Consider the following 57,023-nt stretch of genomic DNA (forward strand, 5'->3'; position numbering starts at 1 on the left):
CGCCGTGCACGACGACCCCAACTCCATCGCAGCGTTGCTGCGAGCGAGGTACAAGCGACGTCTGCCCTCCAGCCTCAACGAGCTGACCGGACCCGAGCACGGGTTGGTGGAGCTGCCGCTGCACATCGCGTGGTCCGGACTGCGCACCCTCGATCTGGACCGGCCCCGCCAACGCATGAGCCTGTACAGAACAGTGCTCGCCGAAGGCATGCGTGACGACCTATGCCGTTTCCTCAACAGAGGCATCCTGCTTGAGCTTTGGCCAGTGCTCCACAAGCTCATCAGCAGGGCCATCAAGGACGTCTGGGAGGAGGCATTCCCCGAGCTGCGTCCATGATCACCTTCCGGCGCACTCCCCTAGCACCCCGCAGTAGGCGTTCTCACCGCAACTGCGGCAGTCTCACCCAACCCGCAGGACCGCAGGTCAAACGGCCCGAGCAGGGTCCAGAACCCGTCGCAATCCATCTGCGGCACCGCAGGTCACCGGCATGCGGTCACCGCAACAACGGTGCGACCTCACACTGAACTCCCCTCAATTCCCCTACGCCCATTCCCAGCCAGAGCCGAGAATACACCCACCGAAATTCCCCACAACTAATGACCACAACCCACACCGAGCCCGGACAAACCCAGCTGCACACCCCGCCAGCAGTCCACTCACCGTCACACCCCACGGGCCCCAGGCCGGGCCCGCCCTGCGCGGCGGCGGGGCCGACGCGCAGCAGCCACCCATGCCGCCCCCGATTCCCGAGGACGCCGCTCGACCACGCCCGCCCTCATTCCTCACTCATCCTTCAACCGGCGCGGGGAAAGTGGCAGCAGAGGGGATGTCAGACCCCAGACCACAAGCGCAAACCTTGGTTGACCTGTGCATACGTCGAGCATCCCGAAGAGGCTTGCGCAAGAGATGTTGCAAGAGAAGGCGCAGGAGTAGCCGCAAGTGAAGGCGCAAGAGATGTTGCAAGTTCCGGCGTTTGGGGTGTCCGCCGTATTGGGTGTATTATTGATTTTGAGTTCAGGCGGCAACTTGACTCAGGCTCAATCACCAATATGAGGAGCTCCCTTGGACACGGGAACCGTTGACGCGGTAAGCCGACTCACGATCCACCTTGCTGGAGATCACGAGACCGACGCGCATGTCGGTCTGACACTCATTCCCCTTCTCAAGATCCCGACAGCCATCATCGAATTCCGGCACCCTACGGGCGCGCGCGTTTGGTGGGAAGGCTGGTGCGAAGCAGCCGCAATGCTCGACAGGATTTTTTGCGAGCAGGTCGACGCAGGCGAATTGCGTGAGCCCGAACTCACCATCAATTCCTTTGTGATCCTGGATGACGCACCCCGTCGCGCCAAGATCCGGGCCCGCAGTGCAGAAGTCAGCCCGGACGGAATCGGCGCCCTGTCCGTGACGGTGGGCGGCCTGACGATCGCGTGCGCGTCCCGGGCCGCCGTCGAGTGCCAGGTGCGCGGATGGCGCGAGGCGTACGAAGTGCTGGCCCTTGACGGGGGGTTCGGACTCCCGTTCGCCGACGAGGTGGCCGAGCGCGTGGGGGCCGACCACGCCCGCCACGGGGTCAACGAGCTGTTCACGGCCGCCGAGGAGCAGCAGGCAGGCCGGACGCGGTGACGCGCCAGGGTGGGGTGGCCGGCGGTCGCCCCACCCTTCCGGAGCCACGGCCGCAGAGAGGGGACAGCATGACCGCCACAGGACCGATTAGCCGGGGGCAGCGGGTGCGCGTCGAGCGCCGTCCCACCCGGGGTCTGGCCGCCCACGCGCGGCCGAGGACCGCGCACCGTCCCGCCCCGTGGCCCGAGGTGTGGGTAGGCACGGTGTTGCAAGTGACTTACGAGGACGACGCGTTGATCGGCGTCGAGATCTACGGCAAGCGCGAGAGCACCGGCGAGACCAAGCGCGTCACGTTCGGCTTCGCCCGGAACGTGTTCTTCCGTACGCAGGTCACGCCGGTGGAGTCGGTGTAACTCTCCACGTTCGGGGGGTGAGAGCCTGTGTCTCTTCCTCTGATCTGATCTTTGGGCGGGTCTAGTGTGGTGACGTGTCCGGGATCGACGGGCTGCCGTTTCAGCGGTGCTGTCCAGTGTGCGATGCCCCGTTGGAGTCGGGAGCCGCGCCGCGGGCGGTGTACTGCTCGGTGGCCTGTCGTGCGAGGCAGTGGCGTGATGCACGGCGGATCTGTCGGCGGGCCGCGACCGAGCGGGACGGTGCGGGACGGCGGGTCTGCCCGGTATGCCGGGCGGTGTGGGTGGCTGGGGTGGGTCACCGCAGTAATGCGGTGTACTGCTCGGCGAAGTGCCGGGGCCGGGCTTCGTGCCAGCGGAACAAAGCGTTCGCCGAAGCGTCGAATTGACGCTTGAACGAACGGCCCGGTTGTCCGTTTAGGGGTCCAAACGGTCAGTTCCGGTCGGTGCTGGTGTTCGATCTTTCAGTGGGTTGACGCGACGGCAGCGCGGGTTCGGCCATGTCGCCGGCGTCTGCCGCCCCCGGGCCGGCGGCAGGTGGTGAACGCAGTGCCCACCATGGTCGGCAAGGTGACCCAGGAACGTTACGACGAGCTCGTGGCTCAGTCGAAGGTCCTGGTCGAGACCGAGCGGGACACGCTTTTCAAACTAGGGGACAACGCTTTGGAGGTTGAGCCCCTGCAGGCTCAAGGGGGTGCGCGGGCCGCGGCGGGCGAGGATATCCAGTCGGTGGAGGAGACCCTGCGCCGGTTCGCGGACGACGTCGGCATCTGCATCGGCACCCTCATGAACTACCGTCTCACGGCTGCCCATTGGCCTGCCGAGCATCGGGTCAAGGGGGTGTCGATCGAGATTCACCGGATCCTGATGGGGCATCCGGACCGGTTCGAGCTGATCTGCAAACCGCCGTTCAACCGGCGTTATGGGCAGCACCGGTGGACCGAGGACGCGGCGAAGCGGGCCAGGGGCTGGCAGGTCCAGAGTCCGGTGTCGGTGCAGGAGAAGGTCACCGCGATCCACGGCCTGGCGGCCGATGACCAGGTGGCCGCGCAGGTGGCGGTCGACCTGCTGCGACGGCCTGCGGTGGCCGACGAGGTCCCCGCCCAGGCCAGGGTGGAGGCGATCAGGGACCTGGCCCGCGACGAGCGGGTGGCCGCCGAGGCCGCCACCGGTCTGCTGCACCGTCCCGACGTCGCCTTCAAAGCCATGTCGGACGACCGAGCACGGCAGTCGGTCAACCACGCCCAGGTCGAACGCGGTCGCCAGGCCCGCGAAGAGTTCGAGCGAAGCAGCGAACTCGCCCCGGCCATCCGCCGGTTCGAGCGGACAGCTGAGTTCCTGGACCTCGTCGGGGCCTGCCACGCCTTCGTGGCCACCACCAACCGGGTGGTCCCCGGACTGCGCGGACGCACCGTCTGCGAGGACGAGAAAGCGGTGCTGAGCGAGAACATCGCCCGGGTCCGGGCCCTGGAGTGGATCGAACACGCCGTCGAAACCGGCGATGTCGACGTGGACGAGGTACTGGCCCGGCTCCTGCGGGGCGAGTAAGTGATGGCGCGCTCCCGAAGGACGGAGCGCGACAGACGCCGCTCGCCCACGTCGGAGCGCCACGCCGACTCGATCCGGCTCGCGTTGATGGAAGTCGCCCCGGCCGGGCTGAAGAAGACCCGGCTGATGGCGGTCACCGAGCTGACCCGCTCCCAGCTGGTCCGCGGGCTGGCCGCCTTCCGCGAACTGGCCGGGGAGAAGGACTGGCCGCCGCTGGTGTGGTCATCGCAGGACGGCTACCACTTCTGCCTGGACGCCGACGCCCTGGAGGAATGGGAACAGCAGTGGGCTGACGTGAAGTTCACGCAGATCAGCCGGGTCATCACCGGTGTCCTGGCCCCGCACGCGAAGCTCTTTCCCAAGAGTCGCTGGGTGAAGTACATCGTCGCCCAGATGAACGCGGTCCAGAGCGCCCGGGACATGATCGCCCGTCCGCAGATCCAGTAGCCGCAGCGGCGGAGTCCACCACCACGAAGGAGAACAAGGGGCCGGACCCGGCCCGCCGTCCGCACCCCGGGTCCGGCCCCTTTCTCCTGCTCATGCGCACATCCCGCTACCCCTCCGACACCACCGACGCCGAATGGGCCCTCATCGCACCGCTCCTCCCGGCGCCGGCCAGCACCCTGCCGACAGGAGGGCACCCGGAGAAGTGGCCCCGCAGGGAGATCTCGACGGCATCCGCTATCTGGTCGATAACGGCATAAAGTGGAGGGCCATGCCCGCCGACTACCCGCCCTGGCGCACGATCTACGGATTCGCCAGACGCTGGGCGGCAGCCGGGGCCATCGGCGTCATCCGCGACCAGCTCCGCCGCAGAATCCGCCTCGCCGCGGGAAAGGCACCGGCCTCAGTGATCGTGGACAGCCAGTCCATCAAAGCCTCCGAGACCGTCAGCAAAGCCACCCGCGGATGGGGCGGCGGCAAGCTGATCAACGGGAGGAAGCGGCGCCTGATCTGCGACCACCGCAGCCTCGTCCTGCTGCTCATGGTCACCCCGGTCGATGCCCAGGACTCCCTGGTCGCCCGCGAGTTGCTGTTCCGCCTCGCGTTCCTGCAGCCCGGAGATCGCCATCGTCTGGGCCGACTCCGCCTACGCCAAGAACGGGCTCATTCCCTGAGCGAAGAAGTACCTCGACATCACCATCAAGACGGTACGGCGCCCGCCGGACACCAAGGGATTCATCGTCCTTCCATGCCGCTGGGCGGTTGAACGGGCATGGTCGTGGATCATGCGGGCCCGCCGCCACTGCCGCGACCACGAACGCCTCCCCGAGATGAGCGAATCACTCATCACCTGGGCTGCCATCACCCTCATGCCCCGACGCCTCACCCGCCGCACGAACCGTCCCGCCGAACGTCGCGACGTCGCCCACGGCTACGTGATGCCAGAAGCCGCCTGACTCACCACAGCGCGGAGGAAGAGACACAGGCTCTCATCCAGGTGGGGGCGCTGCCATGTCCGGGACTGCGTCCGTAGGGTGCAGTCATGCCGACCGCACCACTCCCCTCCGCCAAGACGCGCCCTGGTGGACGCGCTGCGGCGGGGACAGACCGTCGAGGACGCCGCCGACATGCTGCGGCTGGACGTCTCCGCCGTATGGGCTGCCGCACGTACGGACAACCGGTTGATCATCGCGTTGGCGGGACGGGACCTGGAGGCGGTCGAGGAGGCAGCCGGACGCGTCCAGCGCGCCGAGTTCCTCCGTCTGCTGGCCCTGGGACTTCCGGCAGCCCGTGCTGAGCTCATCCTCGGTGAGCCGGGCGAGTAGCGAGGCCAAGACGCTGCCTACGCCAAGGCCTGCGACGCAGTCAGTGAGGCCGCCTCCCGCCCGGTGAGATGGTCGCTGCGACGATCCGCACGATCTTCGCCCAGCCCAGCCAGAGCGTGGACTGGGCGCGTCGCCGACATGCTTGAAGATCAGTTCCCCAAGGTCAAGCAGATGCTGCTGGACGCCAAGGACGGCTTGACCGCCTGCGCGGTCTTCCCGGAACGGCACTGGAAGAAGATCCAGTTGACGAACCCACTTGGAGCGGATCACCCGGGAAATCGAGGAGGGACACGATCTAATCGGCAGCCCCCGGCTGTATGACGACGGCCCTGACACCGGGCATGGGTCAAGGCCGTCAGTCACACGAGTTCCGGCGATGGAACCGGAGGAATGCACGTGTCGTTGTCTCCAACGCGCCCGCACCCGGACAGTCACGCCGCCAGGAACGAGGCTAGCGCCCACAAAGGCAGCTCGCAGCCGTCAGCTCGAAGAACTCGAAGAAACGGTCCGCCGGAGGAGTCGAGCCGCGCCTGAAGCCGGCTCCGTTCAAGGCGAAGCCCGGTAGGTCTTCGCGCACCGGACTGCCCACTGCTCGGTCAAGCGCCTGGCCGCTGACGCACAGCTCGCCGTCGACGCCGCTCGACCGCGACCAGCACCTCGTAGTCGGCCAGGCGCGGCGCCTACCGCCACCAGTCGCTGGGCGGGCCTCATGCGCCGTCGTCGACTGTTGCCTCCTGGCCGAGCTGGAAGCCATGCCCGGTCCGCTCCCGCCACCCCCTCGTGACTTTCCAGCCACAACCGGCATAGGCGCCGTATACCCTCACCGCCTACTACCAACGCCGCTGACAGCATCTGCACAGGCCGGCGACTCTTTCGCCCGCCCAGGGATGTTTTTACGGCCCTGGACATGGGCGCCTTGTCCGGGTTTGGATTGATATCTGCCGCATAATGAGCGGTCGTGCGGCGGAGCGCCCGGTCCCGGTGACAGGTTGACTTCCGCGGGGCCGGGCCTGTTTGCGGGGGAGGTGAGCTGGGATATGGACATCGCGGTGAGTTCCGGGCCGGGCCTGTGCCCGACCGTGATCACTGTTTCCGGTGAACTGGATATCGGCACCGCCGCAGATCTCCGCCAGGCACTGGCCGCTGCCGTGACCGTGTACGAGGAGACGGTGATCGACCTGGCCGGTGTTAGCTTCTGCGACTGCGCCGGGATCGGCACCCTAGTCGCCGCCCGGAACCTGGCCCGCCGCCGCGGCCACCGGCTGCGCGTACACGGCATCCCCGCCCACCTGCAGCGGCTACTGCACCTCACCCACACCCGCCTGGCTGACACCGATCCGTCCCACCGGGCAGCGTAGCTACGCGCTGTGCCTGTGCGGAGTCGTGGCGCGGACGCGGTCAGAGATGCCAGGTGTCGCACCAGCCCCCGTCGAGCGGAATCGAAGCGGAAGGGCTGGATGCCCTGGCCTGGGACTACCCGGCTTTTGAGACTGCCTGGTACTGCAACACAAAGGGCACCCACCCTTGGGGGGCAGGTGCCGTTTGTGTGCGGTTGCCGCAGGCAGCTCCCTAGCCGGTCATGGAGGGGGTGATGGGCGACAGGGCCGGGGCGAGTTGCATGCCGGGTGCCAGGCCGAGGGCGATGAGGGCGTCGGGCAGGCCGCGTCCGGTGCGGGCCGCGTCCAGCGTTCCCGGGGCGGCCAGTGGGCGGCAGCTGGCGGCGATGATCTCGAAGAGGTGTTGTACCCGGCCGGGTCCGCGGGGCAGCAGCTGGCCGTGGAAGTCCTCGTGGTGGGCGAGCACGAGGGCGGCCAGGCCGGCGATGTGGGCGGAGGCCGTGTTGGTGCCGTCGAGGATGGTGTAGCCGCCCTGCGGTGCGCAGGACAGGACCGCCACGCCGGGGGCGGCCGCGTCGATGCCCGGGCCGTGGCAGCTAAACGGTGCGGCAAACAGTCCTTCGGGTGTCAGCTGGGGGCCGTAGTGGGTGGCGGGGGAGGTGCCGGGCGGGTAGGTGCCGAAGGCTCCCAGCGCGCCGACGCTGAACACGGGGGGGAGCGAGGCGGGGAAGGCGATCGGTCCGCCGGTGTCGCCCGCGGGGGCGATGCAGGCGATGCCCGCTGCGGTGGCGTCGGCGAGTTTGCGGGAGACCAGCGTCGACGGGTAGAGGGTTGGGGCCTGGATATGGGCGATGTCAACCTCGCGTTCGATGCAGTGGTCCAGGGCGGCGATCAGGTCGCTGAAGTACCCGTCGGGCAGCACCTGGCAGACCTCGAGCTCGGCATCGACGGCGATGCCGATGATGCCCTTGCCGGTGTCCGCGCCGGCGATGATGCCCGCCGCGTGCGTGCCGCTGCCGACCGGATCCTGCGTCCAGCCTTCCTTCGTGCGGCGCACGAGGTCGATGCCGGAGCGTACCTGTTGCTTCAGGTCGGGGTGGTCGGCGGCGACGCCCGTTCCGATGAGGGCGATCTTGATGCCGAAGGCGCGGAAGGTGGGGGGCAGCCGGTCCAGCCGCATGGCCTGCTGGCCCCAGCTGTAACTCTGGCGTTCCTCCAGCTCGGGGTAGACCTTGGCTAGTGGGGTGAGGGTGACGAGGTTGTCGTGGGTCGCCGACAGGTCGGGGCGGTGAATCCAGCGGTCGGTGTAACCACCCGCAGGGCGGACGTACAGGGACTGGATCGACTGTGCGTTGCCCGTGGCCAGGGTGAGGGTGACCTTGCCATCGGCGGCGGTAATGCCGTGGCTCGGCCACATCGCCCCGATCAGGAACACTCCGGCACCTGCCAGTGGTTCGCCGTCTGGGCCGCACACGCGCAGCGAGATCTCCACCGGCTCCTCCAGCGGTGTGACCAGCCCCGGGTCGGGCAGCGGCAGCATCCCTTGAGTCGCCGTGGTGAAGGGTACCGCTGCGGACAGCGGCAGGTCGGGTTCGATGTGCACATGCAGCGTCCGCATCACCGGCAGCTGGGCCTCGGCAGCTTCGACGACCGCGATCTCCGGACAGGAGGGCAGGATTCCGGCCGACTGCAGCTTCTCCGACGGAGTGAGTCTGCGGATCACTTTGACGTCGGGCATGCTCTGAAGCCGGTCGCACACCGCGTCCATGCCGAGTTCGGGCACTCCCGGCGGGAGAAGCTGCTGCGGCAGCGGGGCCACCATGTACCGCTGCCGGCGCGGCTGCACCGCGATCGATGACGGTGCGCCCTTCTTGCGCGGCGCCGCTTTCTCCTCGGGGCCCGGCCCGCCGACCCCTGCGCCCTCGGCCTCGCTCTGGCGGTTGCTTCGGGGCTTGCTCCCGGGCCTGTCCTTGACCATCACGTTTACCTTCACCACGCCTACGTCGCTTTTTGGGCTTGTGATCCGGATGACGGGCGACTCGCGCCTTCCACGGCTGGGCGGTGCGCCCGGGAAATGCACCGGGCATACCGCACAACGCGCCGTCTTACGTCAGCTGATGCCGAAGGGCTGACCCATCTGACCGAAGCCGAAGCCAGGCTGCTGGTACTGCTGCGGGTACGGCTGACCGTACGACTGCTGACCCAAGCCGCCGCCCCACTGCTGCTGGCCCTGCTGGCCCTGCTGGCTCTGCTGCATCAGCGTCAGGATCGCGGTCGGCAGAGCCTGCTGCACGGACTGCTCCACCGCGCTGCGCACACCCTGGATCAGGGTGGTGTGCAGCGCGACAGCCAGGTACGGGTGCGCGTGCTGCTGGGGAATGCCCTGCTGCTGCAGCTGCTGCTGGACCTGCTGGATCTGCTGCAGCGTCTGCTGCATACGCTGCGCGATCTGCTGACTCGCCTGCTGGCACGCCTGCTGGATCGTCTGCTGGACCACCTGCGCGAGCTGCTGCTGCGGCCCACCGGCCTGCTGCCCGAACTGCTGCAGAGGCTGGGTACCAGTCATCACCGACATGAATGCTCCATTCGATGCCACGAGAAGCCAACATAACGGATGATGTTGACTTTTTCGGATGATTCCGACGCGCTGACGCTAAGGTGGCGTCACCCCGCCCGCAATCGGGCGAGCCGCTCAGAAGCAAAGAATCCCCCCAATCGGATCCGCCGACCCCGCCCACCCTTGACCGCACACACCGCATCACCGAGCCGCGGACGCACCACCGCGAACCGCGGCACCTCAACATGCGACTCACAGTCCCTTGTCCGGATCCATACGCCGGGCGGGAGGCCACGCTGAAGGCCTGCGGCGTAGGCGCGGCGATGCTGCCGGGGTATAGCCGGGTGCCTCCCTGGTCGAGCGGTCACGAAGTGAACGTGGGAACCGCTGTGCGGCCGCCCGCGCCTGGGCAGCCGGTCCGGGCGTGGGCAAGGCTCGTCGTCAGCTGACGGCTGCAGGGCGGGGCTGAGGCCCTGTAGTAGTCCGGGCGCGGGAGAGCCGCGTGCATGTCACAGGTGAAGGACCGCAGCTTCCGGCCGATTCCGGTCCGCGAGCGCATGATCCCCAAGGCGGGCGGCAAGCTCCGCCGTCTGGGGATCGCGACCGTGGCCGACCGGGTGGTCCAGGCGTCCCTGAAGCTGGTGCTGGAGCCGATCTTCGAGGCGGACTTCCTCCCGTGTTCCTACGGGTTCCGTCCCAGGCGCCGGGCCCACGACGCGATCGCCGAGACTCGCATGCTCGCCTCCCACTCGTATGAGTGGGTGGTGGAGGGCGACATCACGGCGTGCTTCGACGAGATCTCGCACACGGCCCTGATGGACCGGGTGCGGGAACGGATCGCGGACAAGCGCGTGCTGGACCTGGTGAAGGCGTTCCTCAAGGCGGGCATCCTCGGTGAGGACGGCGTGCCGCGGGACACCAACACCGGCACCCCGCAAGGGGGGATCCTCTCGCCGGTACTGGCGAACGTCGCCCTGTCGGTCCTGGACGAGTACATCGACCAGGCCAAGGGCGGCCACGCTCCACCCGGGGACAGCGAACCGGACGCAGGCGCCAGGGAAAGGCCAACCACCGGCTCATCCGGTACGCGGACGACTTCCTCGTGCTGGGGTCCGGCACCCGCCAGCATGCCGAAGACATGCGCTCCCGCGTGGCCGGGGTCCTCGCGCCGATGGGCCTGCGTCTGTCGGCCGAGAAGACGAAGATCACCCACATCGACGAGGGCCTCGACTTCCTCGGATGGCACATCCAGCGCCACCGTAAGCGAGGCACCGACCGGCAGTACGTCTACACCTACCCATCTCGGAAGGCCCTGCGGGCCGTGATGGGCAAGGTCAAGGAGATCTGCCGCAAGAGCGTCAACCTGCCGCTACCTGCACTGCTGCACCGGCTCAACCCGGTGCTGCGGGGCTGGTGCGCGTACTTCCGGCCCGGTGTGTCCAGCGCCACGTTCCAGCACCTCGGCCACTGCGCCTGGCAGAGGGTCATCGGCTGGGCGCAGCGCAAACACCACAAGGCCAACTGGAAGACGATCCGCCGCCCGTACTGCCGAGGCGGATAGTGGCCGACCACCGAAAAGGGAAAGCTGTTCAACCCGGCAGAGGTGAGCACCACGCGCTACCGCTACCGGGGAGCGGCCATCCCGACGCCGTGGACGGCTGAGATGACGATCTGACACCGCTCGCTACGGGACCTGTGGAGAGCCCGCTGCCCGGAAACGGGCACGGCGGGTTCGGGAGGCGGTCCGGGGAAATCCACCGACGGCAACGTCGGCAGGGCGCCCCGGACCGACCTCACAACGGGGTGCGGGTCATCGCCCACCTGCCCGGGGACGGGAGCATCCGGCTGCTGTCCCAGCCCGGGCTGGACGTCACCGCCCAGTACCCCGAACTGCAGGCGCTGCCCGCTTGTCTGCCCGGGCTTGAGTCGGTACTCGACGGGGAGATCATTGCCCTCGACCGTGAGGGCCAGCCGTCGGTGGAGCGTCTGCAGCAGCGCATGAGCCTGCACCATCCCAAGGCGGTCAGCCATGCCGTCGAGGACCTGTCCGTCCAACTGGTGCTGTACGACATCCTCTACCTCGGCGAGCCGACCGTGCAGCTGCCCTACACCGCCCGCCGTGACCTCCTCGACGACCTCGCCCTGGCTGGCCCCGGCATCAGTGTGCCCGCGGCCTGGCCCGCCCCTGCCGGGCAGGCCCTTGAGCAGACCCGTCTTGAGGGATACGACGGTGTCGTGGCCAAGCGCCTGTCCAGCCCGTACCTGCCCGGGCGCCGCACACGCGACTGGATCAAGATCAAGCATCTGGCGCGAAGGTGACCTTCTACCGCTGGTTGGTCCTGGCCCTCACCTTGCCGGGTGTGGTGACCGCCGCCGTCCCGCCCTAGTAGACCGGGGATCACCAAGGCGGGACGGCGATGCCCCGCCGAAACAGAACGGAGGGAGCTTCGGCCGGAGTCGGAGATGTCGGCACCTTAATCCGTCGTTAAAGAACGGCGCTGACCAACTGGCCGGTGGCCGTATGTGTGCCACTCGAGTGGGTGTCTCGGCCCGTTCTGACTGCGTACTGGGACGCTGTTAGGGGCGGCGGTGGTGGACGGCGAGGGTGTCGACGTGGTCGAAGTCCTGGGCGGCCAGCAGACGCATGGCGCTTTCCTCGTCGGGGTCGGTGAACGCGGCAAGGTAGCGGGCGCTGCTGGCGGCAGCAAGGTTGAGGGATTGGGCGAGCAGCCGGTGGCCGATTCCGTGGTGGCGGTGTTCGGGGTGGACGGCGAGATGCCACAGCACGGCCATACCCGAGGTGGGATGGGGGCAGGACAGTACGGCGCTGGCCACCACCCCGGTGGTGCCCGGGCCGGGCACCACCAGCCGCCATCCCCGAAAATCTTCGAGCGGGGTGACGTGTGCGATCAGATCATCCGGGGCCGCGGGTTTGGGATCGTTCAGGTCGCGCAGCAGGTACTCCTGGGCGGTGGCGAGGGTGAAACCGGCCGCGGTCAGCGCCCGCGCGGTCGCGGGCCGGTGCCGCATCGGCAAGCCCGGCACCCGTGTGGCGGTGGCCGGTGCGGTGAAGGCATGCAGGGTGCGACGGCCGAGCTCGGCGCGGGCGAACGCCAGCAGCGCGGCGACCGCATCGAGATCCTCCCCGGCGTGCAGCCAGTGCACCAGCCCCGCATCATCGGAGCGGCGCACCGACAGACATGCCACCCCATGCGCCTGCCCATCGGTGCCGGTGAGGGTGAACACCTTCCCGGCTGTCGGTACTTCGGGAAGGTGATCGGGGAGGGGAGGTTCGCCGGGAAGGCGGTCGGCGGCTACCAGCCGTCGCACCGCGGGAAGATCGGCATCCGTGGAGACGCGGACCGAGAACCGCCCCCCGCTGCCCGGATCCAACTGTCCGCCCATACGATCCTTAACGGCCGCAAATACCCGCAATGCCTGTCGCATGGCTGATCGTACAACGGTGCCGTTACATGTGAGAGGCCGACGCCCGGCCCCTTGTAGGGCTAACGATCGAGAGTGACGCCCGCGCCGCAGCAGCAGTACGCGCGCTTGCTGTCGATGAGGCAGCAGTCGTTCCGTTACGTACGTGCCAGCCCACTTCACCTTTCTGGCGGGTCGCTGTGGGTGTCCAGTCCTGCCTGGCGCAGGTCGTCGGCGAGGGTGCGGTCGTCCGCATGGTGTTCGAGCGCTTAAAGAAGGGCGCGGGCCAGATCACGATTGGGCCAGGCGTCGGTAGGGACCGGTTCCAGCAGGTATCCGGTGATCCACAACCGGGCCAACATCCCGGCCGCACTGCGAAAAACGCCGGGTCCTCGGCTGACTCAAAGCCGGACGGCTCAGCAGGCAGAACCTCCATCAGTTCCTATGCTGCAGTGAACAAGCCGTCGGCGCTGTAGCCGGTATCAGCGAACCGGCAGGCAAGATCATCCATCCAGATGCCGGTCATCGTGGCGCACGCGTGCACCAGCGCACGCACGTCGTCCATCTCGTCCGGGCACGCGACCAGCTGGGCGCGCATGGCGCGCAGCCTGCCGATCAGCATGTCGATGTCCTCAACCGTACACAGACGCATCACGCCCGCCTCGGAGACCGGCTTGTCACTCTTGCGGAGCATGGGACCGGGAAAACGCCAATACCGACTACCCTGCCGCTGTAACACTCGACATCGGAAACGGTGGCAGCGAAAAAGATGGAACTCTAGCGGCGAAGAAACCCGTCGACCTGCAAAGTAGGTTCAAGAGCCGCTTTCCGTGGTACGTCCGATTCCGTAACATCCTTCTGCGTAAACGGATCCGCCCTCATCTTGTTGGTGGAATCGAATTCCAGATGGCAGCATTCATCATCGGGCCACTGGCGGCGGCCATCATACCGGTCACAATCGTGGCGGGCACTCTACTGATCGCTTTCGATTTGGCCACCATCTACACGCTGCTACTTTCGATCCGAGACTTCGAGCGGTTCATCGCTTCGCCTTCCGTGCCGACGGCTCCAGAGCCCACAGCCCTCCCGACACTGTGGCCGCATTCATGATCATCGCAATCGTGATCGTCTGACTCGAGGGTCCGAGCCCGGGTCATGTCCCGCCAAGTGGTGTAAGGGATCAGCATGGGAAAGTTGCTGCCGCGTAGGCGATTCGCCGATTGGCGACGAGCGGATATTGACAGGCCATCATTTCCAACGCACATCGGTGGCCGCCGCAACGGAGCTGTGGGGGGCATGGCATTGGGTCTAGGGCGCCGCCGAACGCGACCCTGCCGTCCGATCGCCGCCAGTGAACCTCCTGCCTCAAGATGAGTAGAAAATACTCAACTCTCGCAAGGTCGCGCCAGGTAATTTATCTGAGTTGCACGCTTCCAACCGATTATGGCGGAATGGAGTTCGTTATCCACTCAATAATCAAAGAGCTTCGGCGGATACATGAACTCCGTCGTGGCTTTTATTTTGATGACTCGAGTGACATTTATGGCCATTGCGATTCATGCAATAAAACGCAGCTGGCGGAACTCTCGGGAGATGGATTTTACACCTGCTTGACCTGTGGGGAGGATGACTATGAGTGCTGAGTGAATCACCAGCGCGGCAATGCTTGCCTCTTTTTATGCGATTGCAGAATAAGGGCGGCGTCTTTTTGTCTAGTTGAGATGAAGCAAGGATCTATCAGTGACTGTACGGTCGTTCATGCGTCGAGTGCATCCACGGGTGCAACGGAAAACTGCTGAGCGGGTGTGGCAACTGCGTACCATGCGGCGGCGTCGCATGTCGGCGATCACAGTCCCGGAGCTGCGCCCGGTGGTGGTGCGCGGTCAGCGGCTCTACGGACGGGTCGTGAGGGATTTCAGCGCCGTTGAGGCGGCCACCTCCAACCTTGACCTGGTTGTCGCCGCGCTGGAGCAGGATGGTATTTCCTATTTCCTTCTGCCGGCCTCCCGTACCCGCCACACGGTGGGTGTGAACGCCGTCGACCGGGAGCGTTTCCTCGCCACCCTCGCGGCCCGAAACACGGGGAAGGCGGTGTTTATCGGCAGACCGCTGCCTGGCGGACAGCTCAAGCATCCCGCAATGTTCATGGACGGTGTGCTGCCGACCGCGCTGCGCACGGCCCCCGTGCTGCGGATCGGGGAGAACCACCTTGGGCCGGCGGGTCAGCTGCTCGGCGGTCCGGAGCTCGCCTGCGACGTCGAGTTCTGGGAGGACGGGGCCCAGCTCCTTGACTCGGAGGATGGGTCGCGTCGACTGGCTCAGGTGCAGCCGCAGGCGTCCGCGGACGTCTTCGCCGAGTCCCTCATCGCGCCGCGGAACAACGGCATCACGGATGTGCTGCCGGCGGCCGAGCAGAAGCCCGCCACAGTGCGGGTCGGCGAGCGGGAGCTGCCGAGCTTCGCCCCGCTCACCCTGCCGACGGTGAACCAGGTGACGTTCCCCGTGGACGTCGTCTACACCTGGGTGGACGGCGAGGAGCCTGCGATGCGGGCCAAGCGGGCCCGCTACCAGGGCCAGGGCATGGCCGAGATCCTGGACAAGGAGACCAACGCCTCCCGCTACACCAGCCATGACGAGCTGAAGTACTCGCTGCGCTCGCTCGCGATGTACGCCGACTTCGTCCGGCACATCTACATCGTGACCGACGGCCAGAAGCCGCACTGGCTCGACGACAGGGACCCCGGGATCACGGTCGTCGACCACCGCGACATCTTCCCGCCCGACGTCCTGCCCGTCTTCAACTCCCACGCGATCGAGACCCGGCTGCACCACATCCCGGGCCTGTCGGAGCACTACCTCTACTTCAACGACGACGTGTTCGTCGGCCGCCGGGTCACCCCGGAGCACTTCTTCCACGGCAGCGGCCTGATGAAGATCCCGGTGTCCCCGCTCAAGATAGGCGTCGGCAAGCCGCACGCCGAGGAGACGGCCACCAACTCCGCCAGCAAGAACGTCCGCCGTCTGCTGCTGAAGAAGTTTGGGCGGATGACGACGAACAACTTCATGCACACCCCGCTGCCGCAGCAGCGAGAGACACTGCGGGCGCTGGAGGAGCTCTTCCCCGAGGACATCCGCCGCACCACGGCGTCCCGGTTCCGCTCGCCGTCGGACATCGCCATGACCGGCCCGCTGCTGTACCAGTACGCGTTGATGACCGGCAGCGGTGTGGCGGGCAAGTACGGCTTCCGGTACGTGAACATCAGCCGCCCGGACGCCGAACGGCGCCTGACCGACCTGCGCCGCAACCGCCGCTTCGACTTCTTCTGCCTCAACGACGTCGACGTACCGCCGGAAGAGCGGGAGCAGGTCAGCGTCCGGATGCACGAGTTCCTGGAGAACTACTTCCCGTTCCCGAGCCCCTTCGAGAAGCCTGCACCGTGCGCGCACCCCGCCGAGAAGCAGAGCTGACGGGGCCGCAGCCATGGACCTCCGCCACCGTTTCGCGCAGGTCTCGGGCGTACGAACCGCTCGAGACCTGCTGGTGCGCCTGCAGCTCTGGTTGTTGGCCCGGCTCTGGGCCCTGCGTGCCGTCCGGGCCAGGCGGCGCCTGCGGACCGCCGTCCCCGGGCTGCGCCGGATCACCGCCGGACCACTGCGACTGTACGGCTGTACGGTCGCCAGCTACACCGCGGCGGACGCCGCCGCGGCGGACCTAGAGCAGATGTGCACCCTGCTGGAGACGGCTGGTGTGCCGTACTTCCTGGTCCCCGCCGAGCAGGGGTCCGGTGCGCCGCGGCAGGTGATCGGTGTCGAGGCGACGTACCGCGAGGTGGTGCTCGCCCGGGCCGCGCAGCGGTTCGCCCGCACCGCCGGGTACGTCGGTGCCGTGGGCGCGGACGGTGCCGTAACGCATGCGGTGCTGTGGGCCGACGGCAGGCTGCCGCGGGCGCTGCGGCGGGCCGATGCGCTGCGCACCGGCGTGGTGCGCCTCGGTCCCTCGGGGCAGGTGCTCGGCGGTCCGGAGTCGGGCTGCGACATCGAGTTCTGGCACCGCGGCCGGGATCTCGGCACCGAGGGCACGGATCCCTCCTGGCTGACCGTGCCCGGCAACCGGCTTCCGGACGTCTTCGGTGCGGCGCTCGTCGCCCCGCGCGGCAACCCGGTGTCGGAGGTGCTCCCGGTGTCGGCGCGGCAGCCGGCGACGGCGGCGGCCTCCGGCCGGAAGGTGCCGACGTTCGCCCCGTTCGCCGAGGCCGGCATCGATGAGGTGCTGTTCCCCGTCGACGCCGTGTACACCTGGGTCGACGGGGACGACCCGGCGCTGGCCGCAAAGCGCCGCGCCCATCAGCAGCTCTCCGACAACGTCATCGCCCCGCGCGAGACCGGTGCCTCCCGCTACACCAGCCACGACGAACTGAAGTACGCACTGCGCTCCCTGGAGATGTACGCCAGCTTCGTCCGGCACGTCTACCTGGTCACCGACTCGCAGGTCCCGTCCTGGCTGAATCCGGAGGCGGAGGGCCTGACGGTGGTGGACCACCGGGACATCCTCCCGGCCGACGCGCTGCCCGTGTTCAACTCGCAAGCCATAGAAAGCCGGCTGCACCACATCCCGGGCCTGTCGCACTACCTCTACTTCAACGACGACGTGTTCATCAACCGCCCGGTGCGGGCCGAGCACTTCTTCCACGGCAACGGCATCGCACGCATCCCGCTGTCCCCGCTGAAGCTCGGCCTTGGCGCCCCGCACCCGCTGGAGCCGGCACCGAACTCCGCTGGCAAGAACACCCGCGAGGTGATCCGGCGCTTCCACGGCAGGCAGGTCACCCACAAGTCGCTGCACACCCCGCACCCCCAACTGCTGTCGGTGATGCGGGAGATGGAGCGGCTGGAGATCGAGGAGCTGGAGCGGACCTCGTACTCGCGTTTCCGATCCACCTCGGACGTCGCCCCCGCCTCCACGCTCCACCACCACTGGGCGATCGCGACCGGCCGGGCCGTCCCGGCCCACTACCGCTTCCTCTATGTGCAGTTGGGCACCCCGGACATGCGGCGGCGACTGGCCCGCCTGGCGGCCGGCGAGGACGTCGACTTCTTCTGCCTCAACGACGTGGACACCGCCCCGGCGGACAGGGCCGCGGCACAGGCTGCCATCCGCTGCTTTCTGGAGCGGAAGTACCCGTTCCCGAGCCGCTTCGAGCACAGCAAGAGCAACGAGTGCGGCGAGCACAGGGTGGGGGACGATCTCGACCGGGAACACGCTGAAGCCCTGGATGGTGACAGCTCCGGCAAACTGCCGGATCAGCAGGAACGCTCCGGCTCCGCAGGCGAGCCCGCACAAGGCACCGAGCAGCGATTCCCCTGCGGCGATGCGACGCGTCGTCGCAGTGTCGGCGCCGACGAGCCGGAGCGCGGCAAGGCGCCGGTCGCGCTGTTCGCCGCCGAACCGGACGGCAGTAGCGCCGAACACGGCGACAGGAAGCAGCAGGATGATGAGGGCGACGATGATTTACGCCGTGAGCGATTAGTACTCATGACCCAAATGAACCCCTCGTAGTAACTCTGTATACGTATCGGAGAGGGAAGCCTTGCGAGTACGCTGTCAACGTCGGGCCTGGAGGTCCGCTCCATTGGCGTTGTCACGTTTATGGCGGGGTCAGTTGACGGAGTTCCGGAGCGTTTGGTTTCGGTCTTGTTCAGGTTGCCATAGGTTTGTGTTCTCTGGTCCGGCTGTGTCAGGTACTTCGCGAAGTCCCCGCCCCGACCGTCCTGGAACCTTCCATTGACCGGCCGTTCCTATCCTCTATTGCGCTACCCCCACGGAGATCGATTTCAATGATGCCAGATGAGTCGTATGAGCCACTGAAGATTGAGCGCGCCTGGCAGCAGCAGTGGCGAGAGTCGCGTAGTTACGATGTGGACAACGACGACCCACGACCGCCTTGCTATGTCCTCTCGATGTACCCCTACCCTTCGGGGCGTGCCCACATGGGGCATGTGCGGAACTACACCTTCGGTGATCTGAACGTCCGTTATCGCACAATGCGCGGCTATGCGGTGCTCAGCCCAATGGGATTCGACTCGTTCGGCCTCCCCGCGGAGAACGCCGCTATGAAAGACCGCATCCACCCCCGGACCTTCACCGATGCTCGTATCGACGAAATGCGCGCGTCGATCGAGCGGATCGGTGCAGTGTTCGACTGGCGCCGAAGTGTCCAGAGCCACGATCCGGTCTATCTGAAGTGGACCCAGTGGATTTTCTTGCAGCTCTATCAGGCGGGGCTAGTTGAACAGAAAATGGCTTCGGTCAACTGGTGCCCTGGCTGCCAGACCGTCCTGGCGAACGAGCAGGTGATCGACGGGCACTGCGAGCGGTCGAAGGACCCCGTCGAGCAGCGGGACCTTCGCCAGTGGTTCTTCAAGATCACAAGATACGCGGATGCGCTGCTGGACGACCTCGATGAGCTCGAATGGCCGGAGCATGTGAAGACCATGCAGCGCAACTGGATCGGCCGGTCCTCTGGGACCGAACTGACCTTGCCTGTCGTGACTGCTGAGGGAGTCCCGGTTCCCGGCGGCGAGGAAATCACGGTCTTCACGACCCGGTCGGACACTATCTACGGCATGTCTTTCTGCGTGGTCGCGCCGGAACACCCAATGGTGAACCGGATCACTACCCCTGAGCACACCGACCGGATGCGCGAGTATCAGCGGCAGGCGCGCGCCCGCTCCGAGCTTGTCCGGCTCAGGGGCGATCAGGAACGCACCGGCGTGTTCAGTGGCGCCTATGTGCGCAACCCGGTGAACGGCGAAGTGGTCCCAATCTTCGTAGCGGACTATGTGCTCATGACCTACGGCACCGGCGCGGTCATGGGGGCTCCCGGAGAGGACAGCCGGGACTGGAACTTCGCAATGAGGCACGACCTTCCCGTTCGGCGCACCGTGCAGCCCGTGGCCGGTTGGCCGAAGGACAAGCCGTACCCGGGCGACGGCCCGCACATCAACAGCGGTTTCCTGGATGGTCTCCACAACGACGAGGCGATCGCGGCGGTGCTGAAGCACGCGGAGCGGAATGGGTACGGTCGTCCAGCCGCGAATTACCGTCTGCGTGACTGGCTCGTATCCCGGCAGCGATTCTGGGGTTGCCCGATCCCGATGGTGTACTGCGACGACTGCGGCGTAGTACCTGTACCCGAACAAGACCTTCCCGTACTTGCACCGGACGACATCGAGTTTCGGCACACCGGTGAGTCCCCGCTGAAGTTCCACCAGAGCTTCCTCAACACCACCTGTCCGAACTGCGGCGGCCCGGCATTCCGGGAAACCGACACGATGGACACCTTCGTTGACTCATCGTGGTATTTTCTGCGCTACACCATGGATCCGCGGGCGATCGATGAGAACAGCGAAGTGCCAGTCAGCCACGACGCGGTGAATCGCTGGATGCCGGTCGAGCAATATATCGGCGGCGTCGAGCACGCGATCCTGCACCTGCTGTACTCCCGATTCCTGACCAAGGCGCTCTCCGACATCGGCGTCCTGCCACCCTCCCTGCGCGAGCCGTTCCGTCGGCTGTTCACCCAGGGCATGATCAAGCTCGATGGCACGAAGATGTCCAAGTCGAAAGGCAATGTCGTCGCGCCGGAGCAGTATCTGGACACAGTCGGCGCCGATGCCCTGCGGCTATTTCACCTGTTCGTGGCGCCGCCGCACGAGGACGTGGAGTGGAGCGACACCGCGATCGAAGGTGGACGCCGGTTCCTTGCGAGGCTGTGGAGGCTGGTGGCGCAAGGTTTCGGCAAGGTCGTCGACCGCCCCGAAACGGCGCAGGACCGGTCCGTACTCGCCGGTGCCCACCGGCTCGTGGATGAGGTAACCAAGGGCTTCGAATCTTGGTCCTACAACACCGCGGTGGCGGCCTGTATGACGTATGTGAACCAGCTCTACCAGTACGTTCAGTCCGAGGCGGGCGCGCGCCGCGAGACCTTGGACGAGGGCATCGACCGGCTGCTGCTGGTGATGGCCCCTATGACCCCGCACATCACGGCCGAACTATGGTCGCGCCGGCATGACTTGGACATCCACCGGCAGAGCTGGCCGGAGGCCAATCCTTTGCTGCTAGTTGACGAGCAGGTCACGGTGCTCCTGCAGGTGAACGGCAAGGTGGCGGGCAAGCTGACCGCCACCCCGGACATCACCGAGACGCAGGCCGTCCAAGCGGCGCTCGAGCAGGGGTCGGTCCGCCAGGCTCTGGCTGGCAGGGAGCCGAAGAGGGTGGTCAACCGACTCCCGAAGCTCATCAACCTGGTGGTGTGAGAGCCAGGCGTTGACGCTGAACGGAAATGGTGGCAGAGGGCTTGGAGTCGGCGGGTGAGGTCGCGATCGTCGGCGGGGCGGGGTGGTGGCGGCGCCAGTCGGTGCCGAGTTTCTGGTAGGGCGTTGTCACGTTGTTGGGGCGGTGATGAGTGTCTGACGACGTGCCAGGGTATGGCAGACTGGGGTGGTTGCCCTGGTTCAGGCTGCCGCGGGCAAGCCGGTGGTGCTGGTGATCTGGCCCCAGATCACGAAGCGGATGACCATCTCGGTGCGGTGTTCAGTGGCGGTCATGGGGTGGCGTTTGTCGCGCGTCAGACTTTCTGGCCCAGGGGTTTGTTGAGTCCCTGGCGAGTTGAAGGAGAGCCTGATGAGCCGTCCGCCGCAGTTTCCGGTGGAGGAGAAGATACGGATCGTGCTGTCGGTCTGGCCGGTGAGGTGACCGTCGCTGAGGCGGCCCGCCGGCACCAGACGTCGGTGGCGAAGTGGCGGGATCAGTTCCTGGAATCCGGGAAGGCCGGCCTGGCCGCCGGGGCGTCGAAGCGGGCCTGGAGCCGGGAGGAGATGCTCCAGGAGCAGATCGAGGACCTCAAGGCCGCCCTCGGTGAGGCCTATGTCGAGCTGCGGGTGTGGAAGAAGTCCGCCGAGGGCCGTCTGGCCCCTTCCAGGGCCTCGAGGTGATCCGCACCGAAGCGGCGATGCCGACCTCGAGGTTCCGCGAGCTGATCGGCATCCCGCGCCGCTCCTACGTCCGCTGGCAGGCCTGCGCCCGCCGCGGCGGGTCCGCGGCCAAGGGGCCGTGGCCGGCCCCGGTGGTCGACGCGCTGGAGCCCCTCGCCGCGAAGTACGCCGCCGACTGGCCGGCCTGGGGCCACCGCAAGATCCGCTGGCTGCTGCAGGCCGACGGCCACGATGTGTCGGCCTCGTCCGTCGAACGCGCCCTGCGCCAAAGGGACCTGCTCCAGCCCGTGGACTACCAGGGCGAACGCCGGGAGCACGCCAAGGCCCGCAAGGCCGCCTCCGCCACCCCGCCCACGAGCGCGAACGAGGTGTGGCAACTGGACTTCTCCGAGTACGATCATGATGTAGGCGCAGGGCGGGGGCCTGTCGGATGAACGGCGGCAGTTCCGTGAGGGCATCCGGATGACGGCCGCAGAGCGGTTCGCCCGGGGCGAGCCGAGCTCGGTGATCGCGAAGGAGTTACGGGTCAGCGTGTAAAGCGTGTTGCACAAGGCCGTGATCAGGCAGTCTGAGCTGGCCTTGTTGGCGTGTGTGATCATGCGGCGAGGGCGAGGTTATGCATGCGGGCGACGGCTTGGACGGCGTGGTGGAGGCCGTTGCCGCGCTGCCGGCAGTCGCGCAGGATCTTGTAGTTCTTCATCCTTCCGATCACGTGCTCCACGCGAGCTCGGACCTTGCGGTGCTCGGCGTTGTCTTCCTCCTCGCCCTTCAGTAACGGCCGTCCGGGCCGTTTACGGTGCGGCACGATCAGCCCGGTGTTGAGGTAGGCGCCGTCGCCAAGCACCGTCACGCCCTCGCAGTGGGGGGCCAGGCCGGAGCGCCGCCAGGCATGCGCGTCCGCGGTGGTGCCCGGCAGCGGGCGGGACGCCGCCACCACCAGCCGGGTGTCCGCGTCCACGACGACCTGCACGTTTGCCGAGAACCGGTAGCTACGGCTGGAGGCGCCCACGCTCCGGTCCCGCACCGGGACCAGCGTGCCGTCCACGATCCACAACCGGTCCGGGCCGTCGGCCGGGCGGGTCATGGGCTCGAGCGCGAGCAGTGGCCCCAGTCGCTGGATGACCGGCACACCGTGGAGGAGGACACCCCGAACAGCGGACCCAGCTGCCGCATGGTCAGGTTCGTGCGGTAGTACACCGCGACCAGCAGGACCCGCTCGGCCAGCGGCAGGGACCACGGCCGGCCCCGCAAGGTGCCATCACCGCCCCGCTCCCGCACCACCTTCAACAGACCCGCAAACTGCGCCACTCGCAGCCCGGTGAATGTCTCCACCCACACTCGGTCAGCCCTTAACACCCCGGCCATACCCGGGAGATGCCCAGCTCACGGCCTTGTGCAACACGCTTTAAACGCAATGCCGTTGCTTTACGTGATTATGGGTTGGGGTCGTTGGATGCGGACTGCTCGGGTGCCGGTGTGGGTGGGTTGGGGCCAGGTGTGGTGTTCGGCCCGCTTGAGCCGGTAGTTGGACATCTTGCGTTTGACGACGCGGGGCTGGCTGCGCAGGCGTCTGGCGGGAAGGAGGCGTTCGAGCAGGTCGTGTTGGAGCAGGACGAGTGTTCTGACCAGCAGCTCAGGGGGAAAAGCTGCCGGGCGTGAGGGTCACGCTGCGCCGGGCGGAGCGCAGGGTTTCGGTGAAGGAGACCCGGTCGGGGTCCAGGCCCCGGGTGGCGGCGGTTCTCACCACGAGTTCGCGCAGTGCGTGGTGGACGAGGAGGTGGGCCCAGACCTGCTGCAGGACACCGTCGGGGGTCTTGCTGGTGAGCACGACCCGGGCTCCGCGTTGATGCGTCTTGAGCTCGGCGAAGACAGCTTCTGCCTCCCAGCGTTCGTGGTAGAGCGCGGCCAGGTGGCGGGCGGGATAGCGACGGGCATCGAGCAGCGTGGTCACCAGCCGGTAGTCCTCGCCTTCGCGGCCGGTGCCGTGCAGCTGGAAGGCCACCACCCGCACCATGACCGGATCACGGTGCGCCCGGTCGGTGTGGGCGTGGATGCGGGATAGCCAGGATCCGTCCCGCAGCATCCGGTCGACGGGAAGGACCCGGTTGGCGGGCACCCGCCACAACAGATCGGCACCGCTGTCGGTGAAGGCCCTCCACGTGGGCACGCCGAGGAACTCCCGGTCCGCCAGGACCAGTTCGCCGGGCCCGCAGGAGCGTGGCAGGCGGCTCACCAGGGTGACTTCGCCGGTGCGGCAGCCGGCCAACTCCGCATCCAGCACGAGATGGGTGCCCACCTCGATCAGACAGGCCATCCGCACCTGGGGAAAGCCGGCCTTGTCGTGGCCGCGGCTGTTTCCCGGACGGCCGAAGGCGGCCTCATTGGCCGGGCTGTCGGCCACGTCCCAGCAGGTGGAGTCCACCGCCAGCAGCCGCAGCCCCCGCCAGAAGCAACCCGGAGTGGCCTCGGTGCCCATCGGTTTCGCGGTCGTGGCAAACAGCACCCGCAGCGGCTCCGATCCCAGACGCTGGCGGGCGCGAAACAGCGACGACTTCGCAGGGATGTGCCACTCGCCCAGCAGCCCCTGGCCACGCAGGCCCTCGACCAGGTGCCGCATCACCTCCAGATACGGCGCCGGCGAGAACAGGGCCAGCCCGAGCACGAAATACACCACCAGTCGGGCCGGCAGCAGGCGCCGACGGTGCTCTGTACGACCACAGGCAGCGACCACACGATCCACCAACCCCGGCGGATACACCCAGGTCAGCAGGCCTAACCCCGATAACTCACCGACATTTGCCGACACCCGAACCACCCCCGCGAGCACTGCACAGCAGCGTACGCCCGCGAGCTAACGCAACGGCATTGGCTTTAAACGCTGTCCCGTAAGTCCTGTTCAGGCATGTGATGATCTTGGTGTTGGTGTTGTGGTGACGGCGGATGAGCCGAAGTGGGTGGGTCTGTTTGCGGGGCTCAACGAGCGTCAGTTCCGCAAGCTCGTCGGGCTCGTAAGGCGGCGGGGCGGGGGTGCACCGACCGGTGGCCGGCCCTGGGCTCTGCCTCTGGAGCCGCATACTGCTGGTGGCCGCGTACTGGCGGACGAACCTCACGATGCGGCAGCTCGGTCCTCTGTTCGGGATCTCCAAGTCGGCTGCGGACCGGGTGATCGACCACATCGCTCCGCTCCTGGCACTGGCGCCCGTGCGAGGCCGGCACCCAGCCGACACGGTCCTGATCGTGGACGGCACTGGTCCCGACCCGCGACAGGAGCGTGGCCGCGTCCAGCAAGAACTACCGCTATTCCACCCATCACCAGGTCGTCATCGACGCCAACACCCGGCTGGTCGTGGCCGCCGGACGGCCACTACCCGGCAACCGCCACGATGCCCGTGCCTACCGGGAGTCCGGCGTCGACCGCGCAGTGAAGAACGCCCCTGTCCTCGGCGACGGCGGCTACCGCGGTACCCCTGCACTCATCCGGCACTGGCCGCGCAAAGACAGACCCCTCACGTCTAAAACAGCAAACCGAGAATGCCGTCCACCGACGAGCCAGGGCCCGTGTCGAGCACGCCTTCTCCCGGATGAAGACCTACAAGATCCTCCGCGACTGCCGTTTACGCGGAGATGGCGTTCACCAAGCCATCCTCGGCGTGGCCCGACTACACAACCTCGCCCTCGCCGGGTAGCCGCTCCCCAGGCAAGGACCAGGCCAACGCTTCCCAACACCCGCTTACGGGACATCATTTACTGTGGCATCTCGATGATCTCGATGGATCTGATCCATCCATCCCAGCTAAAACACCAACCAGTCGCTGGGGAGCTCGTCCAATTGTTTGCGGCGCCGTTCACGACTGGACTGAAGGTGGTGTCACCGTCACCACATACAACCTTGGCCCGCCACTTAGACCAGCCTGGTCCCCAGTGCCAGCAGGACGGCGCACCCCGCAGGGCTCCGCCCGAATTGGTCGTCCACAGGTCGCACGTCATGCCGTAGAACGGGGTAACGATGCGTGACCCTGGCGTGGCTGCAGCGGCAGGTGAGGCGGTCACGGCTACCTCAGCAACTCCCAATACTCCAGCGGATACTGCCAGTCCAACATTCCGAATTGCTCCGCGCATGTCTTTCTCCTCGTGTCGGACGTAAGGATGCATGTAGTTGAGGCTGCGGTGTTCCGAGTTCTGTAGCGCCTCGCTTGTGAGATTGGAGCCGAAAGCTTGAAGAGTCCATGAGGTTCCGGGGATTTGAGCAGCGGCTACTTACAAGGCAACGAAGCTGTTGTCGTCTCGAGCAGCAGGCTTGATTGCCGAAAGGGGCTCCTGTTCAGGTGAGTTCGGGACGTCCGCGCATGAGAGCAGGGCCTGTTGGTAGCTCGGGGGTTGAATGTCAACCGAGACCAGGAGTGTCGGCGACGGCTGAAAAGTGGTTCTGGATCACTTTCAGTGCCGGAGCCACGGAGGGTCACCACAAGCGCGATCATGAACGGCCTCGCCCTGCGAGAAGAACCCGCTTGCGGAGCAGGTCGAAGTTGGCGCGGCCGAACATCTGCCGCTTCAGCATCTTGATCTTGTTGTTGTGGCCCTCGACGGCGCCGGAGCTGTAGCGCAGGCTGAGCCCGGCGACTACCGCGTCGAGGTCCTGGCCGAGTCCGTTGACGAAGCTGTGGAGGACGGGCAGGTCGTCGGCTTGGACGCGCTCGATCCACTGGCCCAGGTCCCGGCCCCGGCGGTCATTCATCAACTCGGCGAACGCCCGGACGTGTTCAGCAGTCCGGTCGAGCTCCGGACAGCGGGCGAGGATCTTCTTGAGCCGTTCGGCTTGGTGGTCATCGAGGTTCTCGGGGCGGCGGGTGATCCAGCCGGTCACATCGCGCACGGACGGATCCTTGCGGGGCGGGTCATCGTGCGGGAGGACAGCTCGGAGCCATTGCCGCGTACAAGTGAACGTGCACCACCTCGTACGGATGAGAGTGCACCGTTCTTGATGCGGTGAGAGGCATGGGCCGCGAGTCTGCTGCTGTCGGTTCGGGTGGCAGAGGGGCGGCTGACGGTGGTCTTGGATCCGCATCGCTGGCTGGAGCTTCGGCGGTTTCGCGGTTTGTATGAGTCCGGCGCGATGAGCCTGCGGGAGATCGCGAAGGAGACCGGACTGAACCGCCGCACGGTCGCGAAGTACCTGTCGGGTGAGGTGGCGGCTGCGCCGCCGCAGCGGGAGCCGAACGGGCAGCCGCGGCGGCGGGTGGTGGACGAGGTTGCCCCGCTGATCGACGCGATGCTGCGGGCGGAGATCCTGCTCAAGGGGGCGGTGATCCACGAGCGCCTGGTCCAGGAGTACGGGGTCGCGATCAACTACCAGCGGGTGAAGCTCTACCTGCAGGAGGCCAGGCCCAGGATCGCCGAGGAACTCGGGATCAGCCCGGGTGAACTGGCCGGTCTGCACCGCCGGTTCGAGGTGGTCCCTGGCGCTCAGGCCCAGGTGGACTGGGGTGATGAGGGCAAGGTCCTCGCTCATGTCGGCATTCCGAAGGTCTACTCGTTCCACATGACGTTGTCGTACTCGCGCGACCCGTTCTGCTGCTTCACCGCCAGCCAGGACCTGGCGACCTTCTTCGACTGCCACCGACAGGCGTTCGCGCACTTCGGCGGGGTGCCGATGACGATCGTCTACGACCGCACCAAGACCGTCGTGCGCCGGCACGTCGCCCCGGGCGAGGCGGTCCCGCTGCATCCGGAGGCGGTCGCGTTCGCCGGGCACTACGACTTCGACATCGATGTGCTGGCCGCCTACCGGCCGCAGGGCAAGGGCCGCGTCGAGCGGCAGGTCGGCATCGTCCGCGATCACGTGCTGGCCGGGCGGGCGTTTGCGTCCATCGAGGAGATGAACGCCGCTTTCGCAGCCTGGGTGCCGCTGCGGCGGGCGAAGGTGCATGGCACTCATGGCGAGGTCATCGGCCATCGGGCGGTGCGCGACCACATGGCCCTGCGTCCGCTGCCCGAGACTCCGTATGTGGTCGCCCAGCGGCAACTGCGGCATGTGGGCAAGGACTGCCTGGTCGCCTTCGACGCGAACCTTTACTCGGTGCCCGCCCGCAGGGTCCGCCCCCGTCAGCTGGTCGAGATCCGGGCCACGAAGTCCCAGGTCACGCTGCACTCCACGGTCCCCGGCTCGGACGGTGAGACTCTGCTGGCCGCCCATCCGCGGGCTGTTGGCCGCGGCGCCCGCATCGTCGACGACAGGCACTGGGACGGTCTGCCCACCGGCGCCGGCCGCCGCGTCACCACCGGCGACAGCCCGGCTTCGCCCCGCCGGGACCCCTCGCCCGAGCCGCAGGCCAGCCCGCTACAGGCCCTGCTGAACCGGGCCGCTGCCGCCCGCGTCGAGGTCGGCCGCCGTCCGCTGTCGGTCTATGACGAGCTGACCGGCACCCGACCCTTCACCTCCAACACTCCGACAAAGGAAGCCCGTTGAGCGAGCTGACCGGCACCCGCATCCGCACCACGGCCGTCAAGCTCGGCCTGCCTCACCTGGCCGACGCCCTGAACCAGTACATCCAGCGGGCTGACGAGGCCAAGATGGGCTATCTCGACTTCCTGGACCTGGTGCTGTCCGAGGAACTCGCCGTCAAGGACGACCGGCGCTTTCGGCAGGGCCTGCGGCTGTCGAAGCTGCCACACCACAAAACGCTGGACGACTACGACTTCTCCTTCCAGCCCGAGCTCGACCCCCGCAAGGTCAAGGATCTCGCCAGCCTCTCCTTCGTCGAGGAGAAGGCCAACGTTGCCCTGCTCGGCCCGCCCGGCGTCGGCAAGACGCACATCGCCGTCGCCCTGGCCGTCGCGGCCTGCCGGGCCGGCTACTCGATCTACTTCACCAGCCTCGACGACATGGTCCGCAACCTCAAGGCCGCCGAAGCGGCAGGTCGGCTGACCAGCAAGCTCGGCACTTATCTGCGGCCGGGCGTTCTCGTGGTCGATGAGGTGGGATACCAGCCACTCGAGCGAGCCGAGGCGAACCTGGTGTTCCAGGTGATCTCCAAGCGTTACGAGAAGGGCTCGATCATCCTGACCTCGAACAAGACCTTCAGCGAATGGGGCCAGGTCTTCGGGGACGAGGTCCTCGCCACCGCCATCCTCGACCGACTCCTGCACCACTGCGAGGTCGTTCCCATCAACGGCAACAGCTACCGGCTCAAGAACCGGCTCCAGGCCATCGAGCGAGACACCGACGTGGCCTGAGTGGTGCACATATCCCCGTACTTGGTGGTGCATTCACAAGAGTACGGGGACACGTATTCGCGGACGATGGTGACGCCGCCGCGATAACCGTGCTGTTGGAGTTCACCGAAAAGGTGGGCGGCATTCGTGCGCCCCTCGGCCCACCGCTGGTGGAGATAGGGCTTGTAAGGGTCCAGGATGCTGGTGCGGCCGGTCCATTGACCGACCAGCAGCTCGTCTGGGGTAGCCGCATGCGCGAGACGGCGAACCGTGGTCCGGCTCAATCCGAGCTCACGGGCGATGGCCCGCAACGCCATGCCCTGACCGAGCAGTTGGTGGACGGTGGCGTGCTGCCGCCGCACCCGCTCAGATAGGCGCCCTGAGGTGCGCGGGTGGGCCGATGGCTTGTCTTCCAGCGCCGATACGTCCGTCGGTGCGGCCGTGGTCGTGGCCTTCGGGTCCGGCTCGCGGAGCAGGGCGCGGTGGCGGACGACGGTCTTCTCGGCGGCCTCCCCGAGGTTGTTGGGTCGGACCGGGGTGCCCTGCCGGGATTACTCCCGGTGGGTTTCCCCGGCCCGCCCGCCGAACCAGGCGTGCCCGTCTCCGGGCACCGGGCTCTCCACGAGGTCATGCCGTTGGGATCGGGCTGTCGGCAACGGCTCAATGTGAGACCACTTCCACCGGATGAATTGTGGCCCTCCTGGGCGGCCTGACTCGTTGAGTCAGGCCGGGAGGATGGGTGATCAGCGTGGAGGACTGGGCGGAGATCCGCCGGTTGCATCGGGCCGAGCAGATGCCGATCCGGGCAATCGCACGAAAGTTGGGGATCTCGCGGACCACGGTGCGACGGGCGGTGGCCAGCGACCGGCCGCCGAAGTACGAACGGGCCCCGAAGGGGTCGATCGTGGACGCGGTCGAGCCGAAGATCCGCGAGCTGCTCGAGGTGTGGCCGGACATGCCGGCGACCGTGGTGGCCGAGCGGATCGGCTGGCAGCGCGGGATGACCGTGCTGCGCGATCGGGTGCGTGAGCTCAGGCTCGACTACCTGCCGGCGGATCCGGCCTCCCGGACCGGCTATGAGCCGGGTGAACTCGCCCAGTGCGATCTGTGGTTCCCGCCCGCGGAGATCCCGCTGGGGTTCGGGCAGACCGGGTGTCCGCCGGTGCTGGTGATGGTGTCCGGCTACTCGCGGTGGATCATGGCGAGGATGCTGCCGAGCAAGACCGCGGCCGATCTGATCGCCGGGCACTGGCGGCTGTTGACCGGCCTGGGAGCCGTTCCCAGGGCCCTGGTCTGGGACAACGAGGCAGCCGTCGGGTCCTGGCGGGGCGGCAGCCCGCAGCTGACGGAGGACTTCGCCGCGTTCGCGGGCCTGCTCGGCATCCGCGTCATCCAGTGCCGCCCGGGTGATCCAGAGGCCAAGGGGCTGGTCGAGCGTGCCAATGGCTATCTGGAGACCAGCTTCCTGCCCGGACGGATCTTTGCCTCGCCGACCGACTTCAACATCCAGCTCGCCGACTGGCTGACCAAGGCCAACCGGCGCATCCACCGCACCCTGCAGGCCCGGCCGACCGACCGGATCGAGACGGACAAAGCGAGGATGCTGCCGCTGCCGCCGGTCGATCCGCCGGGCTGGTGGCGGACCTCGCTCCGGCTGCCCCGCGACCACTACGTCCGCGTCGACACATGCGATTACTCCGTCCACCCGCTGGCCATCGGCCGACGCATCGAGGTGAAGGCCGACCTGGACCAGGTCCTGGCATTCTGCGAGGGCACCGAGGTCGCCCGGCATGCCCGCTGCTGGGCCCGCCATCAGTCCCTCACCGACCCCACCCACGCGGCCGCCGCGAAAGCCGGCCGCGACCGGGCCCGGCAACGGCCCGTTGCTGCTGACCAACTCGAGGTCGAGCAGCGGTCCTTGGACACCTACGACCGGATCTTCGGCGTCATCGACGGCGGCCTGTCCACTGGTGAGGGGGTCGCCTGATGGCTGGCAAGCAGACCACCAACGGCCGCGACGTCTCCTCCGAACTGGTCTATCTCACCAAGGCGTTGAAGGCTCCAGCCCTGCGGGATGCGGCTTCCCGGCTGGCCGAACGGGCCCGGGACGAGGGCTGGACGCATGAGGAGTATCTGGCCGCCTGCCTGCAGCGGGAGGTCGCCGCCCGCGACAGCCATGGCGCCGAGGGCCGCATCCGCGCTGCCCGATTCCCTTCCCGCAAGTCGCTGGAGGACTTCGACTTCGACCACCAGCGGTCCGTCAAACGCGAGACCATCGCCCATCTGGGAACGCTGGACTTCGTCGTCGGCAAGGAGAACGTGATCTTCCTGGGGCCGCCCGGCACCGGCAAGACCCACCTCGCCACCGGGATGGGCATCCGGGCCTGCCAGGCCGGACACCGGGTCGCCTTCGCCACCGCCGCCCAGTGGGTCGCCCGACTGGCGGAGGCCCACCAGGCCGGCCGCCTCACGGACGAGCTGACCCGGCTCGGCCGGATCCCGCTGATCATCGTCGACGAGGTCGGCTACATCCCCTTCGAACCCGAGGCCGCGAACCTGTTCTTCCAGTTCATCTCGGGCCGCTACGAACGCGCGAGCGTGATCGTGACCAGCAACAAACCCTTCGGCCGCTGGGGCGAGGTCTTCGGCGACGACACGGTCGCCGCCGCGATGATCGACCGCCTCGTCCACCACGCCGAAGTCATCTCACTCAAAGGCGACAGCTACCGCATGCGCGGCCGCGACCTCGGACGGGTTCCCGCCGCCAACACCGGGGAATGACCAACATCAACTGACAGCGTGAGGTCCACTTTTCATCTGGTGCCCACGGCCCACGATTCAGCCGTTACCGACATCGCCTGTCGGGGCGTCCGGCCAAGGGGTGGGGATGCTGTTCCCCCGGTAGCGATACGGAGTGATCGGCACTTTGCCGAGGTGAAACAGTCTGATCCCGTCCAACTTGATGTCTTTCCAGCGTCCTTGCGGAGTTCGGAGCCATCGCCGGATGGCCTTCCACTTCATGCGGTGCCGGTGCATCACCCAGCGGATCACCCGCCACCAGACGAAGGTGTGCAGGCGGGCCATGGTGGGCTTGGCGACCGCGTGTTTGAAGTAATTGGCCCAGCCGCGCAGGATCTGGTTGATCCGGATCAGCGCGATCTTGTAATCGAGATGCGACAACTTCTGGGTCAGTGCCTTGATCTTCCGTTTCAGCGCCTGGACTGGCTTGTCGGCAATGAACGTGTAGACGTGCCACTTGTCCGTTCCCCGCTTCCGCATCCAGACGATGCGAAAACCGAGGAAGTCGAACCCGTCCGCAAGATGGACAATCCGGGTCTTGATCGGGGAGAGCACCAAGCCCATCCCAGCCGGGACCTCGCTCACCTGTCCGCGGAGATCTTCGACATGTTCCCGGGTGCCGTGGACCATGATGACGAAGTCGTCCGCATAGCGGACCAGTCGCCAGGTCGGCAGGCCCCGATGTCGTCGTCGTTCGCGGTCCCGCCGACCCGACATGGAGGTTGCCCACTGTTCGGCGGCGAAGCCGTCGAGCACGGACAGTGCGATGTTGGCCAGCAGGGGCGAGAGGATCTCTCCTTGCGGTGTTCCGGAGGTGGTCTCGTCCCGTTCGCCGAGCTCGGTCATGATCCCGGCTTTCAGGAACGACTTCACCAGCGCCAGCACCCGCTTGTCCTTCACCCGCGCTCTCACGCGGTCTATCAGGGCCGCGTGATCGATGCGGTCGAAGCACGCCTCGATATCCGCGTCCAGCACCCAGCGGTAGCCCTGGGAGCCAAACGGACGGCCAGCTCGGTCAACCAGCGCCATGTCCGCTTGTGCCGCATCCAGCTGGTCCCCTGCCCGGGACGGAACTTCATGCGTAGCGACGGAGCAGGGCCCCTTCACCGTTTCTCTGGTGGGTGTGGGCTGCCTCCGTTGTCCCGAGGCAGCCCACAGCGGCATATGGGGGTCTGCCGCGCTTCAGTCCCATTGGATCATGGACACCTGCCCCCTTTCAGGAGTGATCATTACTCAACATGAAAGACACGGCCAGGACGCACCGACAGGCGCGGGCAGGCGCCGGGATCGGGCCAAGGCCATGACGGTCGGCGCCGGGCAGGAATGGCGTTTGAGCGCATGCGCCGAGCCTCTCCGTCAGCGGCTCACCTCCGCTCTTCGATGCCGTGACGGGTGTGAGACCGGTGCAGCAGCTCGGCGCGGGAGGGCATGGGGGCTGGGCTAGGTGTGGGGCAGCGCGAGCGGCGCGGGCGAGGATCTCAGGGTTGTGCTGGAGGCTGTCGCCAGGGTCGAGCAGGTTGATTTGGCGGCAGACCGCGCGGGCGAGAATGGGATCGCAGGCTGCGGCGGGGTAGATCACGTGCCGTTGGTAGAGGGCGATGCTGCGGTCGGGGGTGATGTCGCCCTCGGTCAGTTCTCCGGTCCAGTGGCGGAGCCGGTCTCGGTCTTCCACGGCGGCGACCTGGAACCGGGTGCGTGTGTTGGTGGATACGGCCACGTCGTAGGCCAGGGCCTGGTCGCGCAGGTCGGGGTGCTGGTCAACGATCTGGGCCAGGTGGTGCGCGTGGCTGACCGCGTCGGAGGCGCCGTGGCCGTAGACCGGATTGGTGTGGCATTGCACGTCCCCGACCAGGTGGAGGCCCAGGACAGCGGGATGCCCGCCGGCGACCAGCGAGCGCCATTGGCTGTGCAGTCTGCCCATCTGCCGTACCGGGGTGATGGGGTCGGCGCACTCGAGGAACGGTCCCAGCGGGGCTTGGGCAGAAGCTGCTGTGGTGAACGCGTTCTCCTGGTGCAGGTTGTGCAGTGCCCTGTCGTCGGCCCGAACGGTTTGCATGAGGGAGAAGGTTCGGTTGTCGCCGGGGAAGACCGCGAAGGAGAATCCGGGCGTCTCGCCGCGGGGACCGCCCAGCATCCACGGACCCGCGGGGAGCACCAGCCCGGAGCGGAGCCGGTAGTGGCGGCTGTAGTGCGTGAGGCCGCATTCGGCGCGTTCCTCTGCGATCGGCCCGGCGCCGATCGCGGCCAGCCACCGGCCCAGGGGTGTGGCGCGTCCGGTGGCGCACACAATCAGGTCGGCTTCCACCGTCCCGTGACTGGTGTGCAAACCAGTCACAACGGACGGCCGGGACGGGTGAGCCGCCAGACCGAGAATTCTGGTGTGCAGGGGGTGGACATTGAGCTCGGCGAGTGCCGCCTGCCGCAGCTGGCTGTCGAAGACCGGCCGGCGGCAGGCGATCGAGCGCAGCTCCTCATCGCCTGGCTGCGGCGGTCCGCGCCGCCTGATCGACTTCCTCCGCGCCAGCTTCCATGAGCATCTGCAGCACGTCGGGCGTATGGTCACGCAGCTCCCGGCGGCTGGCAGCGAGGAACGTGTGCGGTTGGTGGAACTGAGGAATGCCGGGACGCTGCCATTGATCGGCAAGCAGGTCGGTTTCCTTGGCCGCGCTCTGGTCGGCGTCTATGAGCAAGACGTGATGGCCACGCCTGGCGAAGCAGAGCGCTGCGGTGAGTCCACCGATCCCTCCGCCCAACATTCCTACCTTCATTGACCGCTCCTCGGTGTGCTGGTCGCCTCGGTGGTCATCAAGCCTCGTGGTCGCCTTCCCGGGGAGGCGTGCGATCAAGCGCGTTGGCATACGACGAGCGAGTTCATAGGACAGAGAGTCATTGAGGTTCTTCAACTCGCCCACCGATCGGGTGACACCCCACAGGGATCTGAGCAGGTCAGGACGGACTGCGCTCGTCCCCGGACGCTCAACTTGAAAAGGCTCATTGCCTGCCAGTAGGCGGCGCCGTAGTGGCGCAGGCATTTCGCAGATATCTTTGGCTGATGCCAGGCGATCTCGTTCATGCCCGCATCGCACAGTGCTTCGGTGTAGGCCTCGATGCTCCAGTAATGGTTGGTGATCAGAGGTGACTGATAATCACCGACGACCAGTCTGAAACTGTAGGCCTGCCCGAGGGAGAGGTCATTTATATCGAAGAGATGGATTCCGTAGGCGTGGTAGTAGCCCGATTTTCTGGAGAAGTCAGGATTGGCATGGTAGCCGATGAACCGGCCTCCGGGTCTGGTGTTTCTTGATATTCCCTGACAGATGGCCGTGAGCTGCTGCGGGGACTGTGCGCTGCCGCCGGGCGAACGGGCCACGGCCGAGCTCAAGGAACGCTGGCGCATACTCAAGCACGTCACCCTCAGTCCCGACCGCATCGGCGCCATTGCCAAGGCCGCCCTCGTCCTCAACAACGCATGGCAATGACCTTCGTTGAGAAAACCTCAGTGGATGAGATCTCCGCGTTGCGGCTGGGCCGGGTGAAGTTGGGCAAGGTGCCGAAGCCGAACCGGCTGGCGACGATGGCGCGGGGTGGGCCTGGGGTCGAAGGCGCCGATCCTGGAGTGAACGCCGGAACCGAAGGGTACCGCGCTGTTGACGTCGGTGGTGCGGGCCAGCCACGGGCTGAAGACGGTGGCCGATCCCGGCCGCCGGTTCGATGTCTCCGACCGCACCGCCTTGCGGTGACCACCGACCAGCCGAACTGCCAAGCCAACACACCCCGATCACAGTCGCGCGCCACGCCGTAAATCTGCGATACCCGGGCAGTTAGCCCATACCCATAGCAAATTGCATCCAGTGCAAGACGTAATGAGCAGACCCTACTCAATCGTAGGTGGTGTCCCAAACTCTGATGAGCGGCTCCGCCTCCCGTCTTACGAACAGCCAACCTGCCGACACTCCATCGGTTTGGAAACCTACTCGAGGGCCTTGCCCGTTATACAGCCCCTGCTATCACCCGATCAGCGCCCGGTCTGAGCAAGCCGACCATGCAATCGGGACCACAACCGGCGAGCGCACCTTCGGCGTTGAAGTCCTGGCGGATCCTCTGCCGTGCACGATGCCCCACCACCGCATCAGCCGGATCGGCAGGAACATCAAGGCCATCCACACCTCTCCTGACCTGCGAGTGCTCAGAATTAAAGGGGTTTATTGGAATTTTTGAGTATCGATTACTCAGGCGTGGTCTGATGCTAACGGGGAGGGTGGCGGATAAGGGGAGCTGCGGGCTTTCGGTGACCGCTGAAAGCCCGCTCCCTAACTGGCCATCATCGTGCCTTTGGAAATGGTGGAGTGGCTGTCAGCGTTTTCACTTCCGGCCTCGCCCCCGGGGCCGGATCGCCCGGGTCGGCCCGCGCACGCCGACCCGGGCGGGGCGGGACTCCTACCCCCCGGGGTCCCGCCCCTCATAGCCATATGAATTTCGCTCAGGCCTTCCGGCCCTAAAGCGTGTTGCACAAGGCCGTGAGCTGGGCATCTCCCGGGTATGGCCGGGGTGTTAAGGGCTGACCGAGTGTGGGTGGAGACATTCACCGGGCTGCGAGTGGCGCAGTTTGCGGGTCTGTTGAAGGTGGTGCGGGAGCGGGGCGGTGATGGCACCTTGCGGGGCCGGCCGTGGTCCCTGCCGCTGGCCGAGCGGGTCCTGCTGGTCGCGGTGTACTACCGCACGAACCTGACCATGCGGCAGCTGGGTCCGCTGTTCGGGGTGTCCTCCTCCACGGTGTGCCGGTCATCCAGCGACTGGGGCCACTGCTCGCGCTCGAGCCCATGACCCGCCCGGCCGACGGCCCGGACCGGTTGTGGATCGTGGACGGCACGCTGGTCCCGGTGCGGGACCGGAGCGTGGGCGCCTCCAGCCGTAGCTACCGGTTCTCGGCAAACGTGCAGGTCGTCGTGGACGCGGACACCCGGCTGGTGGTGGCGGCGTCCCGCCCGCTGCCGGGCACCACCGCGGACGCGCATGCCTGGCGGCGCTCCGGCCTGGCCCCCCACTGCGAGGGCGTGACGGTGCTTGGCGACGGCGCCTACCTCAACACCGGGCTGATCGTGCCGCACCGTAAACGGCCCGGACGGCCGTTACTGAAGGGCGAGGAGGAAGACAACGCCGAGCACCGCAAGGTCCGAGCTCGCGTGGAGCACGTGATCGGAAGGATGAAGAACTACAAGATCCTGCGCGACTGCCGGCAGCGCGGCAACGGCCTCCACCACGCCGTCCAAGCCGTCGCCCGCATGCATAACCTCGCCCTCGCCGCATGATCACACACGCCAACAAGGCCAGCTCAGACTGCCTGATCACGGCCTTGTGCAACACGCTTTAGTGTGATGCGCCTGAAGTTCGTTGAATACCTGTAGCCTTACCGCCACCGAACACCGCATCGAGATGATCACCGCTTCGTGATCTGGGACCAGATCACCAGCACCACCGGCCTGCCCACGGCAGCCTGAACCAGGGCAACCACACCAGTCCACCATGCCCTGGCGTGTCGTCAGACATTCACCCCCATCAACGTGACAACGCCTCGATCGGAGCAGTGCGAACGGGCAAGCGCTGCGGAATCAGCTTGAACAGCCGGTCCAGTTCGTCGGCCGTTTCGGCTCCGATGAAGGCGAAGGCCACCCACTCCGAGGCATGATGCATCTGGAGAACGTCCCCCTTCTCGTGCCACACCTGGGCCCCCAGCACTCCGGGGGTGGCCTCGATTTCCTCGATCGTGGGGATTTCCACGATCCGGCCGGGAGCATGCGGCCGTAGGTGGAGGACACCGATGTGAGGCGCGACCGGACGCGGTCGCTCTGTCCGACCGGTGATCGCGAGCTCGGCGATCGCGGTCCATACGCTCCGCCCCATCGCCTGGCTCATCAGCCCGGGGCTCCAGCCGCCGCCGACCCGCGTGGCTATTTCCGAGAAGACGATCTTTCCGTCCGGCCGGCGGAACACCTCTAGGTGGATCATCGTCTCGGAGATTCCGAGCGCGCTCATGACCTGTGCCGTCAACGACTCCAACTCTTCGTACAGCTCCTGGTGCTCCTCGCGAAACAGCAGCTCGCCACCGTCTTGCTGAGGTCCTCCGCGCAGTACCGTCAGCCTGGGGGCGAAGTATCGGGAGACGAAGTAGAAATGCGGTCCGCCGTTGCCCCAGTAGGCGTCCACATACAACTCTTCCGCTTCCACGAAGGACTCGACGATGAGCTGCCGGGACCCCAGGGTCGGCTCGTACGTGAAGGACCTGAGGGTTTCGGCGAACTCCGCCCGGTTGTGCGCCAGATGTGTGCTCATCGTTCCAAAGCCGGCCGCCGGCTTCACCACGACAGGGAACTCCAAGCGCTCGGCCATCGCGGCGACCGCTGCGCTATCTGTGTGATCGGGCAGTGAGGAGAACTGGGGCGTCGGAACGCCGGCCTCGGCAAGCACGTGCTTCATCCAACGCTTGTCGCGGGTTGCCACTGAGCCGGGGACTTGGGCCCCGAGCCCGAGCACTTCGGCGAGGTAGGACCCGCCTAGTTGGGAGAACTCCGTGAAGCTGATGACTCGGCCGACCTCTGGGTCCTGGAGGCGAATCGACACCGCCACGGTTGCAAGTTCCTCGAGGGCGTTGAAAGTGCTTACGACGTGGACTGATGAGGCCCGGGAGAGGAGATCCTGGTCGATATCAGCGTGCTCGACGTCGAAGTTGTCCAGCACGACGTGCACGAGGGCGCGTTCCATCAGCTCCCGGGCGAGCACCGGCTGCCACTTACAAAGGACGACCGACCGCAGTGGGGTCGGGTCACCATGGACCAGGATTTCCGTCCGGTCCTTTGAGGTTGGGTTCATTTAAATCTCCGTAGCAACGTGGAGTAAATGACAACTGTTTGCGCGGATGCAGCCGTCAGACGTCCATGAATACACGAACTGCCGAACTCAAACACCGAGGCGGGCTCGGATGAGGGCCCGACCACTCCTCCACCGTCAGCAGGCGGTCTTCTCGTAAATGGAATATCACATTCTTCCGACTGACACACGAGAAACTAGACGTGGCAATGCGAGGGTTGCACGATCACACCCGGTTCGAACTACTCCATCGTTAACTGCTCCAGGCGTTGAGCGAGCGCGCAGCTCGTGTCCGTCCTGCCTTCCTGCGGTTCTGTCATGTATCCATGATTTCTGTACGGCCCTTCTGTCCGCAATGCCACCAGCGACAAAACGCCCGGAACTGCACAGGCTCGGCTTGTCTATCGAGCATGCCGGCCATTCCTCTTCACGCCTTCCTATCGGGATCTGCGATTTCGCATAGGAATTGGTCACGGTATCCGTCGAACGGGGCGGCAACTACCCAACCCTGGGAGTCAACTCCGGCTCTGGGCGATGCCACGTATCGTTCGGCAAGTAAATCGGCCAGCTTCAAGGAACGTTCGGCAACGAGCTGGCGGTCCTCCTCTGCAAGCACCTTCGCCAGCGGACGATTCAGCCGATGGATACGACGGTACTCTTCGCTGAGCAGCCTGTAGTTTCCAGCCTCGAGGTCCGCGGCGACGGGCGCGAGTCCGGAGCAAGTGATCCCCCCGGCATCCACCCGCGCCAAGCGCAGTCCGGGCGGCCCTTCCCCAGCCCCCTCAACGAATACCTGCGTGGGACTCACCTTGCTGCCATAGCGCGCGGCCCGCCCGCGCTGGTTGTGTGCGCCAAGTGCCAGCGCCCTCTGCGAGATTCCGAACTCGAGCACGGAGACTTCGGGCACGCCGAGGTAGTTGCGGAAGCGGTCGCCGAGTTCATACGCCAGCATCCATGGTTCGAGTCTGTCGCCAGGCGCGGGCAGCAGCGCGGCAAGGCTGTTGCGCGAGTAGTGGACCGGGCCCGGTCTCTGAAGCAGCAGCAGAGGCAACCCCACGGCATCGGCCACGGTGCGGACGAGTTCGATCAACCGCCCCCACTCCTCGGCGACCTTCTCCCTGAGCGTGGCGATGTGCAGGCCGACGAAGGGGAACACGAACTCGTCGCGGATCATCGGACGCGGTGCGGCCACGGGCCGGTAAAGACCCTCGGTCGAGGCCACAGCACACGTCTCCAGGCCCGGTCCGAGCCGTTCCCGAAGCGCGTCCAGATGGGAGACGTTCGTGTCGAACCACAGGAAGCGGTTGCCGGACAGCCGGAAGCAGTCGAAGTGTTCGGACATACTGCCGGCGAACTCGCGCTGCCAGGGGTCCGCGAGCAGGGGCGGGTGGGCCAGGACGTCCAGGGGCCAGAACTCCCCAGCGCGGTTGAGGACGACATCGATCATCAGGTCGCCCAAGTCCAGGCCGGCGGCGGTGAGATGGCTCAGGCCGTGGCCGAGTGGGAAGCGGCTCAGGTAGCCGGAGGTGATCAGCCGGCGCTGGTACCCCGGCAGCGACGAAGGCGCGTCATGCAGCAGCATCACGCAGTCCTGACGCACAGCACTTCACACGTTGCAAGGAAGGCTCTTCCTCGACGACCTCGGCCCGGACGTCAGCGAACCAGCGATCAACGGCCTCGAGAAACGCCTCGAAGTTCGCCGTTCGGGTTCTAGCCCAGCCCTCGGCCAACAGGACGTCCCCACGCGGTTGTCCACCGTCGAGTGCGTAGCCCAGCGAGTACACCAGTTGGTCCAGGCCACCCTTGCGCAGTCGCTCGCCGGTCACCAGGGTGAAGTCGGTGCCGAGCGTCCGCAGGGACAGCATGCGCCGGCCTTGCGGCGTGTACGCCTGACAGTCCGTACCGAAGTTGACCTGCTCACGGACCCTGATCCCACGCCACCACCCGGTGTTCCCGATGGTCGGTACCGCGAACACCGGGGGCTGGCGCTCCCAACCGAGGGCGGTCAGCTCGGCGAAGAGACGGCGGCGGCGTGCGCGCGTCCCCTTCTCCTCGCGTGCCAGCAGCAGGTGCTGCTTGTACGGCCCAGGGTGCGCCCTCATGACTTGCCCCCAGCGAGTTCAATAGTCACAGGGTCCGTGGTGATGAGAACGCTCGCGCCCAGCGGCAGGGAGAGCTGCGGCTCGGTGTGCCCGAAGTCAACGTCTGCGACGATCGGGATGTCGATTCCGTCGAAGACTTGGAGGATCGCTTCGTCGAAGTCGGCGAAGCCGGAGGCAGCCGTCTGCGGGCGTGCCCGCCGACCGAACACCGCACCCGCCAGTCCGCTCAGGCGTCCGGACTGACGCCACTGGTTGAGCATGGCGCAGACCTGGTCCGGACCGACGCCGAAGTCCTCCAGAAAGAGCACGGCTCCATCAGTCTCTGGGAGGTAAGGCCCACCGAATGCTGACCGCACGGACAGCATGCAGCCGGCCAACAACCAACCGCTTGCCGTTCCGTGGCGCAGCGCCCGCCACGGCGTAGCCTCCTTCATCAGCAGCGCCCGCTCGTCGTCTCGGTCCCACCACGGGTCGTCGTCCGTCCATTCGTCCGGCTGTACCAGCTCTCCCGCGTACTCACCAGCAAGCGTGCGTACCAGGCTGTCGACCGTGTACGGGAACGGGGCGGTCCAGTGGCCGAATTCGGAGACAGCCATGGGGCCGTGGATGAGCGAACCCACGCCGTGTGTGTACAGAGCCCACAGCACGTTCGATACGTCGCTGTAGCCGACGATCGGCTTTTCCTGCTCCGCGATCCACTGGTAGTCCAGATACCGCAGAACGAGGTCGGCTGTATATCCGCCTGCTGTGGCGAGCACAAAGTCTACCTTCGGGTCGTCAAGCAGGCCGTGGAGCTCCTCAGCCAGATAGGGCGCGGGCGCCGCGCCGGGTCCGCTGATCGCATACGTCGACGGCGCTGTGACCACCTCCCAGCCGAGTTGACTCAGCTCGGCCACCGCCCGAGCCATCCGTTTTGGGAAAAGCGCAGGGGCAGGCGAGGATGGCGTCCAAAGCCCGACTGTTCGGTCCCTACGGCTCACCACAGCCGTCGTCGCCGTCCTCATTTCGCCTTGCGGACGTGGACCATCAGATTGACGCCCCGCTCGGCCCACTCGACGTGTTCGGATGCCTCGACCTCCAACTCCAGCAGACTGCGGAAGTAGTCAGCATCCTGCAGGCGCTGCGAAATCTCGCTGAGCTTCTCGTAGGGATAGCCGAAGTCCTCCGATTCTGGGTGGACGAGGGTGGTGATGCCAAATACGCGCTCGACCACCAGACCGGCATCCTCGCCGAGTTTGCGTAGGTCGGTGGAGGAGTAGACACGCAGCGGCGGTACGTGCGGTGCCCACTTGACGATCCTGCTGTCCATCAACTCGCGGATCTCGCTGGCATCGGCACCGTCCCGATTGATCTTCGAGTGAATCGCGTTCGACAACGAGTGGCTCATCAAGAGGCCATGCGCCCCCGGCTTCATCACTCGGTGCAGGGTGTCGAACGCAGCACTCGGATTGTCGAGGAAGCTGAGCACACCATAGGTGCTGATCACCCCGTCGAAGGTGCTGTCGGCTAGCTGCGGCGCGTTCTCCAGGTCACATTCGACCAAGCGCACCTTGTCCTGCGCACCAGCCCGCTCGATGTTACTGGTCGCCTCCGCCAGCATATGGGAGGACTTGTCCGCGACCGTCACCTCCACACCCAGAGCCTTGGCGCACCAAAGTGCCCAACGGGCAGTACCGCCGCCCGCGTCGAGGATGTGCTGGCCCGGTCGTACCGACAGGTGTTGACGGAACAACACCTGCACAAGAGCGTCGGAAAATGCCCAGTACGCGGCTTGGTTGAAGCCTGCTACTTTTCCTGCGTAAGGCTCGAAGAACTTCTCGTACTGCTCGACGGTCATAAGCGACACGGCAGCATCCTTTCGCTCGAAGAATCTCGGAAGCTTGGACCACGAAGTGGCTATTGCATACCCACCCGCGAAATCGGACTGGGCATCACGGTGCCAGCGGAATACCGTTCAGCCGCGGTGCCAGCTGCAGGTCGCGAATATCAGAATGGCCGAGGACCCACATGAACCAACGCTCGACACCCATGCCGAATCCGGACGTCCTCATCGGGATCGCGTCCTTCATGTCGACATACCACCGGTAGGCGTCCTCGCTGACAGAATGGTGGGCCAGCGCACTCCGGCATTGCTCCCCTGTGACATGTCGTTCGCCGGCCCCCACAACCTCGCCGATACCGAAGAGCAGATCAGCATTGAGAGCCTTACGCCGGTCCGGGGCGGCGTACGCCTGATAGAACGGAACCGACAAGTGGTCGAAGTGGGTAACCCACAGCACGGGGCTCACTTCGTCCAGCAGCCGACGCTCGCCGTGACGGGTCAAAGACCGCCACTGGCCAAAGTCGCGGACAGCAAGGGGGTCGCCGTCCAGGTAGTCGACGGCTTCGTCCAGCGTCATTCGTGGGAAATCGTCCAGCCCAGCCATGTGCTCGATATGCGCGAGCGGCACGGCGAGTGATTCCAACTGCTTGCCGCATTCCACCAAGACTGTGGTCGCCAGCATCCGCACATAGGACTCAACTGTGCAGACCACATCGTCCAGCCCGCCCTGGATCTCGGCCTCGCTGTGGAAGAACTGGTTCAGGTGGGTAGCGTCGGCCTCCTCTCCGCGGAAGCTCGGCATCAGATACCAGGCGCCCTCGGGGCTGAGCCGGCAACCGTACTCCAACATGAACTGCATAGAGTCAGCCAGATAAGTGCGCTGCCCGAACAAGTCGATCTCGACCGGGGAGGAGTCGCTGCCCAAACCCATTGGACTGGACACGCTGTCGGTAGTGATCGGCAAGTGCAAGGCTTTGACGCCCCTGTCTCGCCAAAAATGACTGGTGGCGGTCGTTACGAGATCCTGCAGGTCGACCAACGTACGGTACATCGGCTGGTCGACGATTCTAAGGAAACGATCGGGAGCTGGGCACCACCTTCCGTGCGGACTCCTGTGGAACGAAGTCAAAATACCCTCCACCTCTCTCATACCTACGTAGATAAACGGGAACTACTTGACGCCAGGCGGCAGCCAGGTCGCATCTGTCGGCCAAGTTCCAACGATCCTCCACCATGCACACGCCCGGTTGATGAGTAGCGAGCACTCGACCTGCTGAGATCGGCGGGATTCGGGCAGGCGTAGGACGACCGTTCTCCACGCTTCGAGATGTCGGAGTAACCAAGCGCGAGAGAACAGCTGCTGCCCGTCGAAGGGCCCGCGGGTCAAGGCTCTTGCAATGAGTCTGCGAGGCCACTGGCACATCGAAAACAAGATCCACTACGTAGGGGATGTCCTCTGAGACGAGGACCGCTCGCAGATCCGCACTGGCCACGGCCCCGAGAACATGGCCACCCTGCGCAACACCACCCTCAACCAGCTACGCGCCACCGACGCCACCAACATGACCGAAGCCGTCCGCGACCCGTCCTACGAACCCTTCACCGTGCAAGAGCCCTGAGACTCCGGCGGACGGCGGTGATCAGGTCGTACGGGTCGGCGAAAGCCGCGGTTGGCCGTGGTGGTGCGCCGTGGTACCGACCAGATGCCCGCGACAGGGTTGAGGTCCGGTGCGTATGGCGGGAGTTGGTAGACGGCGAGCCAGTCGCGTTCGGCGATGTAGCGGTGCACCTTGGCCGTCGAGTGGGTGTCAGGTTGTCCCAGACCAGCACGATCGGGCCGGCGAGCTGCTGATGCGCGGTCTGGCTTCGTCCTCGAAAACGAGCCAGGCGTCGAGCGCCGCCACGGGCCTTCCACTTGGGGCCAGGCCTCCTTCACCCAGCCGGCTATCACCGCCTGGTCGTGCTCCACCGCCCGGCGAGCCGGCACCCGGCAGTTTCAGCCATGCCGCTTGAGCAGTACGGCAACACCCTGCACGGTGTAGTTCTTGTGGAACCGGCGCCCGATGAGCGTCTTGATCCGTGACAGAGTCCAAGTCCGGTCCGGCCAGCCGTGCACCACCAGCCCTTTGGCCAGTTCCTGCTCCAGCACGGCGAACTGCTCGTCACTGAGCAGCGGCAGGGACGCCGGTCCTTTGAAGGCTAAAAGCTCTCGGCCCGCCTTGAGACCAGGCCTTGCGCCAACGCTGTACCGACCGGACACTGACCCGCAGGTCGCGCGCGATGACCGCGCTCTCGTCGCCGGATGAACCGCTCGACGCTTCCATCCTCAACTTCTCGCGTAGAGCGCGCCGCTCGTCGGTCAGCCCGCGCAGGTCGATGCAGAGATCCGGCGGATCGCCTGCACCATTCGGGCCCGCGGCCACTTCCCTTCAAGAACGCCGCCCTGAGGTGCGTCTACCTCGCGGGGATGTCCCTCGCCCCGGCCGGGACAGGACGCAAGCGCTGGACGATCAGGCGGAAGCGGGCGCTGCAAGCCTTTCGACATCGCATTCGATGGCCGCCTTACCCACAACCGAATCTGACTATGAAACCTACCTAGTTACACCGTTTCCTGGACAGACCGGAAATCAGAGCCTCCAAAGAACCAGGATGGTTCAATTTGAGAGGCGATTACTCATAGCGGCAGTCCCTGGCCGGGGCAGTGTTGCGACGAGCCCCGCTCTGTCTGCGGCCCGACGTGTCGCCCGACCCGATGCATCGGGTCGGAGGATTACGGGCCAGAGTGATCATTCAACGGCTCATCGTTCAGTTGATTAACCGCTCGAGCGTTCAAAAAACGAGGAGTCGAAATACTTGCCATCCGTCGCCGTGTCTTCCATGCGTCAGTGGGTTGAGCGGTGTGCTGCCTGACGGCTGGTAGTGCCGGGGACGGGTCGGGTGTGCTGCGCAGGCGCCGGGCCCGGCTTTCGTCTTCGTGACTACGTGTGTGAGGTGGCAGGTTGGTGGGCCGGGACTGGGTTCCTGTTTTGCCGCGCAGTGCGTGGGTGGCGCTGGGGGCGGATGCGCTGTCGGCGGTGGGGAGCGGGCTGACGCTTCCGTTTCTGATGGTGTATCTGCATGCGGTGCGCGGGCTGGGGCTGGGGGTTGCGGGGGCAGCCACGGCGACGGTCGCGTTGGCTGGTCTGGTGGGGAATCCGGTCGGTGGGGCATGGGTGGACAGGTCCGGGCCACGGCGGGTTCTTGTCGCAGGCTGGGCTGTCGCTGCTGTGGGAGCGTGCGGGCTCGCAGTAGTGTCGCGGCCGTGGCAGGCGTTTATGGCAGCGGCGGTGTCGGGCCTGGGTGTCGCGCTGGCATTGCCGGCGCAGGACGCTCTGCTGGCCCGTCTGGTACCCGAGCAGGGCCGTTCCGGGGCGTTTGCGGTGCGGCATGCAACGTTCAATCTCGGTCTGGCCGTGGGCGGGCTTGCCGCGGCTCTGTTGGCGGATGTGGCCAACCCGTCCTCGTTCGTACTCCTTTATGTGCTGGACGCGGCGAGCTTTGTGCTTGCGATACTGGTCCTGGTCTGCGGCACTCCCATCCTTGCCGCCGCCCTCGCGGCGGAGGGTGACGCGCCCAACGCTGATGGTCCAGTTCCTGTTGGCGGGTACCGGGCGGTGGCGCAGGACCGGCTGTTCGTGCGGCTGTGGGTGCTGCTGGCTGTCTTGGTGGCGGTGGGTTTTGCGCAGTTCAATGCGTCCTTTGCTGTCTTTATGACCGAGGCGGGGATGAATGTGGGCTTGATGGGGGTGGCGTTCACGGCCAACATGGTGACGGTGACCGCGGCCCAGCTGGTGGTGCTCAAACTGGCCCGAGGCAGCCGACGCACCACCGCGATCAGAGTCTTGTGCGGCCTGTGGGCGCTGTCGTGGGCACTGGTGCTGGCCGGCACTCGCCTGCAGGCCGGTACGGCAGCAGTAGCGTTCATCCTCGCTGCGGTCACCTTCGCCTTGGGCGAGACCCTGTTTGCCCCCACACTCCCGGCCCTGGTCAACAACATAGCCCCGGAAACCCTGCGGGGCCGCTACAATGGCGCGGCGGCGTTCGCCTACGCCGCCGGCTTCGCCGCCGGGCCGGCCGTGGCAGGGATCCTGCTTCAGCACCACCTGACCATCCCCCTGCTCGCCGGACTCATCCTCGGGTGCGTCGCAGCCAGCCTGCTGGCCGCCTCGGTCAGACGCCGGTTGCCTAAGGCCGCCGACCTCATCGATCCCCCCACAGCCGTCAGCCAACGGGACAGTGCCTCCCCACTTGCTCCGAAGCCATGATCCACAAGCGTGGGCTGGTCCGCGGCCCGAAACAAACGCACCGACCTGGTCTTGGACGCATTGACCTGTGTTCCGCGTAATTCTGGAGCTCTGCCGCGCTGAATATGCAGGTCAGCGGACTGAAGGCTGGTGACGCGGCCGGATTCGCTTACTGATCCTTTCACAATGAGGTCCGTAGTCGTCTCAAGCAGATGATGCTGCAGGCGAGGTGGAGGTCGGCGCATATCTCGTAATGGATACGGAGTCGTTTGAACTGGTGGAGCCGGGCGAAGGTGCGCTCGACGACCCACCTGGCCTTGCCCAGGCCGGATCCGTGGGCGATGCCTTTGCGGGCGATCCTCGGCGTGATGCCTCACGCTCGCAGGGAGTGGATCGCCTTCCCCAGCCGCTATCTCCCCGAAGGCAGCATGGACGAGCTCTACCCCGAACTCCCCGAAAGCGCCCCCGCACTACCCCACACCACCATCACGCCCACCGATTGATCGGCTACACCACCACGCGGGACACCATCCTGTCACCACCCACCGCATCCCGGGGGAACTTCAACCCAGCGAGATGCGGTGACTGAACCTCTTTCATCCTGGCTGTCGGGTGAACCAGGCTGATCAGGGGCGGTGACATGGCGAAGCCCCTCGTCGTTGGTGTGGTGATCTCACTCAGCACGCCGACGGCCGGGGGGCTTCGTTGGTTCCGTATCCTTCCACGCTCGATGTCCGGCACGAGCTGGTCGAGCATGTCTCATGGCTCATCTACGTCCGAAGGTGTGAACGCCGCACTCGCTGGCGCAAGTTGAGCTGCTTCCGTCAGGCACAGCTCGTCCTGGCCCACCTGCGCAAGAACGAAACGCTCGCTCAGCTCAGCGCAGGGTTCGGCGTCTCCGAAGCGACGGCCTGGCGGTACGTGGACGAGACGGTCGACGTCCTCGCCGCCTGGGCGCCCGGCCTGCGCGAGGCCCTGACCGGCCGCGGCGAGGACGACTTGGTGATCCTGGACGGCACGCTGATCCCCACCGACCGGGTCGCGGCGGACGAGCCGTACTACTCCCAGAAGCACAAGAAGCACGGCATGAACGTGCAGGTCGTCGCCGCACCCGACGGCACACCCCTGTGGTTCTCGCGGGCCCTGCCTGGACGCACTCACGACCTGACCGCCGCCCGTGCTCACGGCGTGATCGAGAACTGCCACACGCGACAGATCCTCGTCCTGGCCGACCGCGCCTGCCAGGGCGCCGGCGCCACCGTCCGCACCCCCTACTACCACCACCGCGAACTGCCCGAGCACTGCCAGCAGTACAACCGGCACCACGCCCGACTCCGCGCCCCTGGCGAACACGCCTTCGCACAGCCGACTGCTGTGGGCCTCACCCGCACTGCCAGGGACCGTTCACGACATTCGCGTGGCCCGGGAACACGGCATCATCAAAGCCCTCGACCAGGCCCACATCCCATGCTGGGCGGACAAGGGCTACCAGGGCGCCCGCGGCACGGTCCGGGTTCCGTTCCGCGGCCGATGGCAGACGCTTCCCGCAGGTCAGCAGGCCGTGAACCGATCCAGACCAAGATCCGCGCCCTCGTCGAACAAGCCATAGCCACCCTCAAGAACTGGCGGCTCCTCCGCAAACTCCGCTGCTCGACCACCCGCATCACGGGCATCGTCCAGGCAGTCCTCACCCTGCATCACGCCAGCTCAACCGCAGGTTGAAAAAGCCTCACTGATCGGGTAACGCGGTCCAGTCCCGTAACAGGCGAGAGCCTCGGACTGTCGAGCGAGATGTCTGAAGTCGCAACACCATAGTCCGGGGCCTCGTTGGTTCCATAGCGTGCTGTACTCGACCTCCCGCATGCACTCGTTGAGTGGGTGACAATGCTGATCATCACCCGCGAGGGTGAGCGTCGCTGCAGGCTCCAGCCGCACCGGCGGGCCCTGGTGGCGCCGGTGTGCCTGCGTAAGAAGGACACTCTCGAGCAGATCGCGGCCGGCTTCGGTATCAGTGTGGGCACCGACCCGTCATGGCGTCCCTGGCCGGGCGTGCATCGGGACTGACCGCGGCACTGATCCCCGTCCTCGCGGACCGCGCCTACCAAGGCGCCGGCGCCACCGTCCGCCCCCCTACTACCACCGCGAAGGGCCAGAGCACTACCAGCAGTTCAACCGTGATCACACCCGACTGAGGGCTCCCGGTGAACACACCTTCGCCCAACTCAAGACCTGGCCACTACTTCGCCGAGCCCGCCGTTCCACCCGTCGAATCGGTACAGCAGTCCAAGCCATCCCCACCCTGCTGACCTGCGACTATTCAGGATGAAACGGCTCAATGAGCCTGTCTCATCCTGCCTCTGAAGGGTCATAAGTCGAGGTCAGGAAGATGATGACGTGGCGAAGCCCCTCGTCGTTGGTTGTGGTGATCTGACTCAACACGACCATCGGCCGGGGGACTTCGTTGGTTCCGTATCCTTCCATGCTCGACGTCCGTACGAGCTAGGGTCCGTCTTCAAAGATCATCGGATGATCGATCATGGTGGGGTGATACGTCGTCATGAACTCACCGATCAGGAGCGGGAGTTACTCGCTCCACTCATACCGAGTGCTGCAACGGGTCGACCTCGTGTGGCGGACTGGCAGGTCATCAACGGGATGGTCTACAAGATCCGGACCGGGATCTCCTGGCGTGACGTGCCGGAACGCTACGGCCCATGGCAGACCGTCTACACCCGCTTCCGCCGCTATGCCCTGGACGGCGTGTTCACACCAGCCCTTCCGCAGATCCAGGCCCGCGCGGACGCGGCCGGTGACATCGACTGGCTGGTGCAGATCGACTCCACCATCGTCCGCGCCCACCAGCACGCGGCCGCCACCGGCCGAAAAGGGGGATCAACCGGCCGGACGAACCGGACGATCACGCCCTCGGCCGATCCCGAGGCGGACTGACCACCAAAATCCACCTCGCCTGCGACGGCCAGGGTCGACCACTCGCCATCCTGCTGACACCCGGACAACGCCACGACAGCATCTGCGCACGCCCTCTCCTGCAACGCATCCGCGTTCCGCGCACCGGCGCGGGCCGGCCACGGTGCAGGCCCGACCAGGTCGTCGCCGACAAGGCCTACAGTTCTCGCGGCTTCCACGCCTATCTGCGCAAACGCGGCATCGCCCCCACCATCCCGGAAAAGAACGACCAGACGCAGCACCGCCACAACCGAGCCGGTCGCGGAGGCCGGAGCCGCCGACAATGCTTGCGCACCTGCGGAAGAACGTTACGCACTCGACCCCCAGGCGGGGATGCTCGTCGACGAGCGCCGTCACCTGGGCCGGGTCGGGTCGAGCTGCGCCGCGAAAAACGCCGACGCCGTCCGCAGCACCTCATTCGCCCGCCTGAGCTGCGCATTCTCCTTCCGGAGCACGGCCAACTCCTCACGCTCGGCGGTAGTCAGCCGGTCATCGCGCTTGCCGGCGTCCGCCTCCGCCTGCCGAATCCAGGTCCGCAGCGCCTCCGCATGCACGCCGAGATCCACAGCCATCCGCTTGATCTGCGGCTTCGGGTCGGTGATGCGGTACATCCGCAGCGCACGCTCCCGCAACTCCAACGGGTACTTCCTCGGGCCAGCCGTAATCAGATCTCCTCTCGTGAGAACCATCTGACCCGCTGTCACCACCCACCGCATCCCGGGGGAGCTTCACCCGGCATGGCGGAAAGGCACCCGTTCCAGCCGTCGTACGCGACCGCGATCAGCCTGCCCCGCCACCGCGCCGCAGCGAGCCATACACCTGCCGCTCGAAGTGCCGCAGCATGTGCGTGCCGAGGAACATTATGATCATGGATTCGGGTGTGCGAATATCCGGCGAAAAACCGTATTCCTTTCCATAGGGCTTGCAACCAACGCCTGGGCGCTAGATTGAGTCTTAATTGCTCAAGCTCACTGCAGCCGCAGGCTCTAGAATACCGTTAATCCCACTGGGACATGGTTCACAGCTGAGATAGAAGAGGGGGGTCGCTTCCAATCGACGGCCAGGTGACTGGAGGCGGCGGGCAGATCGCCACTCTAAGCCTCAGCGATAACCCACGAGGATGGACTGGTTTAGCGCATACTATACCTTTTTGCCGGGTCCATCCTAGCGATTGCTGCCACCGGAGTCTCCCGGCATACGTGGTAGAGCCTGAGGCTGTACCACGTATGCCGGGTCCGCGGGCAGAACTATCTCTGCTCTGCAGCCTAATCAGTTGTGACAGTTTCCTCCATTGGTAAATATCAGGAAATTGCCATCGTTTTCGTTGTCATGCTGCACCACTGATAGCAGGATCTAAATATCACTTTACGCCAGTCCGCTTAAAGCGACGGACGTCGAACTAGAGGGGGCTGGCAAAGGTCGAAAGGGAAACACTTCCATGATAAGCGCCAAGAAGGCTATTTCATCGATCCTGTGTGGGTCCGTGGTGACAGTTGCGGCTGTTCTTGGTGCTGGAGGGACGGCGCAGGCAGCCTCTGGCACCAAATGCAGTTCGTGGAATAATGTCGGCACTACGAGCATCCTTATGCGTACTTGCATTAACTCTGGAGCCGGCGACTATGGCTGGGTTGAAGTGCACAACCCCTTCTCGTATGACGTCAGGGTTGCCCTTAAGTCTAAGTTGTATGACCGTATTTGGATCCAGCTGACTGATGATAATTATCAATATGTTACGGTGCCTGGTCGGTCCTCCAGTGCCCTATCCACTGTTTTGGTTACGGACAACCGATGGGGCCCGGAATCTGTAGGCGGATGGGCGACTTACGGTGGCCAGCAGAGTTATTCCTCGGTGACCGAGAACTGGGTGTAATTTTAAGAGCATAGCTTGGCGTGTTCTACGACATAAAGACGAAGACTGAGGGGCCGTTGAGGCGGCCGTTCCTGGTCAAACCGAAACCGGGGCGCTGGCGCATCTTCCTCCACGCTCGCTGCAGCCCCAACCGAATCGCGTCAGCCGCCAAGGCAGTCCTCATCCTGGAGAGGCAACCGTGAAAAGACTCAAGTGATTGGCCGCCCGGTGCCCCACGACGAGTCGGCTGCCAATTAGGCATTGCGAATGATCGCTCTGTAAGGAATCGACAGCGAGGTCGTCCGTGGGAGGCACCCTTACTGATCGTTTCAGAATGAAGTTGGTTGCAGGGCTTGGCAATTGGGTGTTGTGTCGGCAGGATCTGAGGGGTGTCTGCTGATCTTGTCCCTGATGACCTGCGGGAACGTGTGGCTCCGTTGTTACCTGCTCGTCCGCGCAGGCGACATCGGTATCCCGGGCGGTTGCCGGCAGATGACCGGGCTGCGCTGCGGGGCGTCGTTTACGTGCTGTGCAAGAGCGTGAGCTGGCGTTCCGGCTGATCAGGTGGGCTGCAGTGGTGTGACGGCCTGGCGGCGTCTGCGGGGCTGGACCGAGGCCGGAGTCTGGCCGCAACTGCATGAGGTGCTGCTGGCTGAGTTGCGGGCGGCGGGCCTGCTGGACATGGAAGACGCGGCGATCGACGGCTCGCATGTCAGAGCCCTCAAAGGGGGGGCTCACACCGGACCTTCGCCGGTCGACCGGGCCCGTCCGGGCAACAAGCACCACCTGATCGTCGACCGGCACGGCACCCCCTTAACCGTCTCGCTGACCAGCGGAAACCGCCATGACGTCACACAGCTGATGCCTTTGCTGGATGCGATACCTCGCATCCGCGGCGTTCGAGGCGGCCTCGCAATCGGCCACGGCGGCTGTTCGCCGACCGCGGCTACGACTACGACAAATACCGCCGACTCCTCCGGGCCCGCGGCATCACCCCGAAGATCGCCCGCAAGGGCACAGCCCACGGCTCCGCCCTCGGCAGAACCCGCTGAGTTGTCGAGCGGACCTTCGCCTGGCTCCACCAGTTCAAGAGGCTTCGGATCCGCTACGAGATACGTGCAGACCTCCACCTCGGACTGCTTCAACTCGCCTGCAGCATCATCTGCTTGAGACGACTCCGAACCTCATTCTGAAACGATCAGTAAGCCGACGAGGTCCCCCGCAGCCTCCGAGACCAGAGGGCGAGCCAGAACCCGCTGCGCCAGGGCCTGTATCCCTTGATCAAATGGGGGTGGGGGCGCCAGCGGTGCGAAGCATTCCTGTACGAGTGGTTCGGCGTGCGGTGGGAGAAGAGCTACTGCATCTTCTTCCCTATTGAATCTTCGTGGTACAGCGGTACGTGTTGCGAGCGAAGAGGGACGTGTGAGCAAGTTCTGGCAAGTGCACGGGGTGACGAGACGGCACGCCGCAGAGGTGAGCGATCACCCAGTGTTGAAGGAGTGGGCCGACCTCGACGTACGGGAGGAGGCCGCCCGGATCGACCCGGGGGACGTGTTCTTCACGGACCCGAACTACCAGGTGGACCCGCGGCTGACGCTGTACACGACGCGTTCGGCGTTCGCGCATCTGGCCAGGGAGACGCGGCGGAACTACGCCGGGGACTGCTGTCTGTTCTTCAACTTCCTGTGGCAGCGGGACAAGAACTGGTGCGATGCTGAGGTCGAGGACCTGCTCGATTTCGAGGACTGGCGGCGGTGGTCGCCTCGGAATCCTCGGCGGATCAGCGGCTCGAAATGGGACCGCGAGCTGTCCGCGCTGGCTCGGCTCTACAAGTGGGCGGCGGCGAAGAGGTACGTCACGGCCAACCCGGTAGCGATGCGGGAGGTGTTGGGCCGCCACGGCGAGATGGTCAGCGTTCCGGCCCAGCGGGCGAAGGACGCGAGGTCGAGCAACGTGAAGTGGCTGACTCCGCGGGCCTACCGGTTGTGGAGGGACGTGGGTCTGCGCGGCTACACCGCGGACGGGCGTCGGGATCCGTCGTTCGGGGCCGGAACGACGACCGCAATGCCGCCTACTCCGACCTGCTGTTTTCCTCGGGGATGCGCTTGTCGGAAGGCGGTTCGCTGCTGACTTCCCAGGTGCCGGCTCTGGAGGAGAGCGTGAAGCGCTTCTTCTACGGGCGGCTGGCGAAGGCGGCCACGAAGAGCCGGCGCGAGCGGACGTTCTACGTCGCGGTCGAGGATCTGCGGTCGGTCGCCGCCTACGAGCGGACGACGCGGCGGGCGGTGATCCGCCGGGCTCAGCCAGGGGCGTCTACGAAGCGATGAACGACATCTGGGTCCTGGAGAAGCGGTCCGGTCGGCAGCGGTCGATCCTGCACTTCTGGGACGAGAACGGGCAGTCGGTCCAGCGGCCGCTGTCGTCGCTGGACGTCGAGGACCGTCAGCGCCTGTTCGTTGAGGGGGATGGCGGTCTTGAGCCGTTGTGGCTGTGGTTGTCGCAAGACGGGCGCCCGTTTCAGCCGCATTCGTGGGAGGCGGTTTACCGGGCGGCGTCCTAGCGCTGCCGCAACGTGCTGGAGGGCAAGGTTGCCCAGCCTCCCTACTTCACACCCCACATGGCCAGGCACTCGTTCGCGTTGAAGATGCTGGTCGCGCTGATGCACGCGCTGGACAAACGGTTCGGACTCACGCCGAAGGAACGGCGGGACTTCCGCCTGCTCTATGGGGATGCCTGGCGGATGGTCAAGGACCTCCTCGATCACGCGAGCGAGGAGACCACCCGCAAGATATACCTCGCTCCCGTTTCGGATCTGCAGATTAGGTCGCTGCTGCTGGACGAGGCCGACCCGGGCACCAACGAGCTGCTGGGCCGGATCGCGAAGATGTCGGAGCGCGTCCTGGACAGCGAGGCACTGGTATGAGTACGCGAGGACGACGCGCTGTTTTGCCCGGGGATGAGGGGCACCGGCGCACGCCGCCGCTGGAGCCGGGTGATCTGCTGGTCTGGCACGTGACCGAGGACGGGGCGAACAAGGCCAGTTACGACTTCGGCCAACTGGCGGTCGGTCCGCGGCTGCAGCGCGATCTGGCGGAGGCGTTCGCCGTTCAGTGCGGGCCCACCGGCACCTGGAAGACGCTGCCCTCCAGCCGGGAGACCTGGCTGATCTTGCTCTACTTCAGCCGTTTCCTGGCCGAGCAGGAGCAAGTTCCGCAATTTCTGGGCGAGTTGACTGCGGACATCTGGGCGGCCTGGCGGCTGAGCCGCACGCCGAACTCCACGGGCAGCCGGCAGGTCCGCAAGGTCGCCCGGCTGCTGAAGCAGCATCCGTTGGTGCCCGAGGAGACCCGGAAGCTGATGAGCAAGCGGATGCCGAAGGAGAAGGCGCCGAAGGAGACCGCCCACAGCGACGCCGAGTTTGACCGCATCAAGCTGCTTGCCACTCAGCGGTTCCGACCCGCTCTGCATCGCATCCGTGCCAACTGGCAGCACCTCCTTGGCTGGCGGGCGGGCCAGTTCGAAAGAGGCACGGACGGCTGGCTCGTGGGTGAGGCACTGGACCAGTTGATCCGCACCGGCGAGACGCCGTTCTTCATCCGCCCGGATGGCCGCCTTCGTCCCGACCCGCGTTACACCGAAGCCCTGGGCGGCAACCGGGCCGAGGACACGTGGATGCGGTTGTTCCTGACCATCGATGAGGGTTGCGCACTGATGATCCTGATCATCGCGGCCTACGGGTGGAACGCGATACCGGTTGTCGAGATGAAGGTGCCCGATGCGAGCCCCGACGCGGGCAACGAGGGGCAGATCATCTACCGGGTCGAGTTAGAGAAGCGGCGCCGCCGTCCGGCGGACCGCTATGAGACGAGGAACCTGGCCGACTGGGGAGCGACCTCTCCCGGACGGCTGATCACGCACGCGATCGAGTCCACCGCCCCGGCACGGGAGATGCTGAAGAACGTGGGGGCACCCACCGACCGGCTGATCGTCTGGCGGCCCGCTCAGCGGCGGGCCGCCTACGGCGAGGGGACGGCCGGCCTGTTCGACGGCCACTTCCACGCCAACGTCTGGCGCAACTGGCGCCAGGAGCTGGGCGGCGAGGTCTCGTTGAACCTGCGGTGCCTGCGCAAGACCGTGGTGATCGCGCATCAGCGGCAGCCCACGCAGCACAGTCAGGACACCCACGACGGTGCTTATGTCCTGCCGGACCCGTGCACGCACGCGGCGGCGCAACCGGTGATCACCGACGGGGTCGAGGAGGCGATCGAGGCGGCCAGGTCGTCGTTCAAGGCCCAGATCAGCCGGGCGGACACGAACGTGGACCAGGACACCCCGACCACCAGCTGCAGCGACTACACCCACAGCCCGTTCGGGGAACAGAGGGTGCCTTGCCGGGCATCGTTCCTGCTCTGCACGGCCTGCCCGAACGCCGTGATCACCCGCGTCACCTGCCACGGCTGGCCTATCTGCTGCATGTGCTGGAGGAGTTGAGGGCGGTGCTTTCGCCGGAGGTGTGGGACCAGGACTGGCGCGAGCCCTTCGCGCGGCTGCGGGGACCTGCGCAAGGCCCCGGACTTCACCGACACGGAATGGAACGACGCCCTGGAGAAGGCAAGTGCCCACGGACGAAGGGTCATTGACCAGCTGCTGATGAAGGGATTCGACGCATGGCCCTGGCCTTGAACCCTCGCTTCGCGGCCCCGGCGGCCGACGCCTTCCTGTTCGATCTCGACCGGGCGGTCGAGGCCGTCGCGACTTCGTGCCCCGGTACGGCGACGACGGCTGGTCGTTGCTTGCGCTGACCCAGAACCCCTCGCAGGCGGATGACATCATCCGCTGGCGATGGTTCCCCGAGGTCTTCAGGGAGCCGTTCCGTTACGCATCCTGGACTTTGATCAACTACCCGCTGCCCGACAGGGACGTTGCCCTGCGCGGCGCCGCCATGCGCTCCAGGCTCAGCGTCGGCCGGATCACGAGGACGGTCAGCGACTGGTCGATGTTCGCCCAGTGGCTCGACGAGCGCGGGATCAAGCAGCTCTCGCTGGTGACGGCCGGGGATTTGTCGGACTACAGCCACCATCTCGACAAGGTGCGAGGGCTGGCTCGCAACACGGCCACCAGTCATCTGATCGCGCTCTCCCGGCTGCACTACTACGGACGGTTGTATCTGCCCGACACCGACCGGCTCGTCACGCCGCCGTGGGTCACGGAGGGCATGGACGACTACCTGCCGGCGGCCTCGCCGCTGGGCGAGAACGTCACCTAGCCGATCGCCCCGGCGACGATGGGGCCGTTGCTGGTCTGGGCCCTGCGGTTCGTCGAGGAGTACGCCGACGACATCCTGGCCGCCTTCGAGGAACACCGACGGCTGGTCGAGATCGCGGAAGGGCTGAAGGGCCCGTTCAAGAAGGGATCGGGTCGGCGGCTGGTCACCTACCTCGAACAGTTGGAGCCGGAGGGCGGGCCCGTCCCGGCGTTGATCAGAGACACGAAGATCTCGACGCCCGGGGTGTTCCTGGC

The 57,023-nt window shown here is 66.1% G+C and carries 47 protein-coding genes and 17 pseudogenes (1 of these 64 running past the window's edge); 41 read left to right on the top strand and 23 right to left on the bottom strand.

Annotation, left to right across the window (positions count from 1 at the left end):
* Positions 1-4 precede the first annotated feature (4 nt).
* From ACQEV2_RS41795 to ACQEV2_RS41835, 9 genes and pseudogenes are all read left to right on the top strand, one after another.
* Positions 5-337, top strand: coding sequence for a transcriptional regulator (locus ACQEV2_RS41795; RefSeq protein ID WP_433055437.1), 333 nt, complete (start codon positions 5-7; stop codon positions 335-337).
* Positions 338-1,063: 726 nt separating this feature from the next.
* Entirely contained in the window at positions 1,064-1,627 is a 564-nt protein-coding gene (locus ACQEV2_RS41800; RefSeq protein ID WP_433055440.1) for a hypothetical protein, read from the top strand.
* Between the two features lie 212 nt (positions 1,628-1,839).
* Complete coding sequence (locus ACQEV2_RS41805; RefSeq protein ID WP_433055442.1) at positions 1,840-1,980, top strand: hypothetical protein; 141 nt, start codon at positions 1,840-1,842, stop codon at positions 1,978-1,980.
* Between the two features lie 567 nt (positions 1,981-2,547).
* Positions 2,548-3,525 carry a DUF6192 family protein gene (locus ACQEV2_RS41810; RefSeq protein ID WP_433055445.1) on the top strand — a complete coding sequence of 326 codons (978 nt, stop codon included), beginning with the start codon at positions 2,548-2,550 and terminating at the stop codon, positions 3,523-3,525.
* Between the two features lie 3 nt (positions 3,526-3,528).
* On the top strand, positions 3,529-3,972 hold the full coding sequence (locus ACQEV2_RS41815; RefSeq protein WP_433055448.1) for a RacP protein: 444 nt from the start codon (positions 3,529-3,531) through the stop codon (positions 3,970-3,972).
* Between the two features lie 92 nt (positions 3,973-4,064).
* Positions 4,065-4,859, top strand: a pseudogene (locus ACQEV2_RS41820) (IS5 family transposase); the annotation flags it as partial.
* Positions 4,860-5,051: 192 nt separating this feature from the next.
* Positions 5,052-5,294, top strand: coding sequence for a hypothetical protein (locus tag ACQEV2_RS41825; protein ID WP_433055451.1), 243 nt, complete (start codon positions 5,052-5,054; stop codon positions 5,292-5,294).
* Positions 5,295-5,356: 62 nt separating this feature from the next.
* Positions 5,357-5,595, top strand: a pseudogene (locus ACQEV2_RS41830) (transposase); the annotation flags it as partial.
* Positions 5,596-6,331: 736 nt separating this feature from the next.
* The gene (locus ACQEV2_RS41835) at positions 6,332-6,652 is read left to right on the top strand and encodes an STAS domain-containing protein (protein ID WP_433055454.1); all 321 of its coding nucleotides are present in this window, start codon (positions 6,332-6,334) and stop codon (positions 6,650-6,652) included.
* 211 nt (positions 6,653-6,863) lie between these two features.
* Here the strand turns inward: ACQEV2_RS41835 and ACQEV2_RS41840 are convergent, their stop codons facing one another.
* A complete protein-coding gene (locus tag ACQEV2_RS41840) occupies positions 6,864-8,609 on the bottom strand; it encodes a S8 family serine peptidase (RefSeq protein ID WP_433055457.1) in 1,746 nt (581 codons plus the stop codon).
* A gap of 132 nt (positions 8,610-8,741) precedes the next feature.
* The gene (locus ACQEV2_RS41845) at positions 8,742-9,206 is read right to left on the bottom strand and encodes a hypothetical protein (RefSeq protein WP_433055460.1); all 465 of its coding nucleotides are present in this window, start codon (positions 9,204-9,206) and stop codon (positions 8,742-8,744) included.
* 539 nt (positions 9,207-9,745) lie between these two features.
* Here ACQEV2_RS41845 and ACQEV2_RS41850 point away from each other — a divergent pair.
* The 3 genes and pseudogenes from ACQEV2_RS41850 to ACQEV2_RS41860 form a co-directional block, all read left to right on the top strand.
* Positions 9,746-10,132, top strand: a pseudogene (locus tag ACQEV2_RS41850) (reverse transcriptase domain-containing protein); the annotation flags it as partial.
* Between the two features lie 158 nt (positions 10,133-10,290).
* Positions 10,291-10,749: a group II intron maturase-specific domain-containing protein gene (locus ACQEV2_RS41855; protein ID WP_433055463.1), complete on the top strand. Its 459-nt coding sequence runs from the start codon at positions 10,291-10,293 to the stop codon at positions 10,747-10,749.
* Positions 10,750-10,991: 242 nt separating this feature from the next.
* Entirely contained in the window at positions 10,992-11,507 is a 516-nt protein-coding gene (locus tag ACQEV2_RS41860) for a hypothetical protein (protein WP_433055466.1), read from the top strand.
* A 258-nt stretch (positions 11,508-11,765) separates the two neighbouring features.
* Here ACQEV2_RS41860 and ACQEV2_RS41865 read toward each other — a convergent pair whose 3' ends face one another.
* Together ACQEV2_RS41865 and ACQEV2_RS41870 are read right to left on the bottom strand one after the other, a co-directional pair.
* The gene (locus ACQEV2_RS41865) at positions 11,766-12,593 is read right to left on the bottom strand and encodes a GNAT family N-acetyltransferase (RefSeq protein ID WP_433055469.1); all 828 of its coding nucleotides are present in this window, start codon (positions 12,591-12,593) and stop codon (positions 11,766-11,768) included.
* Between the two features lie 460 nt (positions 12,594-13,053).
* Complete coding sequence (locus ACQEV2_RS41870) at positions 13,054-13,305, bottom strand: hypothetical protein (RefSeq protein ID WP_433055472.1); 252 nt, start codon at positions 13,303-13,305, stop codon at positions 13,054-13,056.
* 212 nt (positions 13,306-13,517) lie between these two features.
* Between ACQEV2_RS41870 and ACQEV2_RS41875 the strand changes: the two genes are divergently transcribed.
* The 3 genes and pseudogenes from ACQEV2_RS41875 to ACQEV2_RS41885 all read left to right on the top strand — a co-directional run.
* Complete coding sequence (locus ACQEV2_RS41875) at positions 13,518-13,721, top strand: hypothetical protein (protein ID WP_433055475.1); 204 nt, start codon at positions 13,518-13,520, stop codon at positions 13,719-13,721.
* 726 nt (positions 13,722-14,447) lie between these two features.
* Positions 14,448-16,079 carry a stealth family protein gene (locus ACQEV2_RS41880; RefSeq protein WP_433055478.1) on the top strand — a complete coding sequence of 544 codons (1,632 nt, stop codon included), beginning with the start codon at positions 14,448-14,450 and terminating at the stop codon, positions 16,077-16,079.
* Between the two features lie 253 nt (positions 16,080-16,332).
* A pseudogene (locus tag ACQEV2_RS41885) lies at positions 16,333-17,763 on the top strand (stealth conserved region 3 domain-containing protein); the annotation flags it as partial.
* Between the two features lie 108 nt (positions 17,764-17,871).
* On the opposite strand, the pseudogene ACQEV2_RS41890 reads toward ACQEV2_RS41885, so the two are convergent.
* Positions 17,872-18,081: pseudogene (locus tag ACQEV2_RS41890) on the bottom strand (FtsX-like permease family protein); the annotation flags it as partial.
* Between the two features lie 368 nt (positions 18,082-18,449).
* Between ACQEV2_RS41890 and leuS the strand changes: the two are divergent.
* The 4 genes and pseudogenes from leuS to ACQEV2_RS41910 form a co-directional block, all read left to right on the top strand.
* Positions 18,450-20,927 carry a leucine--tRNA ligase gene (gene leuS / locus ACQEV2_RS41895; RefSeq protein ID WP_433056086.1) on the top strand — a complete coding sequence of 826 codons (2,478 nt, stop codon included), beginning with the start codon at positions 18,450-18,452 and terminating at the stop codon, positions 20,925-20,927.
* Between the two features lie 435 nt (positions 20,928-21,362).
* A complete protein-coding gene (locus ACQEV2_RS41900; RefSeq protein WP_433055482.1) occupies positions 21,363-21,605 on the top strand; it encodes a helix-turn-helix domain-containing protein in 243 nt (80 codons plus the stop codon).
* A 17-nt stretch (positions 21,606-21,622) separates the two neighbouring features.
* Positions 21,623-22,039: a hypothetical protein gene (locus tag ACQEV2_RS41905; protein WP_433055484.1), complete on the top strand. Its 417-nt coding sequence runs from the start codon at positions 21,623-21,625 to the stop codon at positions 22,037-22,039.
* A pseudogene (locus ACQEV2_RS41910) lies at positions 22,029-22,139 on the top strand (IS630 family transposase); the annotation flags it as partial. The gene ACQEV2_RS41905 and the pseudogene ACQEV2_RS41910, both read left to right, overlap by 11 nt.
* A gap of 61 nt (positions 22,140-22,200) precedes the next feature.
* On the opposite strand, the pseudogene ACQEV2_RS41915 reads toward ACQEV2_RS41910, so the two are convergent.
* Both ACQEV2_RS41915 and ACQEV2_RS41920 read right to left on the bottom strand, forming a co-directional pair.
* Positions 22,201-22,970: pseudogene (locus ACQEV2_RS41915) on the bottom strand (transposase family protein).
* A 268-nt stretch (positions 22,971-23,238) separates the two neighbouring features.
* Complete coding sequence (locus tag ACQEV2_RS41920; protein ID WP_433055487.1) at positions 23,239-24,432, bottom strand: IS4 family transposase; 1,194 nt, start codon at positions 24,430-24,432, stop codon at positions 23,239-23,241.
* Between the two features lie 100 nt (positions 24,433-24,532).
* Between ACQEV2_RS41920 and ACQEV2_RS41925 the strand changes: the two are divergent.
* Positions 24,533-25,291, top strand: a pseudogene (locus ACQEV2_RS41925) (transposase).
* Between the two features lie 788 nt (positions 25,292-26,079).
* Here ACQEV2_RS41925 and ACQEV2_RS41930 read toward each other — a convergent pair.
* A pseudogene (locus ACQEV2_RS41930) lies at positions 26,080-26,532 on the bottom strand (ISL3 family transposase); the annotation flags it as partial.
* Between the two features lie 186 nt (positions 26,533-26,718).
* Between ACQEV2_RS41930 and istA (ACQEV2_RS41935) the strand changes: the two are divergent.
* Complete coding sequence (istA, locus tag ACQEV2_RS41935; RefSeq protein ID WP_433034770.1) at positions 26,719-28,071, top strand: IS21 family transposase; 1,353 nt, start codon at positions 26,719-26,721, stop codon at positions 28,069-28,071.
* Positions 28,068-28,838 carry an IS21-like element helper ATPase IstB gene (gene istB, locus ACQEV2_RS41940; RefSeq protein WP_391335784.1) on the top strand — a complete coding sequence of 257 codons (771 nt, stop codon included), beginning with the start codon at positions 28,068-28,070 and terminating at the stop codon, positions 28,836-28,838. Before istA (ACQEV2_RS41935) ends, istB (ACQEV2_RS41940) begins: the two co-directional genes overlap by 4 nt.
* On the opposite strand, the gene ACQEV2_RS41945 is transcribed toward istB (ACQEV2_RS41940), so the two are convergent.
* Complete coding sequence (locus ACQEV2_RS41945) at positions 28,784-29,179, bottom strand: helix-turn-helix domain-containing protein (protein WP_433055490.1); 396 nt, start codon at positions 29,177-29,179, stop codon at positions 28,784-28,786. The genes istB (ACQEV2_RS41940) and ACQEV2_RS41945 overlap by 55 nt on opposite strands.
* A gap of 377 nt (positions 29,180-29,556) precedes the next feature.
* Between ACQEV2_RS41945 and istA (ACQEV2_RS41950) the strand changes: the two genes are divergently transcribed.
* On the top strand, positions 29,557-30,804 hold the full coding sequence (istA, locus tag ACQEV2_RS41950; RefSeq protein ID WP_433048733.1) for an IS21 family transposase: 1,248 nt from the start codon (positions 29,557-29,559) through the stop codon (positions 30,802-30,804).
* Positions 30,804-31,598, top strand: coding sequence for an IS21-like element helper ATPase IstB (istB, locus tag ACQEV2_RS41955; protein ID WP_433048730.1), 795 nt, complete (start codon positions 30,804-30,806; stop codon positions 31,596-31,598). The genes istA (ACQEV2_RS41950) and istB (ACQEV2_RS41955) overlap by 1 nt, the downstream gene beginning before the upstream one ends.
* A 57-nt stretch (positions 31,599-31,655) precedes the next feature.
* Here the strand turns inward: istB (ACQEV2_RS41955) and ACQEV2_RS41960 are convergent, their stop codons facing one another.
* The 3 genes from ACQEV2_RS41960 to ACQEV2_RS41970 form a co-directional block, all read right to left on the bottom strand.
* Positions 31,656-32,645 carry a reverse transcriptase domain-containing protein gene (locus tag ACQEV2_RS41960; protein WP_433055493.1) on the bottom strand — a complete coding sequence of 330 codons (990 nt, stop codon included), beginning with the start codon at positions 32,643-32,645 and terminating at the stop codon, positions 31,656-31,658.
* 187 nt (positions 32,646-32,832) lie between these two features.
* On the bottom strand, positions 32,833-33,921 hold the full coding sequence (locus ACQEV2_RS41965; RefSeq protein ID WP_433055496.1) for a hypothetical protein: 1,089 nt from the start codon (positions 33,919-33,921) through the stop codon (positions 32,833-32,835).
* A gap of 166 nt (positions 33,922-34,087) precedes the next feature.
* On the bottom strand, positions 34,088-34,648 hold the full coding sequence (locus ACQEV2_RS41970; RefSeq protein ID WP_433055499.1) for an NAD(P)-binding protein: 561 nt from the start codon (positions 34,646-34,648) through the stop codon (positions 34,088-34,090).
* A gap of 309 nt (positions 34,649-34,957) precedes the next feature.
* Here ACQEV2_RS41970 and ACQEV2_RS41975 point away from each other — a divergent pair.
* Together ACQEV2_RS41975 and ACQEV2_RS41980 are read left to right on the top strand one after the other, a co-directional pair.
* Positions 34,958-35,095, top strand: a pseudogene (locus ACQEV2_RS41975) (IS5/IS1182 family transposase); the annotation flags it as partial.
* Between the two features lie 1,060 nt (positions 35,096-36,155).
* A pseudogene (locus ACQEV2_RS41980) lies at positions 36,156-36,925 on the top strand (transposase family protein).
* Between the two features lie 247 nt (positions 36,926-37,172).
* On the opposite strand, the gene ACQEV2_RS41985 reads toward ACQEV2_RS41980, so the two are convergent.
* The 9 genes from ACQEV2_RS41985 to ACQEV2_RS42025 form a co-directional block, all read right to left on the bottom strand.
* Positions 37,173-38,483 (bottom strand): ATP-grasp domain-containing protein, encoded by a 1,311-nt coding sequence (locus tag ACQEV2_RS41985; RefSeq protein WP_433055502.1) that lies wholly within the window; start codon positions 38,481-38,483, stop codon positions 37,173-37,175.
* A gap of 424 nt (positions 38,484-38,907) precedes the next feature.
* A complete protein-coding gene (locus tag ACQEV2_RS41990) occupies positions 38,908-40,062 on the bottom strand; it encodes a hypothetical protein (RefSeq protein WP_433055505.1) in 1,155 nt (384 codons plus the stop codon).
* Entirely contained in the window at positions 40,049-40,582 is a 534-nt protein-coding gene (locus ACQEV2_RS41995; RefSeq protein WP_433055508.1) for a hypothetical protein, read from the bottom strand. Before ACQEV2_RS41995 ends, ACQEV2_RS41990 begins: the two co-directional genes overlap by 14 nt.
* Complete coding sequence (locus ACQEV2_RS42000) at positions 40,579-41,586, bottom strand: S66 peptidase family protein (RefSeq protein ID WP_433055510.1); 1,008 nt, start codon at positions 41,584-41,586, stop codon at positions 40,579-40,581. The genes ACQEV2_RS41995 and ACQEV2_RS42000 overlap by 4 nt, the downstream gene beginning before the upstream one ends.
* Positions 41,583-42,419 carry a class I SAM-dependent methyltransferase gene (locus tag ACQEV2_RS42005; protein ID WP_433055513.1) on the bottom strand — a complete coding sequence of 279 codons (837 nt, stop codon included), beginning with the start codon at positions 42,417-42,419 and terminating at the stop codon, positions 41,583-41,585. The genes ACQEV2_RS42000 and ACQEV2_RS42005 overlap by 4 nt, the downstream gene beginning before the upstream one ends.
* Before the next feature lie 94 nt (positions 42,420-42,513).
* A complete protein-coding gene (locus tag ACQEV2_RS42010) occupies positions 42,514-43,554 on the bottom strand; it encodes an amino acid--tRNA ligase-related protein (protein ID WP_433055516.1) in 1,041 nt (346 codons plus the stop codon).
* 438 nt (positions 43,555-43,992) lie between these two features.
* A complete protein-coding gene (locus ACQEV2_RS42015; RefSeq protein ID WP_433055519.1) occupies positions 43,993-44,391 on the bottom strand; it encodes a transposase in 399 nt (132 codons plus the stop codon).
* Between the two features lie 9 nt (positions 44,392-44,400).
* Positions 44,401-44,553 (bottom strand): winged helix-turn-helix domain-containing protein, encoded by a 153-nt coding sequence (locus ACQEV2_RS42020; protein WP_433055522.1) that lies wholly within the window; start codon positions 44,551-44,553, stop codon positions 44,401-44,403.
* Positions 44,554-44,566: 13 nt separating this feature from the next.
* A complete protein-coding gene (locus ACQEV2_RS42025; RefSeq protein ID WP_433056089.1) occupies positions 44,567-44,728 on the bottom strand; it encodes a helix-turn-helix domain-containing protein in 162 nt (53 codons plus the stop codon).
* Positions 44,729-44,779: 51 nt separating this feature from the next.
* Between ACQEV2_RS42025 and ACQEV2_RS42030 the strand changes: the two are divergent.
* Both ACQEV2_RS42030 and ACQEV2_RS42035 read left to right on the top strand, forming a co-directional pair.
* Positions 44,780-45,003, top strand: a pseudogene (locus ACQEV2_RS42030) (hypothetical protein); the annotation flags it as partial.
* A 445-nt stretch (positions 45,004-45,448) separates the two neighbouring features.
* Positions 45,449-46,708 carry an MFS transporter gene (locus tag ACQEV2_RS42035; protein WP_433055525.1) on the top strand — a complete coding sequence of 420 codons (1,260 nt, stop codon included), beginning with the start codon at positions 45,449-45,451 and terminating at the stop codon, positions 46,706-46,708.
* A 160-nt stretch (positions 46,709-46,868) separates the two neighbouring features.
* On the opposite strand, the pseudogene ACQEV2_RS42040 reads toward ACQEV2_RS42035, so the two are convergent.
* Positions 46,869-47,060: pseudogene (locus ACQEV2_RS42040) on the bottom strand (transposase); the annotation flags it as partial.
* On the opposite strand from ACQEV2_RS42040, the gene ACQEV2_RS42045 reads away from it, so the two are divergent.
* The 5 genes and pseudogenes from ACQEV2_RS42045 to ACQEV2_RS42065 form a co-directional block, all read left to right on the top strand.
* Positions 47,056-47,190: a hypothetical protein gene (locus ACQEV2_RS42045; RefSeq protein WP_433055528.1), complete on the top strand. Its 135-nt coding sequence runs from the start codon at positions 47,056-47,058 to the stop codon at positions 47,188-47,190. The pseudogene ACQEV2_RS42040 and the gene ACQEV2_RS42045 sit on opposite strands and share 5 nt — an antisense overlap.
* A 161-nt stretch (positions 47,191-47,351) precedes the next feature.
* Positions 47,352-48,409: pseudogene (locus ACQEV2_RS42050) on the top strand (transposase family protein).
* 162 nt (positions 48,410-48,571) lie between these two features.
* Positions 48,572-48,709 (top strand): annotated as a pseudogene (locus tag ACQEV2_RS42055) (IS5/IS1182 family transposase); the annotation flags it as partial.
* A 504-nt stretch (positions 48,710-49,213) separates the two neighbouring features.
* Positions 49,214-49,636 (top strand): transposase, encoded by a 423-nt coding sequence (locus ACQEV2_RS42060; protein ID WP_433056092.1) that lies wholly within the window; start codon positions 49,214-49,216, stop codon positions 49,634-49,636.
* 8 nt (positions 49,637-49,644) lie between these two features.
* Positions 49,645-49,890, top strand: a pseudogene (locus tag ACQEV2_RS42065) (transposase); the annotation flags it as partial.
* Positions 49,891-50,007: 117 nt separating this feature from the next.
* Here ACQEV2_RS42065 and ACQEV2_RS42070 read toward each other — a convergent pair.
* On the bottom strand, positions 50,008-50,370 hold the full coding sequence (locus tag ACQEV2_RS42070) for a transposase (RefSeq protein ID WP_433055530.1): 363 nt from the start codon (positions 50,368-50,370) through the stop codon (positions 50,008-50,010).
* Positions 50,371-51,892: 1,522 nt separating this feature from the next.
* Here ACQEV2_RS42070 and ACQEV2_RS42075 point away from each other — a divergent pair.
* The 8 genes and pseudogenes from ACQEV2_RS42075 to ACQEV2_RS42110 all read left to right on the top strand — a co-directional run.
* Positions 51,893-52,696: pseudogene (locus ACQEV2_RS42075) on the top strand (IS5 family transposase).
* Between the two features lie 280 nt (positions 52,697-52,976).
* Positions 52,977-53,633: a site-specific integrase gene (locus tag ACQEV2_RS42080; protein ID WP_433055533.1), complete on the top strand. Its 657-nt coding sequence runs from the start codon at positions 52,977-52,979 to the stop codon at positions 53,631-53,633.
* Positions 53,634-53,641: 8 nt separating this feature from the next.
* Complete coding sequence (locus tag ACQEV2_RS42085) at positions 53,642-53,830, top strand: hypothetical protein (protein WP_433055536.1); 189 nt, start codon at positions 53,642-53,644, stop codon at positions 53,828-53,830.
* Positions 53,827-54,063 (top strand): hypothetical protein, encoded by a 237-nt coding sequence (locus tag ACQEV2_RS42090; RefSeq protein ID WP_433055539.1) that lies wholly within the window; start codon positions 53,827-53,829, stop codon positions 54,061-54,063. Before ACQEV2_RS42085 ends, ACQEV2_RS42090 begins: the two co-directional genes overlap by 4 nt.
* 57 nt (positions 54,064-54,120) lie before the next feature.
* On the top strand, positions 54,121-54,426 hold the full coding sequence (locus ACQEV2_RS42095; RefSeq protein ID WP_433055543.1) for a hypothetical protein: 306 nt from the start codon (positions 54,121-54,123) through the stop codon (positions 54,424-54,426).
* Positions 54,427-54,449: 23 nt separating this feature from the next.
* Positions 54,450-55,994 (top strand): hypothetical protein, encoded by a 1,545-nt coding sequence (locus tag ACQEV2_RS42100; protein WP_433055546.1) that lies wholly within the window; start codon positions 54,450-54,452, stop codon positions 55,992-55,994.
* A 268-nt stretch (positions 55,995-56,262) separates the two neighbouring features.
* Positions 56,263-56,769 (top strand): hypothetical protein, encoded by a 507-nt coding sequence (locus ACQEV2_RS42105; protein ID WP_433055549.1) that lies wholly within the window; start codon positions 56,263-56,265, stop codon positions 56,767-56,769.
* Positions 56,770-56,796: 27 nt separating this feature from the next.
* A protein-coding gene (locus tag ACQEV2_RS42110) for a hypothetical protein (protein WP_433055552.1) crosses the window boundary here: on the top strand, positions 56,797-57,023 show its beginning. 571 nt of this gene lie beyond the right edge of the window; 227 of the gene's 798 nt are visible here — the first part of the coding sequence; the start codon lies at positions 56,797-56,799; its stop codon lies beyond the right edge, outside the window.

Origin of the sequence: Streptomyces sp. CA-251387 (genome assembly GCF_050936625.1) — a bacterium.
In the GTDB taxonomy this organism is placed as follows: Bacteria; Actinomycetota; Actinomycetes; order Streptomycetales; family Streptomycetaceae; genus Streptomyces.

What these genes read in the sequence shown, in the direction of transcription:
- ACQEV2_RS41815 (WP_433055448.1), top strand. Translation starts at nt 3,529, where the DNA reads ATGGCGCGCTCCCGAAGGACGGAGCGCGACAGACGCCGCTCGCCCACG.
- ACQEV2_RS41835 (WP_433055454.1), top strand. Translation starts at nt 6,332, where the DNA reads ATGGACATCGCGGTGAGTTCCGGGCCGGGCCTGTGCCCGACCGTGATC.
- ACQEV2_RS41840 (WP_433055457.1), bottom strand. Translation starts at nt 8,609, where the DNA reads ATGGTCAAGGACAGGCCCGGGAGCAAGCCCCGAAGCAACCGCCAGAGC.
- ACQEV2_RS41845 (WP_433055460.1), bottom strand. Translation starts at nt 9,206, where the DNA reads ATGTCGGTGATGACTGGTACCCAGCCTCTGCAGCAGTTCGGGCAGCAG.
- ACQEV2_RS41865 (WP_433055469.1), bottom strand. Translation starts at nt 12,593, where the DNA reads ATGGGCGGACAGTTGGATCCGGGCAGCGGGGGGCGGTTCTCGGTCCGC.
- ACQEV2_RS41870 (WP_433055472.1), bottom strand. Translation starts at nt 13,305, where the DNA reads ATGCTCCGCAAGAGTGACAAGCCGGTCTCCGAGGCGGGCGTGATGCGT.
- ACQEV2_RS41875 (WP_433055475.1), top strand. Translation starts at nt 13,518, where the DNA reads ATGGCAGCATTCATCATCGGGCCACTGGCGGCGGCCATCATACCGGTC.
- ACQEV2_RS41880 (WP_433055478.1), top strand. Translation starts at nt 14,448, where the DNA reads ATGTCGGCGATCACAGTCCCGGAGCTGCGCCCGGTGGTGGTGCGCGGT.
- leuS (WP_433056086.1), top strand. Translation starts at nt 18,450, where the DNA reads ATGCCAGATGAGTCGTATGAGCCACTGAAGATTGAGCGCGCCTGGCAG.
- ACQEV2_RS41905 (WP_433055484.1), top strand. Translation starts at nt 21,623, where the DNA reads ATGCCGACCTCGAGGTTCCGCGAGCTGATCGGCATCCCGCGCCGCTCC.
- istA (WP_433034770.1), top strand. Translation starts at nt 26,719, where the DNA reads ATGAGCCTGCGGGAGATCGCGAAGGAGACCGGACTGAACCGCCGCACG.
- istB (WP_433048730.1), top strand. Translation starts at nt 30,804, where the DNA reads ATGGCTGGCAAGCAGACCACCAACGGCCGCGACGTCTCCTCCGAACTG.
- ACQEV2_RS41960 (WP_433055493.1), bottom strand. Translation starts at nt 32,645, where the DNA reads ATGGCGCTGGTTGACCGAGCTGGCCGTCCGTTTGGCTCCCAGGGCTAC.
- ACQEV2_RS41970 (WP_433055499.1), bottom strand. Translation starts at nt 34,648, where the DNA reads ATGCCTGCGCCACTACGGCGCCGCCTACTGGCAGGCAATGAGCCTTTT.
- ACQEV2_RS41985 (WP_433055502.1), bottom strand. Translation starts at nt 38,483, where the DNA reads ATGAACCCAACCTCAAAGGACCGGACGGAAATCCTGGTCCATGGTGAC.
- ACQEV2_RS41990 (WP_433055505.1), bottom strand. Translation starts at nt 40,062, where the DNA reads ATGCTGCTGCATGACGCGCCTTCGTCGCTGCCGGGGTACCAGCGCCGG.
- ACQEV2_RS41995 (WP_433055508.1), bottom strand. Translation starts at nt 40,582, where the DNA reads ATGAGGGCGCACCCTGGGCCGTACAAGCAGCACCTGCTGCTGGCACGC.
- ACQEV2_RS42000 (WP_433055510.1), bottom strand. Translation starts at nt 41,586, where the DNA reads ATGAGGACGGCGACGACGGCTGTGGTGAGCCGTAGGGACCGAACAGTC.
- ACQEV2_RS42005 (WP_433055513.1), bottom strand. Translation starts at nt 42,419, where the DNA reads ATGACCGTCGAGCAGTACGAGAAGTTCTTCGAGCCTTACGCAGGAAAA.
- ACQEV2_RS42010 (WP_433055516.1), bottom strand. Translation starts at nt 43,554, where the DNA reads ATGAGAGAGGTGGAGGGTATTTTGACTTCGTTCCACAGGAGTCCGCAC.
- ACQEV2_RS42025 (WP_433056089.1), bottom strand. Translation starts at nt 44,728, where the DNA reads ATGGAAGCGTCGAGCGGTTCATCCGGCGACGAGAGCGCGGTCATCGCG.
- ACQEV2_RS42045 (WP_433055528.1), top strand. Translation starts at nt 47,056, where the DNA reads ATGCCTCACGCTCGCAGGGAGTGGATCGCCTTCCCCAGCCGCTATCTC.
- ACQEV2_RS42060 (WP_433056092.1), top strand. Translation starts at nt 49,214, where the DNA reads ATGATCGATCATGGTGGGGTGATACGTCGTCATGAACTCACCGATCAG.
- ACQEV2_RS42070 (WP_433055530.1), bottom strand. Translation starts at nt 50,370, where the DNA reads ATGCGGTGGGTGGTGACAGCGGGTCAGATGGTTCTCACGAGAGGAGAT.
- ACQEV2_RS42090 (WP_433055539.1), top strand. Translation starts at nt 53,827, where the DNA reads ATGAACGACATCTGGGTCCTGGAGAAGCGGTCCGGTCGGCAGCGGTCG.
- ACQEV2_RS42095 (WP_433055543.1), top strand. Translation starts at nt 54,121, where the DNA reads ATGGCCAGGCACTCGTTCGCGTTGAAGATGCTGGTCGCGCTGATGCAC.